Source organism: Streptosporangium sp. NPDC005286 (assembly GCF_040607515.1).
GTDB lineage: Bacteria > Actinomycetota > Actinomycetes > Streptosporangiales > Streptosporangiaceae > Streptosporangium.
Genome location: NZ_JBEXGU010000061.1, coordinates 1 through 49,806, shown reverse-complemented (window position 1 = coordinate 49,806; position 49,806 = coordinate 1). Strand labels below are relative to the sequence as shown.

The 49,806-nt window shown below is 68.5% G+C and carries 45 protein-coding genes and 1 pseudogene; 18 read left to right on the top strand and 28 right to left on the bottom strand.

Features of this window, described 5'->3' with window-relative positions; genetic code table 11:
* Both ABZU75_RS22615 and clpB read left to right on the top strand, forming a co-directional pair.
* On the top strand, window positions 1–403 hold a 403-nt coding region (locus ABZU75_RS22615; RefSeq protein ID WP_355557413.1), incomplete at its 5' end, for a chaperone modulator CbpM.
* The gene (clpB, locus tag ABZU75_RS22610; RefSeq protein ID WP_355557410.1) at window positions 394–3,000 is read left to right on the top strand and encodes an ATP-dependent chaperone ClpB; all 2,607 of its coding nucleotides are present in this window, start codon (window positions 394–396) and stop codon (window positions 2,998–3,000) included. The genes ABZU75_RS22615 and clpB, both read left to right, overlap by 10 nt.
* A gap of 204 nt (window positions 3,001–3,204) precedes the next feature.
* On the opposite strand, the gene ABZU75_RS22605 is transcribed toward clpB, so the two are convergent.
* Window positions 3,205–5,499 carry an AAA family ATPase gene (locus ABZU75_RS22605; protein ID WP_355557408.1) on the bottom strand — a complete coding sequence of 765 codons (2,295 nt, stop codon included), beginning with the start codon at window positions 5,497–5,499 and terminating at the stop codon, window positions 3,205–3,207.
* 436 nt (window positions 5,500–5,935) lie between these two features.
* On the opposite strand from ABZU75_RS22605, the gene ABZU75_RS22600 reads away from it, so the two are divergent.
* From ABZU75_RS22600 to ABZU75_RS22590, 3 genes are all read left to right on the top strand, one after another.
* Window positions 5,936–6,739 (top strand): inositol monophosphatase family protein, encoded by an 804-nt coding sequence (locus tag ABZU75_RS22600; RefSeq protein ID WP_355557405.1) that lies wholly within the window; start codon window positions 5,936–5,938, stop codon window positions 6,737–6,739.
* A 124-nt stretch (window positions 6,740–6,863) separates the two neighbouring features.
* Window positions 6,864–8,186 carry a lanthionine synthetase LanC family protein gene (locus ABZU75_RS22595; protein ID WP_355557402.1) on the top strand — a complete coding sequence of 441 codons (1,323 nt, stop codon included), beginning with the start codon at window positions 6,864–6,866 and terminating at the stop codon, window positions 8,184–8,186.
* A gap of 371 nt (window positions 8,187–8,557) precedes the next feature.
* Window positions 8,558–9,448: a hypothetical protein gene (locus ABZU75_RS22590; RefSeq protein ID WP_355557399.1), complete on the top strand. Its 891-nt coding sequence runs from the start codon at window positions 8,558–8,560 to the stop codon at window positions 9,446–9,448.
* A gap of 148 nt (window positions 9,449–9,596) precedes the next feature.
* On the opposite strand, the gene ABZU75_RS22585 is transcribed toward ABZU75_RS22590, so the two are convergent.
* Window positions 9,597–10,583 carry a sulfotransferase gene (locus ABZU75_RS22585; RefSeq protein WP_355557397.1) on the bottom strand — a complete coding sequence of 329 codons (987 nt, stop codon included), beginning with the start codon at window positions 10,581–10,583 and terminating at the stop codon, window positions 9,597–9,599.
* A 475-nt stretch (window positions 10,584–11,058) separates the two neighbouring features.
* Between ABZU75_RS22585 and ABZU75_RS22580 the strand changes: the two genes are divergently transcribed.
* The 3 genes from ABZU75_RS22580 (at window position 11,059) to ABZU75_RS22570 (ending at window position 12,903) form a co-directional block, all read left to right on the top strand.
* Window positions 11,059–11,688, top strand: coding sequence for a YigZ family protein (locus tag ABZU75_RS22580; RefSeq protein WP_355557394.1), 630 nt, complete (start codon window positions 11,059–11,061; stop codon window positions 11,686–11,688).
* 348 nt (window positions 11,689–12,036) lie between these two features.
* Window positions 12,037–12,678 carry a DedA family protein gene (locus ABZU75_RS22575; RefSeq protein ID WP_355557391.1) on the top strand — a complete coding sequence of 214 codons (642 nt, stop codon included), beginning with the start codon at window positions 12,037–12,039 and terminating at the stop codon, window positions 12,676–12,678.
* Window positions 12,679–12,786: 108 nt separating this feature from the next.
* Window positions 12,787–12,903 (top strand): histidine kinase, encoded by a 117-nt coding sequence (locus tag ABZU75_RS22570; protein ID WP_355557388.1) that lies wholly within the window; start codon window positions 12,787–12,789, stop codon window positions 12,901–12,903.
* Window positions 12,904–13,113: 210 nt separating this feature from the next.
* On the opposite strand, the gene ABZU75_RS22565 is transcribed toward ABZU75_RS22570, so the two are convergent.
* From ABZU75_RS22565 to ABZU75_RS22540, 6 genes are all read right to left on the bottom strand, one after another.
* Complete coding sequence (locus tag ABZU75_RS22565; protein WP_355557425.1) at window positions 13,114–14,454, bottom strand: sulfatase-like hydrolase/transferase; 1,341 nt, start codon at window positions 14,452–14,454, stop codon at window positions 13,114–13,116.
* A 247-nt stretch (window positions 14,455–14,701) separates the two neighbouring features.
* Window positions 14,702–15,760, bottom strand: a complete 1,059-nt coding sequence (locus ABZU75_RS22560) for an ABC transporter substrate-binding protein (RefSeq protein WP_355557385.1) — start codon at window positions 15,758–15,760, stop codon at window positions 14,702–14,704.
* Entirely contained in the window at window positions 15,747–16,724 is a 978-nt protein-coding gene (locus ABZU75_RS22555) for a formylglycine-generating enzyme family protein (protein ID WP_355557381.1), read from the bottom strand. Before ABZU75_RS22555 ends, ABZU75_RS22560 begins: the two co-directional genes overlap by 14 nt.
* Complete coding sequence (locus ABZU75_RS22550; RefSeq protein WP_355557378.1) at window positions 16,721–18,901, bottom strand: arylsulfatase; 2,181 nt, start codon at window positions 18,899–18,901, stop codon at window positions 16,721–16,723. The genes ABZU75_RS22555 and ABZU75_RS22550 overlap by 4 nt, the downstream gene beginning before the upstream one ends.
* Window positions 18,898–19,719: an ABC transporter permease gene (locus tag ABZU75_RS22545; protein ID WP_355557375.1), complete on the bottom strand. Its 822-nt coding sequence runs from the start codon at window positions 19,717–19,719 to the stop codon at window positions 18,898–18,900. Before ABZU75_RS22545 ends, ABZU75_RS22550 begins: the two co-directional genes overlap by 4 nt.
* Window positions 19,716–20,540, bottom strand: a complete 825-nt coding sequence (locus ABZU75_RS22540; RefSeq protein WP_355557372.1) for an ABC transporter ATP-binding protein — start codon at window positions 20,538–20,540, stop codon at window positions 19,716–19,718. Before ABZU75_RS22540 ends, ABZU75_RS22545 begins: the two co-directional genes overlap by 4 nt.
* Window positions 20,541–20,778: 238 nt before the next feature.
* Between ABZU75_RS22540 and ABZU75_RS22535 the strand changes: the two genes are divergently transcribed.
* Window positions 20,779–21,462, top strand: coding sequence for a GntR family transcriptional regulator (locus ABZU75_RS22535; protein WP_355557369.1), 684 nt, complete (start codon window positions 20,779–20,781; stop codon window positions 21,460–21,462).
* A gap of 137 nt (window positions 21,463–21,599) precedes the next feature.
* Here ABZU75_RS22535 and ABZU75_RS22530 read toward each other — a convergent pair whose 3' ends face one another.
* Together ABZU75_RS22530 and ABZU75_RS22525 are read right to left on the bottom strand one after the other, a co-directional pair.
* Complete coding sequence (locus ABZU75_RS22530) at window positions 21,600–22,154, bottom strand: GNAT family N-acetyltransferase (protein WP_355557367.1); 555 nt, start codon at window positions 22,152–22,154, stop codon at window positions 21,600–21,602.
* A 211-nt stretch (window positions 22,155–22,365) separates the two neighbouring features.
* Entirely contained in the window at window positions 22,366–23,595 is a 1,230-nt protein-coding gene (locus ABZU75_RS22525) for an isochorismate synthase (protein WP_355557364.1), read from the bottom strand.
* 180 nt (window positions 23,596–23,775) lie between these two features.
* Between ABZU75_RS22525 and ABZU75_RS22520 the strand changes: the two genes are divergently transcribed.
* Entirely contained in the window at window positions 23,776–24,630 is an 855-nt protein-coding gene (locus ABZU75_RS22520; RefSeq protein ID WP_355557361.1) for a GDSL-type esterase/lipase family protein, read from the top strand.
* A gap of 39 nt (window positions 24,631–24,669) precedes the next feature.
* Here ABZU75_RS22520 and ABZU75_RS22515 read toward each other — a convergent pair whose 3' ends face one another.
* The 5 genes from ABZU75_RS22515 to ABZU75_RS22495 all read right to left on the bottom strand — a co-directional run bounded on the left by ABZU75_RS22515 (window position 24,670) and on the right by ABZU75_RS22495 (window position 29,155).
* Window positions 24,670–25,275, bottom strand: a complete 606-nt coding sequence (locus ABZU75_RS22515; protein ID WP_350929080.1) for a response regulator transcription factor — start codon at window positions 25,273–25,275, stop codon at window positions 24,670–24,672.
* 90 nt (window positions 25,276–25,365) lie between these two features.
* Window positions 25,366–26,415, bottom strand: a complete 1,050-nt coding sequence (locus ABZU75_RS22510; protein WP_355557357.1) for a histidine kinase — start codon at window positions 26,413–26,415, stop codon at window positions 25,366–25,368.
* A gap of 133 nt (window positions 26,416–26,548) precedes the next feature.
* Window positions 26,549–27,274 carry an ABC transporter permease gene (locus tag ABZU75_RS22505; RefSeq protein ID WP_355557354.1) on the bottom strand — a complete coding sequence of 242 codons (726 nt, stop codon included), beginning with the start codon at window positions 27,272–27,274 and terminating at the stop codon, window positions 26,549–26,551.
* On the bottom strand, window positions 27,274–28,161 hold the full coding sequence (locus tag ABZU75_RS22500; RefSeq protein WP_355557351.1) for an ABC transporter ATP-binding protein: 888 nt from the start codon (window positions 28,159–28,161) through the stop codon (window positions 27,274–27,276). Before ABZU75_RS22500 ends, ABZU75_RS22505 begins: the two co-directional genes overlap by 1 nt.
* Window positions 28,162–28,408: 247 nt before the next feature.
* Window positions 28,409–29,155 carry an alpha/beta hydrolase gene (locus ABZU75_RS22495; protein WP_355557348.1) on the bottom strand — a complete coding sequence of 249 codons (747 nt, stop codon included), beginning with the start codon at window positions 29,153–29,155 and terminating at the stop codon, window positions 28,409–28,411.
* An 83-nt stretch (window positions 29,156–29,238) separates the two neighbouring features.
* On the opposite strand from ABZU75_RS22495, the gene ABZU75_RS22490 reads away from it, so the two are divergent.
* A complete protein-coding gene (locus ABZU75_RS22490) occupies window positions 29,239–30,195 on the top strand; it encodes a YafY family protein (RefSeq protein WP_355557345.1) in 957 nt (318 codons plus the stop codon).
* A gap of 134 nt (window positions 30,196–30,329) precedes the next feature.
* Window positions 30,330–30,809, top strand: a complete 480-nt coding sequence (locus ABZU75_RS22485) for a GNAT family N-acetyltransferase (RefSeq protein WP_355557342.1) — start codon at window positions 30,330–30,332, stop codon at window positions 30,807–30,809.
* 172 nt (window positions 30,810–30,981) lie between these two features.
* Here the strand turns inward: ABZU75_RS22485 and ABZU75_RS22480 are convergent, their stop codons facing one another.
* The 6 genes from ABZU75_RS22480 to ABZU75_RS22455 all read right to left on the bottom strand — a co-directional run bounded on the left by ABZU75_RS22480 (window position 30,982) and on the right by ABZU75_RS22455 (window position 34,328).
* On the bottom strand, window positions 30,982–31,611 hold the full coding sequence (locus tag ABZU75_RS22480) for a hypothetical protein (protein WP_355557339.1): 630 nt from the start codon (window positions 31,609–31,611) through the stop codon (window positions 30,982–30,984).
* A gap of 84 nt (window positions 31,612–31,695) precedes the next feature.
* Complete coding sequence (locus ABZU75_RS22475; RefSeq protein WP_355557422.1) at window positions 31,696–31,842, bottom strand: DUF6529 family protein; 147 nt, start codon at window positions 31,840–31,842, stop codon at window positions 31,696–31,698.
* Between the two features lie 288 nt (window positions 31,843–32,130).
* Window positions 32,131–32,616, bottom strand: a complete 486-nt coding sequence (locus ABZU75_RS22470; RefSeq protein ID WP_355557336.1) for a hypothetical protein — start codon at window positions 32,614–32,616, stop codon at window positions 32,131–32,133.
* Window positions 32,613–33,581, bottom strand: a complete 969-nt coding sequence (locus ABZU75_RS22465) for a metallophosphoesterase (RefSeq protein WP_355557333.1) — start codon at window positions 33,579–33,581, stop codon at window positions 32,613–32,615. Before ABZU75_RS22465 ends, ABZU75_RS22470 begins: the two co-directional genes overlap by 4 nt.
* A complete protein-coding gene (locus tag ABZU75_RS22460) occupies window positions 33,578–34,141 on the bottom strand; it encodes a plastocyanin/azurin family copper-binding protein (RefSeq protein ID WP_355557419.1) in 564 nt (187 codons plus the stop codon). The genes ABZU75_RS22465 and ABZU75_RS22460 overlap by 4 nt, the downstream gene beginning before the upstream one ends.
* A 25-nt stretch (window positions 34,142–34,166) precedes the next feature.
* A complete protein-coding gene (locus ABZU75_RS22455; RefSeq protein WP_355557330.1) occupies window positions 34,167–34,328 on the bottom strand; it encodes a hypothetical protein in 162 nt (53 codons plus the stop codon).
* 774 nt (window positions 34,329–35,102) lie between these two features.
* On the opposite strand from ABZU75_RS22455, the pseudogene ABZU75_RS22450 reads away from it, so the two are divergent.
* Together ABZU75_RS22450 and ABZU75_RS22445 are read left to right on the top strand one after the other, a co-directional pair.
* Window positions 35,103–35,216, top strand: a pseudogene (locus ABZU75_RS22450) (ISAs1 family transposase); the annotation flags it as partial.
* Window positions 35,190–35,381, top strand: a complete 192-nt coding sequence (locus tag ABZU75_RS22445; RefSeq protein WP_355557327.1) for a hypothetical protein — start codon at window positions 35,190–35,192, stop codon at window positions 35,379–35,381. The pseudogene ABZU75_RS22450 and the gene ABZU75_RS22445, both read left to right, overlap by 27 nt.
* Window positions 35,382–35,997: 616 nt before the next feature.
* Here the strand turns inward: ABZU75_RS22445 and ABZU75_RS22440 are convergent.
* Window positions 35,998–36,510, bottom strand: coding sequence for a DUF6461 domain-containing protein (locus tag ABZU75_RS22440; protein ID WP_355557324.1), 513 nt, complete (start codon window positions 36,508–36,510; stop codon window positions 35,998–36,000).
* A 589-nt stretch (window positions 36,511–37,099) separates the two neighbouring features.
* Between ABZU75_RS22440 and ABZU75_RS22435 the strand changes: the two genes are divergently transcribed.
* On the top strand, window positions 37,100–37,510 hold the full coding sequence (locus ABZU75_RS22435) for a Rid family hydrolase (RefSeq protein ID WP_355557416.1): 411 nt from the start codon (window positions 37,100–37,102) through the stop codon (window positions 37,508–37,510).
* A 408-nt stretch (window positions 37,511–37,918) separates the two neighbouring features.
* Here the strand turns inward: ABZU75_RS22435 and ABZU75_RS22430 are convergent, their stop codons facing one another.
* Window positions 37,919–39,373: a hypothetical protein gene (locus ABZU75_RS22430; RefSeq protein ID WP_355557321.1), complete on the bottom strand. Its 1,455-nt coding sequence runs from the start codon at window positions 39,371–39,373 to the stop codon at window positions 37,919–37,921.
* An 833-nt stretch (window positions 39,374–40,206) separates the two neighbouring features.
* Window positions 40,207–40,647: a DUF6461 domain-containing protein gene (locus ABZU75_RS22425; protein WP_355557318.1), complete on the bottom strand. Its 441-nt coding sequence runs from the start codon at window positions 40,645–40,647 to the stop codon at window positions 40,207–40,209.
* Between the two features lie 100 nt (window positions 40,648–40,747).
* Here ABZU75_RS22425 and ABZU75_RS22420 point away from each other — a divergent pair, with 100 nt between their 5' ends.
* Window positions 40,748–41,251 carry a hypothetical protein gene (locus ABZU75_RS22420; RefSeq protein ID WP_355557316.1) on the top strand — a complete coding sequence of 168 codons (504 nt, stop codon included), beginning with the start codon at window positions 40,748–40,750 and terminating at the stop codon, window positions 41,249–41,251.
* Window positions 41,252–41,555: 304 nt separating this feature from the next.
* On the opposite strand, the gene ABZU75_RS22415 is transcribed toward ABZU75_RS22420, so the two are convergent.
* Entirely contained in the window at window positions 41,556–41,681 is a 126-nt protein-coding gene (locus ABZU75_RS22415; protein ID WP_355557314.1) for a hypothetical protein, read from the bottom strand.
* Window positions 41,682–42,148: 467 nt separating this feature from the next.
* Between ABZU75_RS22415 and ABZU75_RS22410 the strand changes: the two genes are divergently transcribed.
* The gene (locus tag ABZU75_RS22410) at window positions 42,149–42,544 is read left to right on the top strand and encodes a VOC family protein (protein WP_350923703.1); all 396 of its coding nucleotides are present in this window, start codon (window positions 42,149–42,151) and stop codon (window positions 42,542–42,544) included.
* A gap of 304 nt (window positions 42,545–42,848) precedes the next feature.
* On the opposite strand, the gene ABZU75_RS22405 is transcribed toward ABZU75_RS22410, so the two are convergent.
* Window positions 42,849–46,061, bottom strand: a complete 3,213-nt coding sequence (locus ABZU75_RS22405; protein ID WP_355557310.1) for a PDZ domain-containing protein — start codon at window positions 46,059–46,061, stop codon at window positions 42,849–42,851.
* Window positions 46,062–46,907: 846 nt separating this feature from the next.
* Here ABZU75_RS22405 and ABZU75_RS22400 point away from each other — a divergent pair.
* A complete protein-coding gene (locus ABZU75_RS22400) occupies window positions 46,908–47,198 on the top strand; it encodes a DUF3040 domain-containing protein (protein ID WP_350923712.1) in 291 nt (96 codons plus the stop codon).
* Window positions 47,199–47,263: 65 nt separating this feature from the next.
* On the opposite strand, the gene ABZU75_RS22395 is transcribed toward ABZU75_RS22400, so the two are convergent.
* Together ABZU75_RS22395 and ABZU75_RS22390 are read right to left on the bottom strand one after the other, a co-directional pair.
* Window positions 47,264–48,895, bottom strand: a complete 1,632-nt coding sequence (locus ABZU75_RS22395; protein ID WP_355557306.1) for a penicillin-binding transpeptidase domain-containing protein — start codon at window positions 48,893–48,895, stop codon at window positions 47,264–47,266.
* A 72-nt stretch (window positions 48,896–48,967) separates the two neighbouring features.
* Window positions 48,968–49,618: a lysophospholipid acyltransferase family protein gene (locus tag ABZU75_RS22390; RefSeq protein ID WP_355557303.1), complete on the bottom strand. Its 651-nt coding sequence runs from the start codon at window positions 49,616–49,618 to the stop codon at window positions 48,968–48,970.
* Window positions 49,619–49,806 lie beyond the last annotated feature (188 nt).

The window sequence follows — 49,806 nt, the reverse complement described above, 5'->3', positions numbered from 1 at the left end:
GCCCCACCCGGGGGCGCGGCCTGCCGGGCCGGGGACGGCCCCGGCCGGGGGCTCCGCCTCCCGCCCGCGGAGGGCGCCTGGCGGAGTGGAGCGGACCTACCAGCTCACCAGGCCCGAGCGCCTGGATCTGGAGACGTTCGCCAGGGCGACGGGGACCCACCCCGATCTGGTGCGGCGTCTTGTCGCGCTGGGCCTGCTCGACGCCGGGACCGACTCCGCCGGGCACCTGTGGTTCCCGCCTCCCGAAGTGCTCACCATGGCGCGGATCCGGCGGCTGCGGGCCGGGTTCTCGATCAACTATGCCGCGCTCGGCCTCGTACTGGATCTGCTGGACCGCATCGCCCAGCTGGAGGCCGCCCAGCGTGGGCGTTCCCGACTCACCGGAGGCTCGCCGTGGACATGAACCAGCTGACCCAGAAGTCGCAGGAGGCGCTGCACGACGCGCAGACCAAGGCCCTGCGCTTCGGGCACACCGAGGTGGACGGCGAGCACCTGCTGCTGGCGTTGCTGGACCAGCCGGAGGGGCTGATACCCCGCCTGCTCTCGTACGCGAACGTCGACACCGACAGGCTCAGGGGCGATCTGGAGGCGGAGCTGGGCCGCCGTCCCAAGGTGAGCGGTCCCGGCGCCGCGCCGGGCCAGGTCTATGTGACGCAGCGGCTCTCCCGCCTGCTGGACACGGCCAAACGGGAGGCCGACCGGCTCAAGGACGATTACGTGTCGGTGGAGCACCTGCTCATCGCCCTGCTTGAGGAGGGCAGCTCGAGCTCCGCCGGGAGACTGCTGCACGATCAGGGGCTGACCAGGGACGGCTTCCTCAAGGCGCTCACCTCGATCCGCGGCAACCAGCGGGTGACCTCCGCGATGCCCGAGGTGGCGTACGAGGCGCTGGAGAAGTACGGGCGCGACCTGGTGGCCGACGCCCTGTCGGGCAAGCTCGACCCGGTCATCGGGCGCGACGCCGAGATCCGCCGGGTCGTCCAGATCCTGTCCCGCAAGACGAAGAACAACCCCGTCCTGGTCGGTGACCCCGGCGTCGGCAAGACCGCCATCGTGGAGGGACTCGCGCAGCGGATCAGCCACGGGGACGTGCCGGAGGGACTCAAGGGCAAGACGGTCTTCAGCCTCGACATGGGCTCGCTGGTGGCCGGGGCCAAGTACCGGGGCGAGTTCGAGGAGCGCCTCAAGGCCGTGCTCAACGAGGTCAAGGCCGCCGAGGGGCGGATCCTGCTCTTCGTCGACGAGATGCACACCGTGGTGGGCGCCGGAGCGGCCGAGGGCGCCATGGACGCGGGCAACATGCTCAAGCCCATGCTGGCCCGTGGCGAGCTGCACATGATCGGGGCGACGACCCTCAGCGAGTACCGCAAGCACGTCGAGAAGGACGCCGCACTGGAGCGCCGGTTCCAGCCGGTGATGGTCGACGAGCCCTCGGTCGAGGACGCCGTCTCCATCCTGCGTGGCCTACGCGAGCGCCTGGAGATCTTTCACGGAGTGAAGATCCAGGACAGCGCGCTGGTGGCCGCCGTCGTGCTGAGCCACCGCTACATCTCCGACCGTTTCCTGCCGGACAAGGCCATCGACCTGGTGGACGAGGCGTGCGCGATGCTCCGTACGGAGATCGACTCGATGCCCGCCGCGCTCGACGAGCTCACCCGCAGGGTGATGCGCCTGGAGATCGAGGAGGCCGCGCTCGCCAAGGAGGAGGACCTCGCGAGCGGGGTCCGCCTGGAGGAACTGCGCGCGGAGCTCGCCGACGTGCGCGCCGAGGCCGACGCCATGCGGGCGCAGTGGGAGGCCGAGCGGCACGCGCTACGCGCCGTCCAGAGCCTGCGCGAGGAGATCGAACACGTACGCGCCGAAGCCGATCGGGCCGAACGCGACTACGACCTCAACCGTGCCGCGGAGCTGCGGCACGGCAAGCTGCCCGAGCTGGAGCGGCGGCTGGAGGCGGAGGAGGAGCGTCTGCTCGCCAAGCAGGGGACGGCGCGTCTGCTGCGCGAGGTCGTCACCGACGACGAGATCTCGATGATCGTCTCCCGGTGGACGGGCATCCCAGTGAGCCGCCTGCAGGAGGGCGAGCGGGAGAAGCTGCTGCGGCTGGACCAGGTCCTGCACGAGCGGGTGATCGGCCAGGACGAGGCGGTGCGGTTGGTGGCCGACGCCGTCATCCGGGCCCGTTCCGGCATCAAGGACCCGCGCCGCCCGATCGGGTCGTTCATCTTCCTGGGACCGACGGGCGTCGGCAAGACCGAGCTGGCCAAGGCGCTCGCGGAGGCGCTCTTCGACACCGAGGACAACATGATCCGCATCGACATGAGCGAGTACCAGGAGCGGCACACGGTCAGCCGCCTCGTCGGCGCGCCCCCCGGCTACGTGGGGTACGAGGAGGGCGGCCAGCTGACCGAGGCCGTGCGGCGCAAGCCGTACTCCGTGGTGCTCTTCGACGAGGTGGAGAAGGCGCACGCGGATGTCTTCAACACGCTGCTGCAGGTGCTGGACGACGGGCGGCTCACCGACGCGCAGGGCAGGACCGTCGACTTCCGCAACACGGTCCTGATCATGACCTCCAACATCGGCTCCGTCTACCTCCTCGACGGCGTCACACCGAGCGGAGAGATCGAGCAGGAGGCGCAGCAGCGGGTGATGGCCGAGCTGCGCGCGCACTTCCGTCCAGAGTTCCTCAACCGCGTCGACGACATCGTGATCTTCAAGCCGCTCACCATGGAGGAGATCGAGCGCATCGTCGGCCTGATGTTCGTCGAGCTGCGGACCCGTCTCGAACAGCGGGGGATCCGGCTGGACGTCACCGAGGCGGCGCTCAGGTACATCGCCGAGCGGGGCTACGACCCGGTGTACGGCGCCCGCCCGCTGCGCCGGTTCATCTCCAGGGAGGTCGAGACGCGCATCGGCCGCGCTCTGCTGTCCGGGGAGGCGTACGAGGGGGGCGTGGTCCGGGTCGACCTCGCCGAGGGCGAGCTCGACGTCACCTACGCATGAGGAGAACCGGCAATGTCATCAAATATCGTGCAATGCCGGAACTGCGGGAAGAGGAACCGGGTACCCGCGGGCGCGGCGCCCGCCTCCGAACCGCGCTCATGGGTGGAGGGCGCGATCGCGCCGGTAGGTGAGGGGAGTGGCTGAGACGGGGTCCAGGTGAGCGGGCTCCTGGGGCGGAGACCTCAGGGGATCTCAGTGCGGATCTCAGCGAGGAGCTCGGTGACCCTGGTGGGCGCCCTCCTCGGCGGAGAGCCTGGCCAGCTCGACCCGGGAGTGGATGCCCAGCTTGCGGAAGACCTGCCGCAGGTGGAAGGCGACCGTGTGCTCGCTGATGAACATCTGCTCGGCGGCGTTCCGGTTCGTCAGCCCCTGGGAGACCAGGTCGCAGACGGCCTGCTCGGTGCCGGTCAGGCTGGCCCACCCCGAGGTGGGATGGGCGGTCCTGACCCAGTGGCGGCGCCGCTCGCCCAGCAGCCGCAGCCTGCCCCTTACCCGCGCGGCGTCACGGACGGCCTCCACCGCGCCGTAGCAGGCGAGCGCGATCTTGAGGTTCTCCACGGCCGTATCCCGGCAGCCGCCCGCGCCGAGCAGCACGCCCAGATCCTCCGCCGCCGAACCCCTGGCCCACGGATCGCCGTGCCCGGCCATCGCGCGGCCCAGCGCCTCGGGGTCGCCCTCCCGCAGTCCACGGGCGTGGTCGGCGGCCACCGACGGATTGGGCAGGCCGGGGCTGCGCCAGGCGATGCCCTCGGCCGCGTCGACCACGGCGTCGGCCCGGTGCCGCTGACCCGTCGCCATGGCCATCCGTACCAGCCATGCCGCGGCGGTGGGCTCGCTGGTCAGCGCCCCGGTGTGCCGAGGCAGCGCGTCGTACAGCCCGCCGAGCGAGCTCATCCCGCCCGCGGCTCCGTCGCGCGCCTCGTTGATCCGCCCGGCCACCAGCTCCGAGCGCAGCCGCGTGCGCGGGGGCAGGTCTCGCGCCGACCCGACGAGGTTCCTCTCCATGTACCTGATGGCCCCCGGCAGGTCGCCCGCCCGCAGCGACGCGGTGCCGAGCACCGACAGGGCCGAGGAGGCCGGTGACGGGGCGCCCAGGGTCCCGGCGGCGGCCAGACCGGCCTCCGCGTGCTCGATCGCGCTGCCGAGCCTGCCCGCGGCCAGGTGCAGGCGGGCGCGCAGGACGGGGATCTCCGCGGCCCAGGCCGGCTCGCACTCGGCCTCGGCCGCGGCGATCTCCGTCGTGGCCTCCGCCTCGTCCAGCAGCCAGAGGTCGATCAGCATCGAGGCCAGCACCGCCCGGGGCTGCTGCCGCCGTCGTCCACCGGCCGGTTGCTCCACGGCTTCGCGTGCCAGGTCCAGCCCGTACGAGAGCCTGCCCTCGTCCCAGGCGAGCAGGGCCAGGTCCGTCAGCGTCTCGGCGTCGCCGCCCCCGGTCAGACGGGCCGGGCGTGTCCGGGCGGCGCGCTCGACCTGTTCGCGCAGCGCTCGCCGCACCGGTTGGGGCACCTTCTCGACGACCGAGCGCCACAGCAGCTCGTGCCTGAACGCCAGCTCGTCGGGGGTGGTGACGAGCACACCCGCGGCCAGGGCCTCCTCCAGCGCGGGAAGCAGTGCCGCCGGGGTCTCGCCGAGCATCTCGGCCGCGTACGCCGGTGAGAACGAGCGCCCGAGCACCGCCGTGGCCTCCAGCAGGTACCTGGTCCTGGTGCCGAGCTCGTTCAGCCGCCGCCGGACGGCGGTGTGCACCCGCAGGGGCAGCTCCGCCCCGGCGGGAGTGGTCTCGGCCAGCCGGGCGACGCCGTCCCGCACGAGGACGGCGCCCTCCTCGCACAGTCCGGTGAGATACTCGGACAGCAGCAGCGGGTTGCCGCCGGCCTGGGCGGCCAGCGCCGCCAGATCCTTCCCGGGAGCCGCGCCCAGGATGTCGGTGGAGATCTCGGTGACCGCACCGTCGTCGAGCGGGCGCAGCACGGTCCGGGTGGCGCCCTCCTCCTCGAGCAGGTCGAACAGCCGTCTGGCGTCGCCGCGCGCCGGGGTGCTGCGGCAGGCCAGCAGCCATGCCACCGGGCGTTCGGCCAGCCGCGAGGGCAGCGTGCGCAGGGCCATGAGCGTGGCCGGATCGGCCCACTGGAGATCGTCCAGGGTGACCAGCAGCGGCCCCGCGCCCAGCCTTCTCTCCAGCGAGGTCCTGACCTGCTCGGCCAGCCAGAGCAGCAGGCCGGGACCGTCGGGGAAGGCGTTCCTGGCCACGGTCATGGGCGCCGGCGACTCCTCCAGGGCCGACAGCAGCGGCCCCAGCGGTGTCAGCCGTCCCAGCTCGTCGGCCCGCCCGCTCGCGACCGCCGTCCCCCGCGCGGCCGCGAGGCCGACGGCCTCGCCGAGCAGCAGCGTCTTGCCTATCCCCGGCTCGCCCTCGACGAGCATGACGTTCCCTGCCGTGGACGCGATGCCTTCCAGCAGGGCGAGGACCGCCGCCTGTTCATCTCTCCGGCCGCGCATCGTCTTGTCTCGGATCTGGGGTCATACGCCAGGCTTTCTTAGCGGTGATTACCGGTATGACATCCCCATCGGGCGAAATGCCATGCGGTGGATGCTCCCGGCTACTGGTTGTTTGATGCAGATTTGACCTTTAAGTACGACTTCTAGTCGTTCTGTCGATCTGGCCGATGCCCGACGAGCGTGATCTCCGGGAGGCGATCGCCGCGCGCGTTCCGTACGGGCCCCGCCCCCCGGAGGGGATCGGAACGTCCTGACGAAAAACGGCCGAGGCTCGCGGAGATGCCCGCCACGCGGGTAGGGGGCGTGCGTTCTCGTACAGGATGGGAGTCGGGGCGGCTCTCGGCGCTGATCGGCAGGCTCACCGGATCCTTGCCGCCCGGTCCGCTCCCGAGACCGCCGGCGACCGGCGCGGCCCGATCGCGTCAATGGAGGAAGCATGGATCAGAGCACCTCGACAGAGCTCTCGGCCGTCGCGGTCGAGGCCGCCCGCGCGGTGGGCGAGCGGCTCCGCAAGGCGTTCAGGTCGCGTCCCGCGGTCGAGACCAAGAGTGACTTCCACGATCCGGTGACCGAGCACGACCGCGCCGCGGAGGAGACCATCCGGGAGGTCATCGAGAGGCGCGTCCCGGGCAGCACGGTCATCGGCGAGGAGGGCGGCAGCGAAGGGTCCGGTGAGATCCGCTGGTACGTCGACCCGATCGACGGGACCGCGAACTTCGCCGCCGGGCTGCCCTTCTTCTGCGTGTCGATCGCCGCCGCCGCCGGGGACGAGGTGGTCGCCGGGGTGGTCTACGACCCGGTGCGCGACGACGAGTTCCGGGCCGACCTGGGCGGGGCCTGGTGCAACGACGTGCGGTTGCGCAGCGCCGGTGCCACGCGCGATCGGGAGGCGATGCTGCTGACCAGTTATCCCACCCCTCGCGAGCTGGCCGACGGCGGGGAGGAGGTGCTGCGCGAGTTCGGCCGGATGCTGGCGTCGTTCGCCTCCACACGCCGTCCGGGCAGCACGGCGCTCAAGCTGGCCCATGTCGCGGGAGGGTGGGCGGACGTCGCCTACGGCAGTAGGGTCAGTCCATGGGACGTGGCGGCGGGGTCGCTGCTGGTCCGGCAGGCGGGGGGAGTGTTCATCCCGCTGGACGGATCGATCTTCGAGCCCGGCGGCTACCTCGCCCATGTCGGCGGGTTCGATCTGGCGGGATCGGTCATGAGCGATCTGGTTCCTCCGGGCCGCTCCGCCTGAGCGCCGGTGAGGGAAGGCCCGCGTACCCGGCCCGCGCGGTCCACGGGCAGGCGTCACCGCATTACCTATTGATCCTGTAGGAAATACAGGTAACATGATTGTCTCGCCGTATGAAGGAGCCGCCATGAGCCTGGAGTCGGGGGCGGAGAGCCCGCTGGCCACCGCGGTCGAGGCCGCGCGCTGGATCCGCTCGGCGGCCGTGGACGACGAACGGGGACGGCACTGGCAGGCCAACCCCGACCCCCGGGGCCGGGCCGCCATGCCCGACCACCCCCTGTCGTTGTACTCGGGGGCGGCCGGGATCATCCTGTTCTTCCTGGAGCTCGCCGCCGCCACGGGTGACGAGGGCTACCTGGACGATGCCGGGGCCGGGGCCCGCTATCTCGCCGCCACCTGGCGGGAGCAGGCCGATCTCTCCCTCCACCACGGTCTGGCCGGGGTGATGTTCGCCCTCGCCGAGGCCGGATGGGCCACCGGTGAAAGGGATTTCGAGGTCGAGGCCGGCGCGGTCGCCGACCGCATCGTGCGCAGCGCCCGCCCCATCGACGGCGGCCTGGGCTGGACCGGTGACCCCGCCCAGCGCGGCGACGGCGGGATCATCCTCGGCCTGCTGCACGCCGGCGGCATCCTGGGGGTGCCCGCCTACCAGGAGATCGCCGTCGAGGCCGGCGCCCGCATCGCCGCGCTCGCCGTCCCGGGCCACCGCTTCGGCGAGGGCGCCTGCGCCGACCTGCCGCTGGACGCGGTCACCCCGGGGTTCCTGTCCGGCACGGCCGGCACCGCCTTCCTGCTCGCCCGCCTGTACGGCGTGACCGGCGAGACCCGCTTTCTCGACGGCTCCCGCAGGGGGGCCGACTTCGTCCGCGCGGTCAGCGCCGTGACCGAGCGGTGTGCGCTGGTGCCGCACCACATCCCGCAGGGCCGCGATCTGCACTACCTGGGCTTCTGCTCCGGTTCAGCGGGGGTCGCCCGGACGTTCTACGAGCTGTACCGGGTGTCGGGTGACGCCGGAGACCTCGACTGGGTCGAGCGGCTGGCCAGGGGGATCGTCAGCAGCGGTGCCCCCGCCAGCCAGAGCGGTGGCTACTGGAACTCGGCCTGCCAGTGCTGCGGCACCGCCGGGCTGGTGGAGCTGTTCGTCGGGCTCTGGGCGGCGACCGGCCGCCCGCAGCACCTGGAGTTCGCCCGCACGCTGGGGGAGAACCTGACCGGCCTGGCCACCGGCCACGACGGCCGGGGCTCCCGCTGGTACCAGGCTTACCGGCGGCTGCGCCCCTGGGAGGTCACCGCCGACACCGGCTACATGGTCGGCGCCGCGGGCATCGGGGCCGCGCTCCTGCACCTGGACGCCACCGCGCGCCCGCAGGAGGCCCGGCGGCTCATCCTGCCGCCGGACAACCCGTTCCCCGCCATCCCGCTGCCGAGCGCGACGCTCCGCCGGTCCTGAAGAGCGTGGAAGGCGCGTCGCCGGTGAACCGGACGGTCATCGCGGGGGAGCACGGCGCGGGCGCCGGCCTGGCCGGGGGCCCGCGCGGCTCGGGCCCGCGCACGTCCCCGTACCCTGTACGGTCGGCATCGAGGTCTCCGCGGGCCCCGGCATCACGGACCCGTCCCCTGGCGCGCACGGCATCCGGGCCACGTCACCCCCGCGCGCCCGATCGTGCCGGTCCGGCCGTGGAGGGGCGGCAGCCGCCGCGCCTCTCACACCGGAGGCCCCGAGAACGACGCACCCTTTGGCCGTCAAGGGGTGACAAAACTCGTGACCATGATTGGTGATTCTCCGTGAGTGCCACCCAGGGCCTGCCTAATCTCGGTGTCGTGACAATCGAGGATTTCCTTCCCGACCCGGGCCGTTCCACAGTCGCGATCGAACCGGCCCAGCCGGGCGCGGGCCACTGGGCCGGTGCGCCGAGCGCCGTGGCGAGCGACGGGCTGATCTACCTCGCCTACCGGCTGCGCCGCCCCGTCGGCGAGGGCCGCGGCTACGCCGTCGTCGTTGCCCGCTCCACCGACGGTGAGCGGTTCGAGACCCTGCTCACCATCGGCAGGCAGGAGATGGACACCGAGTCACTGGAGCGGCCCACCCTGGTCCGCACACCGGAAGGGCGCTGGCGGCTCTACCTCAGCTGCGCCACCTACGACACCAAGCACTGGCGGGTCGAGGTGCTGGAGGCCGACGACCCGTCCGGGTTCCGCGCCGCGCAGCGGCAGGTGGTGCTACCCGGCGACCCGAAGACCGGCGTCAAGGACCCGGTGATCGTGCGGCGGGGCGACGTGTGGCATCTGTGGGCCTCCTGCCACCCCCTGGCGGAGGACGACGAGGCCGACCAGATGGTGACCGACTACGCCACCAGCGCCGACGGCATCGAGTGGACCTGGCAGGGCACCGCGCTCAGCGGCCGGCCCGGAGCCTGGGACGCCCGGGGGGCACGGGTGGCGGCGGTCCGCTTCCTCGGGGAGCAGGTGGTGGCCTTCTACGACGGCAGAGCCACCGCGGTGGAGAACTACGAGGAGAAGACCGGTGTCGCGGTCGGCGCCGACCCGGCGGAGCTGACCCCGGTCGGCACCGGGCCCGCCGCCCTCTCGCCGCACGCGGGCGGCGGCCTGCGCTACCTGGACATCGTGGACCTGCCGGAGGGCGGGCGGCGGCTCTACTACGAGTACACCCGCGCGGACGGGGCGCACGAGCTCCGCACCGAGCTGCGCTGAGCACGGCCGCCGACCTGCGCGGGGCCATGCCGATCACGCCCCGGCCGGGCACGGCCGGGCACGGTGAGGCCCACGAGCCCCGTAGCGGGCGGTGCCGATCGCGGCCTGGTACGGGGCTCGCCCCCACTGTCCCGCCCGAGGGAGGGGGTCAACCCTGGGGGCGGCCGTTGCGGGCCTGGCGCTGGCCGTTGGGGCGGACGCCCACCAGGCCGCCGGAGCGCTCGCGGGGACGGAGCCAGTCGCTGAAGTCCTCGCCGGTCACCCTCTGCAGCAGCGCCACGTCCTGGGTGAAGTGGGAGATCAGTTTCTCTCGCTGGTCCCAGGTCAGCGGCTGGCGGGAGCGGGCCCGCCGCTGCAGCTTGCGCTCCAGCGGGTCGGTCAGCGCCACGCTCACCCGCGACGGCAGGAATCGTCCCACGGACGACCCCACGCGCAACGCCCGCGACAGCATCCGGTGTCCGCGGGTCGGCTCCGGATGGGCGGTCACGTTCTCCCGGGGGACCTCGGTGACGACGCCGGTCTCCACGCCGAGGAAGCGGCAGATCCGGTCCAGGGTGTCGGCGGGCCGGTCGACCAGGTCGCGGTAGCGGTAGACGAGCACCTGCTCGCGGGGGAACAGGGTGAACAGGTGTTCCAGCTGTCTGCCGTACTTGCCGAGCCCCAGGTAGTGCCAGAACGGTGCCCAGCCGGCCGTGACCCTTCGCTCCTCCTCGGCGCAGGCCTCCAGCACGTCGCCGATCGGCTCCAGTCCGGCCGACCACAGATGCGTCCAGTTGGAGTGGGCGCGCTCCACCGGGTCGCGCAGCACCACGATGAGCCTGGCGTCGGGGATGGTCTTCCTGATGCGCCGCTGGGCCGCCAGGTCGTAGAGGTAGAACGGGGTGGACTCGCCGGTGAGCGTTCCCGGCGGTGCCGCGTCGAACAGGGCTTCGTAGTCCTCGCGCCGCCAGACGTGCTCGCGGTAGGTCTGGGCGTCGCCCGGGCCTCCCCTGCTGGGAGGGGGGCCGTCACTGAGGAAGAACTTCGGCTCCTTCACCGGGGACATGAACAGCTCCGGGTGCCGGGCCAGTGCGGCGTGCAGGGCGGTGGTCCCGGTTTTAGGGGCACCGATCGTGAGGAAATTCGGCAGGGGCATCGTTATTACCCTTAATCCCTACTATTATTATTGGTAAATATAACCCCTTTCCCGGCGAAGGCAAGCGTCCCACCATGGGGTTGTCGTGCCCCAAGGGCCTGCCCCATGGCGGGAGTTCCAGTCGCCGACGCCTATCCCCAGCTCATGGGGGCGAGCCGCGCTGTTCCGTTCAATGAACGCCAGGCGCTTCTCTCCTATTTCGACGTCGAGAGGGAGTTTTGTCGCGTTGTAAATAAACGCAACATCCGTTCCGTATCCCGACCCTGATGTGCCTCCGGCGGGACCCGCGCCGCCGGATTCCCGGGGGAGCCGGCCGGGCGAACACGGCGAGAGCCCAGCCCCGAACTCCTTTCCGCGGCGGCGATCAAGCATCGAACCACCTGCCGCGAGGGCTTCGGCATCAGGGCGTACCCTGGGCGGCCGGAAACACGTGCGCGGCGGCGCGAACCGGGGACCCCGCCGATACCCTTGCCGAATGCCCGACCCGTACCTGACCCCGCGGAACACGACAGAGCACGAGATCGACATAAAACGCTCCCGTTTCCTGTGCGCCATCGGTCAGGTCGCCTCGGAGGAAGAGGCCAGGGAGTTCATCGCCGGCCGCAAACGGCTGTACGGTGACGCCACGCACAACTGCTCGGCCTACGTGATCGGCGGCGACCGCCACATCCAGCGGGCCGACGACGACGGCGAGCCCGGTGGCACCGCGGGTACCCCGATGCTGGAGACCCTCCTGCGCAGGGGCGTCGCCGACGTGGTGGCGGTGGTCACCCGGTACTTCGGCGGGGTGAAGCTCGGAGCGGGAGGCCTGGTCCGCGCGTACGGCTCGTCGGTCGGCAAGACGCTGGATCTCACACCACTGGTCGAGATGGTGCCCGCCAGGGTCATGACCGTGACCGTGGACCACGTCCAGGCCGGGCGGCTGGAGAACGACCTGCGCATCTCGCCGTACAAGGTCAGGGAGGTCCGCTACGGCGCGGAGGTCGGCTTCCGCGTCGCGGTACGCGAGCGTGACCTGGCCGACTTCCCCGGCTGGGTCGCCACGCTGACCGCAGGCCGCGCCAGGATCGAGCAGGGCGAGACGGTCCATCTCAGAAACAGCTGAAACGGTGCCGGACCGTATAAGAGTAAAGATATCTGGACGTCCCTCGCGTGGGCCCAAACCGCTTTTTGGCGGTGGTCAATGTGGGATAGGTCACAGTTGGGGGCGGAGAGCCCGGCCGGAAGGCGGGTGCGCCCGCCCCTTCCCGGGCCGCGACGGCCTCTGCCCGCCGTACCCGCCTGGCCGGCCAATACCTACTCTGACGTGCGAGAACTCCGGAGATTTCGTGATCGTCACGATGGAGTTCCAGGCACCTGTGGTTTTCCGCAGCCGAACCCTGTGGCGTGTACGAGGCAGAAGCGGGCGCATTCCTCATCCACGCCCTACCCAACTCTCCGTAGCCTTGTCCCTATGAGTTCACCGAATCTCGACGGAGTCGCCGGATGGGCGATCAACCTTATGGAAACCCTGGGTGGGCCAGGGGCGGGGCTGGCGATCGCACTTGAGAACCTTTTCCCGCCGCTGCCCAGCGAGGTGATCCTGCCGCTGGCCGGGTTCACCGCGAGCAAGGGGAACGGGAACATGGGGTTGTTCGACGCCGTGCTCTGGACGACCCTGGGATCGGTGATCGGCGCGCTGGCGCTGTACGCGGTCGGGGCCCTGCTGGGCCGCGAACGTGTGGTGTTCATCGCCTCCAAGCTGCCGCTGGTCAGCGTCTCCGACATCGAGAAGACCGAGGCGTGGTTCGCCAAGCACGGAAGGAAGACCGTCTTCTTCGGCCGGATGATCCCCATCTTCCGGAGCCTCATCTCGATCCCGGCGGGGGTCGAGCGCATGCCGATCCTCATCTTCACCCTCCTCACCACCCTGGGCAGCCTCATCTGGAACACGGCGTTCGTGATGGCGGGGTTCCTGCTGGGAGAGAACTGGTCGCTGGTCGAGGACTACATGGGGATCGTCTCGAAGGCCGTGCTGGGCATCGTGATCCTCGCCGTGGTGGTCTTCGTGGTCGTCAGGCTGTCCGACCGGCGCAAGGGCAAGCACCACGCCTGATCGTGAACCCGCTGAGCAGGGCCTGCCGGGCGCTTGCCGGTCTCGCGCTCGGGACCCTCTCGGCCGGGGCCGGACCGCACCGAACCGGCCGGGACATGGACGGGCATCGTGGCGGCGGTCGATCAGGAGCGCAGGCGCATCGAGCGCGACCTGCGCGACGGCGTGCAGCAGCGCCTGGTCGCGCTGGCCATGTTGATCGGGGCGCTCGTCCGAACTGCTCGATGAGCTTCTCCGTCAGGCCCACGATCAGGCTCAGCAGGTGCTGAGAGACCTGAAGCCGCTGCCCTTGCCGCACGCTCCGACTCCGAGCGCCAAGCGCTCCCCGCGGCGGCCCCCGTCGCCGCGGAGGCCGCCGCCGAAATCAAGACGAGCAACCACCGAACCCGACCGCACGCCAAGGAACCTGAGCGCGGCCGACACCACGGTGGCCACGGTTCACGTGAAGGCCCAAAGCTCGTTGTCGTCGACCAAGGTCGCGGCGTCGATACGCTTGAACTCATCTGATTCGTAGTACGTGAACGTCCTGCCCCCCGTAGTGCGCCACCACAACTCAAGCTTGGCCTTGAGTCGATGCTTCAGGTCCTCGTATGTTGTGTCGGCGGCGAGGTTGCGCTCCTCGCGGGGATCATGCTGAAGGTCGTACAACTCCTCGGCGGGCTCGTCGGGGCCGTAGTAGTAGACGTACTTGTAGGAACGAGTCACGATCATCCGGAACGGGTGCCACCCCCAGTAGGCGCCGTAGTGCTCCATGAAGACCTGCTCAGGACCTTCTGCCTGCCGGAGCACCACATCGGTGACCGAGCGGTTCGGCCAGTCGTCGGGCACTTCCACCCCGGCGAGTTCCATCAGAGTTCGGGGCAGGCTCACGTTCACTCCGAGGCTCGCCGTGCGGGCACCACCCGCGACACCGGGCGCCTTGATGATCAGAGGAACACGGAAGAGTTCTTCGTACGGGAACGTGCCTTTCAGCCGCAGGCCGTGGCCGCCCATCATGTCGCCGTGATCTGATGTGAACGCGATAACCGAATCGTTCCAAAGACCGCGGCCCTCGAGTGCGTGGCGGACTCTGCCAAAGAGTTCGTCTACTTTGGTGATCATTGAGTAGTACTGCGCCATTTCAAGACGCAACTGTTGCCTGGTGACGCCTCCTCCGGGTGACTCTCTTCTTTTTCTCTGGAACTCGGGCTTGCCGGCCAGGTCGTCGGCAAAGGAGGGGGGAATCGGCATCTGTTCCGGGTCGAACGACCGGATGTATGGCTCGACGGACTCGAAGGGGGGATGCGGCTGATGGAGGGATATCACTAGGAAGAGCGGTTCCGTCGCGTCGTAGCTCGCCAGGAAGTTCGTGGCGTCGCGAGTGATCTCCTCGTCCACGACGGCCAGGGAACTTCCGCCACCGCGTTCGATCCCATTCTCGTAGCCGAGCTTCTCAAGCGGGTACCCGAAGTGACTCTTACCGAAGTAGGCGGTCCGGTAACCGTGTTCCTTGAGGACCTGCGCGATGGTGCGGTGCCGGGGGCCAAGGTGGCCGGTATGGCCACCGAAGCCATAGATCACCATCACGTCGGCCTCGTGGGGGTGGAGGCCTGTCTGCAGGGACATGCGAGACGGTGAACATTGTGGGTTCGAGCAGTAGAACCGGTCGAAGAAAACGCCTTCGTCGGCGAGCGCGTCGAGGTTGGGCGTCCGGGCCAGAGGATCGACACGGCCCTGTCTCATGTACTGCATTTGGTCGCAGATGAACAGCACGATGTGCTTTCCGCGTAAATCAGACATGTTCACGTCATGCTCCGATCCGATCGATGATGAGGGGAGAACAGCTATGGGCGGGTCTTTCGGGCGCGGTGATATCCGCCCTTGAGTGCGCGCTCGCGTCCCGTTCGTCGGGGCGTGATGTTGAGCAGCGGCCGGCCTCGCATGAGCACTGTCCCGGCGTGGTGTGGATCTCCATGCCATCGCAGGCCCGCCATCGAAGCCGGATGAGGGTACCTCGGAATTTCACCGATGGAGTCGACCACGCCTCCTAGCGTCGTGCACGCCCCGTAGCGCCGTTGAGTACCTCCCAGGTCGCGATCTCGTCGACGCTGACCGGCTTCTTCAGGACACCGAGCTGTTGGTACTCGCTGAGCGCGCTCTCCCAGAGCGCCTTGTCCATCCACCCCCATCCGTGCTGCTGGGTCTGGGGTCCGTAGAGGAAGTCAGGAAGAAGGGTCTTGATCTCCTCAAGCTCGTGCTTCTTCTGAAGCCCGGGAGCGGCCTCGGCCACCATGTCGACCGCCTGCTGTGGGTTGTCGATCGCGTAGGCCCATCCCTTGGAGACCGCTTCGAGGAAGGCGACCAGCTCGTCTCGGCGGTTGGTGAGGGTTTCCTCCGTGGCGATGTAGTAGTTGGACTGGATGCGCACGCCGTTGTCCCACAGGGTCTGGTGGTTGAGGCCCTTCTCCTTGGCGGGAGCCAGTTGCTGGAGGTTGAGCACCCAGGCGGCGAAGAGGTCTACCTGCCCCGTGATGAGCGGGGTCGTGTCCGCGCCGACCTTGACCAGTTCGACGTCCGACAGGTCCAGGCCGTTCTTGCGGAGCAGCGCGGAGAGCAGGGGCTCTCCACCGACCTGCACCCCGATCTTCTTGCCCTTGTACTGACTCACGTCGGTGATGCCGCTGCTCTTCAGGGAGAAGTAGGCCAGCGGCGCCTTCTGCATCGCGGCGCCGAAACAGCGGACGGGGATGCCCTGACTGCGCGCCAACATCAGCGCGGGCGCGTAGGTGATTCCGACCAGGGAGTTTCCCCCCGCCACCAGCGGGATCGGATTGGCGTTCGGGCCACCTGGCCGGGTGGCGACCGTCAGCCCGACTTCCTTGAAGTACCCGAGCTTGTCGGCCGCGATCTCGCCGGCCGACTGGACGTTGGCGAGCCAGGCGAGCTGCAGGGAGAGATTCTTCGCGCCGGGCGCGGCGGTGTTCTGTGTGCCCGCGTCGCGACGGTCCTGCCCGCAACCCGCGAGCAGAGTGGCTGAGCTTAGCCCGGCGACGCCTGCGAGCGCTGTCTTGAGCACGGAGCGCCGGGAGAGATCATTGTTTGACATGGGTGTCCTCTGGGGGTGTTCTCATGAAAGGAGAGGCCGTACGGAGAATGCACCGAAAGCCGAGATGTGAGCTCGACGTGTCGGCGGCCTGGGGACTGCGAGCTGCCGGTCGGTAGCGTCGGCAGTAGTTGGGGGCGCACAGATGCGAGCCGCCCTTGATGACGAAGCGCGGAATATGGGCTTGTGGCATCGCGAGATCCCACGCGTCGTCCGGAACTCGCGGGGTGCCGCAGCAGGGTGACGGGGCTTTCGCTGACCGGCGGGTGGCGGTCCACCAGCTGGTGGTCCACTCCCACACGTTTCCCGTCATGTCGTGGAGGCCGTACCGGTTGGCCGGGTAGGAGCCGACGGGGGAGGTCCCCACCCAGCCGTCCGCGGCGAGGTTCTCCCAGGGGAATCGGCCCTGCCAGGTGTTCGCCCGGTGCTCCCCGCCGGGGGTGAACTCGTCGCCCCACTCGTAGCGCGCCTGGTGCAGACCTCCGCGCGCGGCGTGCTCCCACTCGTCCTCGCCGGCGAGCTCGGCTCCTCGCCAGCGCGCGTAGGCGCGGGCGTCCTCGATCGTGACGTGGACCACCGGATGGTCCTCCACACCGGCGATGTCACTGCCCGGCCCTGAGGGGTGATACCAGGTGACGCCCGGTACGACCTGCCACCACTGCGAGGCGTCGTGCAGGTCGACTGGATGGTCACCGGGAGTGAAGAGCAGAGAGGAGGGGGCTCGCAGGTCAGGAGGCAGGTCGCGGTACACGCTCGCGTCCAGCGGACGTTCCGCGTCGGTGACATGGCCTGTCGCCTCGACGAACTCAGCGAACTGCCGGTTTGTCACCGGGCAGGGGTCCATCCAGAAGCCGGCCACGAGCACCTCGCGCGCGGGGGCTTCCTCCGGATACGCGGTGTCACACCCCACGATGGTTCTGCCGCCGGGAATCCAGACCATTCCCTCGGCGGCAGCGGGCCCGGTCATGTGGGACGCTCCTCAAGCAGTCTGAGGTCCAGTCGCAGCAGACGCTCCAGCACCCCACCACTGAGTACCGGTGAGGCGCTGTCACGCCCAACGGCCAGGCCGAGGAACGAGACGTTGTTGAGCGTCAGGGGGATACGTCCCTCGCCGACGGTCACATCGTCGATGAGCAGCCGGACGCTGCCGCCCTGCTCCCGCGCGGGGCGAAACGAGATCTCCACTCGCGCCGGGACGGCGGGAACGGGCATCCCGGCACTGACACGGGTGCGGTGGCCGAGCGCGTTGTACTCGTAGACCAAGATCCCGTCGATGATGCCGAGCCCGTGCCCGGTGAGCGCGCTGCCCTGGGCGAACACCGTCCCGTCGCCCTCCCCGGCCAGCAGGTCTGCCCGGCAGCTCCAGGCAAGCCTCGCCAGGTTGGGGGCGAGGCCGTACGGAACGTAGGTCGGCGGATACAGGGTCCACCGGGTGCGTCGGTAGGCGGGGGCGACGTGGCCGCCGTTGAGCATGTCGCGCATGGGACGGTCGTCCAGCGGGAGGATGCCGTTGGCCTCGGCCTCCCGCCACCAGAGTGCGGCCAGTTGCTCGACGAGACGAGGTTGCTGGGCGGCGAGGTCGTGGCATTCCGAGACGTCGGTGTGGAGGTCGTACAGGTGCCACCGGTCCTGGGCGTAGTCCGCACCCGTCATGTGCTCGGCGACGATCTTCCATCGCTCGTGCACCAGCGCCCGGTGACCGAACATCTCGAATGCCTGGGTTCGGCGGCCTGCGGGGATGTCCGGATCGTCGAGTACGGCGGCGACGCTCCGCCCGTCCATCGGACGTTGCAGCACACCGGCGATCGACCTCGGCGGGTCGATGCCGGCGACGTCGAGGATCGTCGGGGTGATGTCGATGGCGTGCACGAACTGCGTCCGCACCGCCCCGGCGTCTCCGATCCTGTGGGGATAGCGGACCAGCAGCGGCGTGTTGACACCACCGCCGTCCACGTACTGCTTGTAACGCCGGAACGGGGTGTTGCTCGCCATGGCCCAGCCTGCCGGGTAGTGCGGGGCGGTCGTCCTGCCCCCGGCTGACTCAAGGAAGCGCTCCGACTCGGACAGCTCCTCCGACAGGCCGTTGTACGGGGCGAGCACCTGCATGGCGCCGCTCCCGCCCTCGTGACTGGCACCGTTGTCGCTCAGCAGCACGATCATCGTGTCGTCGAGAACGCCGCATTCGCCCAGTGCGTCGAGCAGCCGTCCGATCTGTGTGTCGGTGTGCTCGAGGAAGGCCGCGTAGGTCGCCTGCAGCCGGGTGGCGACGCGGCGCTGCCGGTCGTCGAGGTCATGCCAGGCCGGTATGTCCTGGGGCCGCTCTGCCAGCTCCGTCCCCTGTGGAACGATCCCAAGCTCGATCTGCCGCTGGAGGCGTTCCAGGCGAACCCGGTCCCAGCCGTGCGCGAAGACCTCGTCGTACTTCTCCACCAGGTGCACCGGCACCTGAAACGGCGCGTGGGTCGCGCCGAAGGCCAGATAGAGGAAGAACGGCCGGTCGGCAGCCAGTGAGGTCTGTTCGCGTACGAAGAGCACGGCTTCGTCGGTCAGGTCTTCGGACAGGTGGTAGTCGTCGCCGAAGTCCCGGCGTATCCGTGTGTTGTCCCGGACGAGCTCCGGTGTGTAGTGGTCGGTCACCCCGCCCATGAAGCCGTAGAAACGCTGGAATCCCCGGCCCAACGGCCAGTTGTGGAAGGGGCCGGCGTGCGAGGTCTCCGTCAGCGGCGCGAGGTGCCACTTGCCGACCGCCATGGTCGCGTAACCGTTCGTGTCAAGGATCTGGGCGAGCGTGCCGCAGGTGGCGGAGATCTGGCCACGGCAGTTGGGAAATCCGGTGTCCACCTCGGACAGGAACCGCATACCGACGTTGTGTGAATTCCGGCCGGTGAGGAGGGCCGCCCGGGTCGGGGAGCACAGTGGCGTGGTGTGGAAGTTCCTGAAGCGCAGGCCGTCGGAGGCGAGCCGGTCGATGTTAGGCGTCCTGATCTCCGATCCGTAACAGCCGAGGTCCGCGAATCCGGTGTCGTCGAGGACGATCACGACGATGTTGGGCCGGTTTGAGTGGCTGGGAGTCTCGGGCCACCACGGCGTGGACTCGGTGACGGAGGTGCCGATGACGCCGCGGAACTCTTCCTCGAAGGTCATCGCGCCGGCTCCTGCTCCCAGCGCACGATCAGCTTCTCGGCGACGGCGACGAGCCCGAAGGCGATTATCGCGAGTATCGAGACGACCAACATCGTCGCGTACAGCAGTGTCGTGTTGAAGTCGAACGTCGACTGGATGATCAGGTAGCCGAGTCCCCTGTCCGCGCCGATCCACTCACCCACCACGGCGCCGAGCACGCAGTTCCCTGTTGCGATCTTCAGTGCGGAGAAGATGAAGGGAAGGGCGCTGAACACCCTCACCCGCAGGAACGTCTCCCACGGCCGCGCCGAGAGGATCGCCATGAGCTCCAGCATCTTGGGATCGACGTTCTTGAAGCCGACGATCGCGTTGACCAGCGTCGGAAAGAACGAGATCAACGCCGCGATCACGATCTTGGGTGTGGCGTCGTTGCCAAAGATGATGATGAGGATCGGCGCGATGGCGATGATCGGGACCGTGCGCAGGCCGACCACGATGGGAAAGGTGAGTCGTTCGAGGAACGGGCTCATCACGAAGACGACGGCCAGCGCGATGGCCGCGGCGTTTCCGATCGCGAAGCCTAGGAAGGCCTCCTGCGCGGTCTGACCGGTGTTGGAGTAGATGAGTTCCCAGTTGTCGACAAAAGCGGTGAAGACCTCCGAGGGGGCCGGCACCAGGTAGACGGGCACGGCAAAGGCCCGAACCACGGCTTCCCACAGCGCGACGAACAGGACGAAGCCCATGGCCGGTACGAGAGTTCGCGCGATCGGTGACCGCTTCTTCGACCTCCTTTTTTCCTGGAGGCGGCCGTGCTCACGAGTGCCCGACTGGACGGTCACAGTTCCTCCTCGGTGAGCAGGCGCCGCAACTGGGCGACGATGCCGGTGAACTGGGGGCTGTCTCGCAAGGACAACTCGCGGGGGTACGGCAGAGGCACCTCCACCGTCGCCCTGACGCGACCCGGTCTGGAGGACATGAGGATCACGCGCTGCCCGAGGAACACGGCCTCCGGGATCGAGTGCGTGACGAAGACGATCGTCGTCTTGCTGGCCTGCCAGATGTCCAGAAGCTGGACATTCAGCCGGTCGCGGGTCAGCTCGTCCAGGGCGCCGAACGGCTCGTCCATCAGGAGAATGTCGGGCTTGGTCACCAGCGCCCGCGCGATGGCGACCCGCTGCCGCATTCCTCCCGAGAGCTGGGACGGGTACGCCTGAGAGAAGGAGGTGAGCCCGACCACGGCGAGAGCCTCGTCCGGCGACATGCCGAGCTTGCCGCGCACGCGCGATGGCCCGACCTGGGTCGGTAGGAGCACGTTGTCGATGACTCGCCGCCAGGGCAGCAGGGTGGCGTCCTGGAACACGAAGCCAACGCGCCGATGCGCCCGGGCGGTGCCTGGGCTGTCGCCCAGGACGTTCAGCTCTCCCTCCCCGGGATGCAGCAGGTCGGCGATGAGGCGCAGTGTGGTGGACTTGCCGCAGCCGGAAGGGCCGAGTACCGACAGGAACCCACCGTGCCCGACCTCGAAACTCACGTCGTCAAGAGCGACGATCCTGTCACCGCCGACGGTGAAGGAGACGGTGACCCGGTCAAGGGCGAGTGCCTTGCGGTCACCGGTGTTAGGTAGTGTGTCTGATTTTTCACGCTCGGTCGATCTGTTCATCGCCGCTCAACTTCCTATCCGACCGGCATGTCCGACGCCTCCGATGAGCGGTGGCGTCAAGTTGCCGCTGATAAGGCCATCAGGATAGGTTGGACCTTCTACCTCGTCAATATTCATTCCGGCAGAATCGGTGCTGTCGGATGGGCAGTAGTGGTGTGACCGGAAGCAAGGAAGGGTGGGCCTGATGCCATCACAACCTGCGACGCGATCAGTGCAGCGCACTCAGCGGAGCGCCCTCGTGCGGGAACTACTCGAACGATTCCCCGCCGACTCCAAGCTGCCCCCCGAGGTGACCCTCGCCTCCGACCTCGGGGTTTCACGCAACACGCTCCGCGAGGCGTTGGAGGAGTTACGTGTCCGTGGGCTCGTGGTTCGCCGGTGGGGCATAGGCACCTTCATGGCGAAGCGGCCCGAGCAGATCGAGTACACGCTCTCGGACCTGGTGTCCGTCGAGACGCTGCTCACCGCTGCCGGACGTGTGTGCCGCATCGTCGAGCAGCCCCACGGGAAGGTGCCGGCGGACGACGAGGTCGCCACCGCCCTGCATGTCCCGCGAAAAAGCGAGGTCTGGAAGACCGACCGGCTCTACTTCGCCGACGAGATCCCCGTGGTGTGGGTCCACGAGTTCCTGCCCGCCTTGCTCGACGGAGTCTCCATCGACCCTCAGGGGGTGGGCGATGACATCCAGGCGTACTTCGCGCAGCAACTCGGCATACCCCTGAGTCACGCCGACGCCTACCTGGAGCCACTGGTGCCGGACGAGAGGATCTCCGAATTGTTGGACGTCGATTCCTCGACGCTGGTGGTCCGCACCTGGCAGACGATCTATACGGTCAGGGGGCACACCGCGGTGTACGCCGTGGCGACGTTCCGGCCCGACATCCTCCACATCAAGTTCCAGCGTCGCCCCCCTGTCCTGTAGCGCCAGTGAGCGGGCTGCTGCACGTCACCGGCTACAGCCGCCGTGTCCTGGCCGTGCTGCGCTATCTCGGCTCCCGACGCCGGATCCCGGCCGGTCGAAGATCGAGGATACGGCGGCCGCCCCGGGACGCCCGCCGCTCAGAGCCGGAGCTCGTCCTCCTGGGCCGAGGTGAGGTCGCTGGGCCAGAGCCGGTAGACGTTGAGGCGCGTCTCGTAGTACTTGTCCGTCTCGCCGACCCACTGCATGCCGATGCGCCTGGCCGTGCCGGCACCGCGCTCGTTGTTCACCCGCACGACCGCGACGAGCTCGTGGGCACCGATGGAGAAGGCCCATCCGGCCAGGGCGCGGCCGGCCTCGGTGGCGTAGCCGTGACCCCAGAAGTCAGGGGCGAGCTGCCAGCCGATCTCGATGTCCTCCTCGTCGGGCGGCAGGTACCTCAGGGAGAGGCCGCCGATGATCCGCTGGTCGGAGTTGCGGACGATCGCCCAGCGGCCGAGCGGGGGCGTCAGGGTTTCACGGTTGCGTTCCCATGCCTCGAGCGTGGCCCGCATGGCCCCCTCACCGTCGAGCCGGTTCATCGCTGGGGACAGCCACCGGGTGACCTCCGGTGTGCCGTAGATGGCCAGAGCATCGCGGGCGTCCTCGGGACTCCAGTCGCGTACCGTGAGGCGGTCGGTGGTCAGTAACGCCATGGTCTTCCTCTCCCCGGCGAGCGAGCCGGCCGTGCGGCGACGAGAGAACAGCGAGTAGAAGAAAGTATCGTTTTCTTGCCGGAAATGTCCGATGTGTTGCCCTTGTGAGGGTACGCCTATCTGGCTGCCGCCGACCAGCCGGGTGGGAATTACCTGTTCAGGGGTGATCGCCCTGGCCCAGCCTCCGGCCGGGCGCCCCGCGCGGCGGCGGTCAGCCCTCCAGGGCGTACTGCATCACCCGGAGCTTGGCCTGGGCCTCGGCGAGCTCGGACGCGGGGTCGGAGTCGCCCATGATGCCGCACCCGGCGAACAGCCGGGCCCGGGGGCCCTCGATCTGGGCGCAGCGCAGCGCGATCCCCCACTCGCCGTCCCCTCGCGCGTCGATCCAGCCGACAGGACCGGCGTATCCGGCGCGGTCCATCCCCTCAAGCTCGCGGATGACGCCGAGCGCGGCCCCGGTCGGGGTGCCGCCGACGGCGGCGGTCGGGTGCATGGCCGCCACCACGTCCAGGACCGAGATCCCCGCCGACAGCCGCCCGGTCACCGGGCTGGCCAGGTGCTGGACGTTGGGGAGCACCAGGAGTTCGGGCTCCTCGGGGATCTTCAGCTCGGCGCAGAGCGGGTCGAGCGCCTCCCGTACCGACGCGACCGCGCAGACGTGCTCGTAGCGGTCCTTCTCCGAGGAGAACAGGGCCGCGCCGCGTGCCATGTCGTCCGCCCGGTCGCTGCCCCGCGCGATCGTGCCGGCCAGCACCAGGGACTCGATGGTCTCCCCGGTACGCCGGACCAGTAGTTCGGGGGTGGCACCGACCAGCCCCGCGCAGGAGAAGGTGTAGCACTCCGGGTAGCGGCCGGCCAGGCGGGCCAGCAGCAGGCGGACGTCGATCGCCCGCTCCGCGACGGCGGTCAGGTCACGGGCGAGCACCGTCTTCTCCAGCCGGCCCGACCTGATCCGCCGGACGGCGCGGGCCACGGCGTGCTCCCACTCCGGCGCGCTCAGACTGCCGTCGCCGTACCGGATCCTGCCCGGGTCGCGGAGCGGGGTGACGGTGTCGAGCCGCTGCTCACCGACGGCGGTCAGCCAGGCGCGGCCGTCGCGGCGGGCGAGGATGGTCCGGGGGACGAGGAGGACCGACCCGCGTGACTCCGGGTCGAAGGTGAACGAGCCGAAGGCGACGGGGCCCGAACCGGGGGTCGTCACGTCGTCGTCGACATCCGCCTCGCCGAAGAGATCCGACAGCCGGTCGCGAGCCCAGTCGAAACGCCGGGGGCCGGGCGGCACCTCCAGGCGCAGGGCCTCGCCCCAGGCCACGAGGCCCTCCCCGCGCCTGACCCAGGCATAGGGCGCGGTCTCCGGCAGTCGTGCGAACAGGTCACCGGGGTCGTCGACGGAGGTGGTTCTCACCACGAGAGGACGGGTTGATCCGAGCGCTACACTCACCCCCGCCACTCTATGCCGGAAACTGAACATGTTCGACGGCGGTTCCCCCCGCCAGCACGGCCGCCACGCGGTGTCAAGAAAACCAAGGCACTCGGTCAACGGAACCTGCCACCCTGGCCTGCGGTGATACATCCGAAGCAGACGCGATCTCTCAGCGGAGGTGTCATGCTTCGCAGGACTGTGACAGCACTCACAGGGCTGGCCGCCCTGACGGCCGGCTGGACCGTTCCGGCCGGGGCGACACCGGTGGAGCAACCCTGGCGGCCGGTGGTCATGGCCGCGCTCGGAGACTCCATCAGCGCGGGGTTCAACGCCTGCGGGTGGTACGTCACCTGCGCCTCGCGTTCCTGGTCGACCGGCGAGCACCGCGATGTCAGGAGCCACTACCTGAGGTTACGCGCCCTGGACGTGGCACTCGCCGGGCACAATGTGAACCTCGCCGTCCCCGGCTCCACCAGTGCCGACCTGGCCGGGCAGGTGACGCAGGCGGTCGGCCACCGCGCCGACTACGTGACGCTCCTGATCGGCGCCCAGGACGTCTGCGTGTCCGAGGAGCGGCTGATGACCCCCGTGGCCGTCTACGAGAGCCGGGTGGCCGGGGCACTGGCCCTGTTGCGGGCGGGCAGGCCCGACGCCCGGGTGTTCGTGGCGAGCATCCCCGACATCAGACGGCTCTGGCAGACCGGCAGGGACAACCTGGTGGCCCGCGGGTTCTGGGAGGTGGGCCGGATCTGTCCCACCATGCTGGCGCGCCCCACCTCGACGTCGGCGGCCGACCAGGCCCGCCGTGACCGCGTGCGCGCCCGGGTGATCGGTTTCAACGCCGCACTCGCCAGGGTCTGCGCGGCGTATGGCCCGAACTGCCGGTTCGACGGCAACGTGGTGTTCGGGCAGACGTTCACGCTGAGCCACATCAGCAAGTGGGACTTCTTCCACCCCAACGCCGCGGGCCAGCGGCTGATCGCGGAGAAGACCTACGGCGCGATGCGCGACTGGCTCGCGGAAGAGGCCCCGGAGCCCGTCCTCGCCCCCTGAGCCGGCAGCTCGGGGCGGCCTGACAAGTCGCCGCCCCCTTCAGAGCCAGCCGTTGTGCCGGGCGGTGCGGGCGGCCTCGATGCGGTTACGGGTGCCGGTCTTGCCGATCGCGGCGGACAGGTAGTTGCGGACGGTGCTCTCCGACAGGTGCAGCCGCCGCGAGATGTCGGCGATCGTCGCGCCGTCCGCCCCCGCGGCCAGCACGTCCCGCTCACGATCGGTCAGCGGGCTGGCGCCGGTGCTCAGCGCGGCGGCGGCCAGCGCGGGGTCGATCACCTTCTCGCCCGCCAGGACCCGGCGGATCGCCGCGGCGAGATCCTCGACGGGACCGTCCTTGACGAGGAATCCGGCGGCGCCCGCCTCCATCGCCCGGCGCAGGTAGCCGGGCCTGCCGAAGGTGGTCAGGATCAGCACCCGGCAGCCGGGCAGGCGGTCCCGGAGGCCGGCCGCGGCCTCCAGGCCGCTGATCCCCGGCATCTCGACGTCCAGCAGGGCGATGTCGGGACGCGTGTCCAGCGCGGCGGCCACGACCTCGTCGCCCCCGGCTACCGTGGCGACGACCTCGATGTCGTCCTCCAGACCGAGAAGCAGGGCCAGCGCGCTGCGCATCATGCCCTGGTCCTCGGCCAGCAGCACCCTGATCATGAAAGCGTTCCTCCTTGGCGGAAAACCAGCGATCTTGCGGGCGGAGGGCAAGCGATCATGAAAGGTTCCTCCCCGGTGGAAGAGCGCCGATCATGGGAGCGTCACCCTCAGCACGAAGCCGTCGCCGCCGCCGGCCTCCAGCGTTCCGCCGAGCGCGACGACCCGCTCGGTCAGGCCGCGCAGGCCATTTCCCAGGGCGCCCGCGCCGGCCCCCCGGCCGTCGTCACGGATCTCCAGCACCGTGCCCTCCAGGGTGATCTCGCAGGTGCGGGCGGCGCTGTGGCGGACGACATTGGTCACGCCCTCCCGTACGGCCCAGCCCAGCAGGGCGTCGGCCTCCGGCGCGGGGCGGCCCTCGGAGACGGTGACCGTGGCGGCGATGCCCGCGTCGGCCAGTACCGTGCGCGCCGAGGCCAGCTCGGCGGCCAGCCCGCGCCCCCGGTAGCCGCTGACCGCGGCCCGCACCTCGGTGAGCGCCTCCCGGCCGACCGTCTCGATGTCGGCCGCCTGCCGAGCCGCCGCCTCCGCGTCGCGGGGAACCAGCCGTCGTACGGCCTCTGCCTTGACCACCATCATCGACAGGGTGTGCCCGAGCAGGTCGTGCAGGTCGCGGGAGAACCGCAGCCGCTCCTCGGCCACCGCGGCCCGGGCCAGCTCCTCACGGGTCTCCTGGAGCTCGGTGATCACGGAGAAGAGCTTCAGGACGACGCTGACCACCAGGCCGCCGGTGGCCGTTCCCCAGGTGGCCAGGGAGATGCTCGTCCAGCCGGCTCCCGCGCGCCACATCACCGCGGTCAGCGCGAGCGTCAGCACGGTGAGGAGGAGGTAGACGGACCTGCCGCGCAGCACGACCCCGCAGGCGATCGTCATCAGCGGTGCGAGGTAGAACCAGTTCTGCGCAGGCCCGGTCAGCAGCAGGAAGATCACCACCAGCAACCCGGCCAGGGCCACGGCCGCCGCTCGTCGTCGGCCACGGAAGGACAGCCGGATGCAGAGCACGTACAGGGTGGCGAAGGCGACGACGCCCAGCGCGGCCGGCGGCGCCGGCCGCACCTGCCCCGCCACGAGGTCGCTGATCGGGGGATAGGCGATCAGCAGCCACGGATAGAAGGCGAGTTCCCCGGGCCCCTGCCTTCTCAACCTTCCCGACCATTTCCGTCTGGCCGCTCCCAGCCGTTTCGCTTTCGCCTTCTTCGGCCCTTGCGGCCTCTCCCGCTCCGTCACCTCCGGCCTCCCGCTCATCCGGCCACTCCTATCACGCGACTCGCGCGATTCACACCACGCGCCCGGCCCGGCGGTAGCCGTACACCGCCAGGACGCCGAAGGCGACCAGCCAGCCGGTCAGGATCAGCGCCACGCCGGCCCCGGGCGCCTGGCCGAAGGCGATCTTCCGCGCCAGGTCGGCGTAGGTGAAGCTCGGCGTCCACTCCGCGAGCGTCTTCAACCAGGAGGGGAAGCCCTCGGTGGGCAGCCACAGACCTCCGACGATCGCCAGCGCCATGTTGGCCGCGATGTTGAGCACGGCGGCGGTCTGGCCGCTGAACCGGTAGCCGATGGCCAGGCCGAGCAGGGTGAAGGGCAGGGAACCCGCCCAGAGCAGGAGCACGATCGAGACCCACTGCCAGATCTCCAGCCGTACCCCGTTGAGCAGCGCCGCCGACAGGCACACGCCGGCGATCGCGGGCAGCACCACGAGCATGCCGGTGCCCGCCTTACCGGCGATCACCCATACCGGCGCCAGGGGAGTGATGCGCAGCTGCCGCAGCCAGCCCGCCGTCCTGTCCTCGGCGATGCCGGTGCCGTTGTTGAAAGCCGAACCGATCGCGCCGAAGGCGGCCATGCTGACCATCACGTGCAGGGCGGCCCAGGTACGGTCGTCGCCCGCTATGCCGAGGTTGGTGAAGATCAGGTACATCACCACGGGCATCGTGAAACCCATGATCACGTATCCCGGGTCGCGGCGGCTTCTGGCGATCTCCAGGCGGATGTAGCCGAGCATCAGGCGTCCACTCCCGTCAGTGCGATGAAGGCGTCCTCGAGCGCGGCGGGGACCACCTCAAGGTCTCGTACGGCTCCGGCCTCGGCCAGCGCCAGGACCGTGGCGTCGGCGTCGCGGGTGCGCAGGTGGGCGCGGTTCCCGTGGATCTCCACGGAGGTGACCCCGGGAAGGCGTTCCAGCAGTGCGACGTCCCCGGCGGTGGCGGTGACGCTGACCGTGGTCAGCGGGACCAGGCGCTTGATCTCCCGGCTGGTGCCGTCGGCCACGATCCGGCCCCTGTCGATCATCACCACCCGGTCGGCGTACTCGTCGGCCTCCTCCAGGTAGTGGGTGGAGAACAGCACGGTCCTGCCGCGCGCGGCGAAGGCACGCATGCTCTCCCAGAACTCCCGCCTGGCCCGGACGTCCAGCGCCGCGGTCGGCTCGTCCAGCAGGATCAGCTCCGGGTCCCCGGCCAGCGCCAGCGCGAAGCGGAGGCGCTGCGCCTGGCCGCCGGAGAGCCGTTCCACCCTGCGGCCGGCCAGTTCCTCCAGCCCCGCGACGGCCATCACCTCCGGTAGTGGGAGCGGCGCCCGGTATGTCCCGGAGACGAAGCCGAGCAGCTCGCCGACCGTGGTCCGGGAGACGAGGCCGCCCTCCTGGGGCATCGCCGCCAGCCGCCCACCCCGGATCGCGGCCTCAGGGGTGCCCCCGAACACGCGTACCGTCCCGGAGTCGGCGGCCAGCAGCCCGAGCAGCAGCCCGATGCTGGTCGACTTGCCCGCGCCGTTGGGGCCGAGCAGGGCGACGGTCTGCCCGGCGGGGATGTCGAGGCTGAGGTCGTCCACGGCGCGTACCGCCCCGAAACGTTTGGTCACGTTCTTGAGTGACACCGCGTCATTCGTCATGCGAAAGACGCTACGGAGGGTGCGGGATCCCAGGTAGATCCATCGATCCAGGGCTGCCCGGGACAAATGTCACCCCTCGGTGCTCGCGGAATTCCCGGCCCGTCACCGGAACCGCAGCGTGGAGGCCCCCGGTGTGCACGGCGGGCCTCCACGAGCCCTGTCGTGGGGGCATCGGGCGGAGCGTGCCGGCCGCTCTCGGCCTCGCCCACCCGTTCCTGTTCCCGCCCCGCCCCGCCAGGCTTTCGTCTCAGACCGCCAGCGCGGCGAGCGCCGCCGCGGTCTCCTCCGGCTTGGAGAACATCGGCCAGTGGCCGGTGGGCACCGAGGCGAAGCTCCATTCGGGCCCGGCGAGCGCCGCGAAGAACGGGTGACCGGCGGCGATCATGGCGTGCACCTGCTCCAGCGGGAACGAGCACGCGATGAGCGTCTTGGGCAGCGCGTCCGCGCCGCCCTTGAGCGCCAGGGGCTGGGTCATCGTCCCGTACGGCTGCGGGGTCGCGCGGGAGACGAACCACTCGCGCTCGGTCTCGCCCAGTCCCTCCAGGCTGGCTCCGGCCCGCTCCTGCTCCTCCCAGGACGGGAGTGGGTAGCCCACCCCGTCGCCCTGCTCGGCGACCCGCTTCTCGATGAACGCCCGCCACTCGGGCTCGGTGGCGTCCAACTGGGTCATGCCGTCGGCCAGCGGACCGCTGTCGAGGTAGACGATCCGGGAGACGCGCTCGGGAATCCGGTCGGCCGCGCCGGTGACCGGCGCGCCGGCCCCGCTGTGGGCGACGAGGATCACCTCGTTCAGGTCCGCGAAGACGACCGTGTTGACGATGTCCTGGATGTGGGTCTCCAGGTCGACCCCGGGGCCTGCCAGGTGCGCTCTGTCGCCGAGCCCGGTGAGCGTGACCGGGTGGACCTCGTGCCCGGCCTCGCGCAGTGGCCGGGTGACCTTCTCCCAGGCCCACGCGCCCAGCCAGAGACCGGGAACCAGTAGGTAAGTGCTCATATGTCTGCTCTCCTTCGTTCGTCTGGTTTCACCCTAGAATCGAATCCGGACAGTATCGGTCCTGATTTTTGAGGAGAATTCGAATGACCGCCGCGAGGGTCCTCGCGCTGCTGGAGCTGCTGCAGGCCGCCCCCGGCCTGACCGGCCCCGAACTCGCCGCCAGGCTGGAGGTGGACGAGCGCACGGTGCGCCGCTACGCGGTGCGGCTGTCGGAGCTCGGCGTGCCGGTCTCGGCCGAGCGGGGCCGGCACGGCGGCTACCGGCTGCTGCCCGGCTACAAGCTGCCGCCGCTGATGCTCACCGACGACGAGGCCACCGCGGTGGTGCTGGGGCTGCTGGCCGGACGGCGGACCGGGCTGGCGGTGGGGGAGACGGCCACCGAGAGCGCCCTGGCCAAGATCCAGCGGGTGCTCCCGGGGCCGCTGCGCGAGCGCGTCGACGCGATCTCGGAGACGCTGGACCACACCGGCGTCGCGACGCGGGCACCCGCCCCGAAGGCGGGCCCGCTGCTCGCCCTCGCCGACGCCGCCCGTCGCCGGGTCACCGTCCGGCTGGCCTACCGCTCCTGGCGTGGCGACGCCTCGACGCGCGATCTGGACCCGTACGGCATCGTCTTCCACTCCGGCCGCTGGTACGTCACGGGCCTCGACCATGACAGCGGGGAGATCAGGACCTTCAGGGTGGACCGGGTGGCGAGCGCCGCGCGCACCGAGCGGAGGTTCTCGGCCCCGGACGGCTTCGACCCGGTCGCGCACGTGGTCGGATCGCTGTCGGCGGTGCCCTACCGCTACGAGGTCAGGGTGCTGCTGGAGGCCACGCTGGAGGAGGCCGCCGCCCGGATCCCCGCCGCCACGGCGACCCTGGCCGAGACCTCCGCCGGGGTGCTGCTGGCCACCAGGGCCGACCGGCTGGCCGGGATGGCCCAGATGCTCGCCGGCCTCGGCTGGCCGTTCACCGTCATCACCCCCGCCGAACTACGCGACGAGATCAGAGCCCTCGCCGCCCGCCTCCTCGCCTCCGCAGACGTCACCCCGCCCTGACCTCGGCGCTTCGCGGTGTCCCGCCGAGGAGACCATCTGGCCGCACCGACCGCGATCCGGTCGCTGGGATAGTTGCCTTTGGCAAGTCTCCGCCGGCGGGCGGAGGAGGATGTCAGGGATGACGAAAGGCGATCATGCTGATCAGAGCGGCGCAGGTGGTCGAGGCGGACCTCCTGAGCGAGCTGGCGGTTCGATCCAAGGCGCACTGGGGCTACGACGAGGCATTCATGGCGGCGTGCCGGGACGAACTGGCCATCTCGGCCTCGGAGGTCGAGAAGCTGCGAACCATGGTGGCCGAACACAACGGCCGCGTCCTGGGTTTCGCCACTCTGGAAGGGAACCCGCCGGAGGGGGCCTTGGGCATGCTCTTCGTCGAACCGGACGCCATCGGCCAAGGCGTCGGCCGCCGCCTGTTCGAGCATGCCGTCGCCGCTGCGGGGGACCTCGGCTTCGCGCGCCTGACCATCGACGCGGACCCGAACGCGGAACCGTTCTACCTGGCCATGGGCGCCACCAGAATCGGCGCGACCCCCTCAGGTGCCATCCCTGGGCGGTTGCTACCCCTGCTCGCGATCACCATCGTCGGACGCGACGCTGACCATTTCGGCTCGTAGGGGTCGATGGTTGCGAAAAAACCCAGGCGGGTCGAGCTGAGGACATCCTCATGTCCCCGCTATTGCGCATGGGGCGGGCTTGACAAGCGTGGGTCGGTGGTCCCATCACGCGCGGCAGATCCTCTACCTGACGTTGAACGCCGCCGAGCCGGATCGGCAGGGTGCCCGAGGGTTACGGCTCCTCGCCGTGAGCGCGTCGGCGGCCTTCGTCGAAGAATTCGTAGATGGCTTCGGTGTGCGGCAGTTGGGTGAGTGGGCGGGCGGCGCCGAAGGAGACGTTCCAGAACTGGCCGGTTCGTGGTTGCCCGGGGCCGACGTAGGCGTACGGCTCGGGTATGTGCCTGTCACCCGGCGAGACGCCGTAGTTGACCTCGTCCAGGGTGACACCGATGTCGAAATGCTCCGGCCAGAGCACCGGCGTCATGCCGGGAGCAAGCCTGCGCAGGGCCGCATCACCGTCGCCGAGGGCGCGGGCGATCACCATTGCCGCCTGCGGATCGACATGTACGCGGTCGTCGGCCGTGACCCCGGAGCCCTCGGAGTACAGGCCCTCGGGGGCGCCGGCCACGATCCCGGCGGCAGCCGCGAGTTCGGCGTAGGTCACCCCGGTCAGCTTCCCGAGCGGTCGGCCGCTGGTGAGCAGCAGGTCTCCGTTGACGGCCACGTCGGGGGGCTTGGTGGTGGCGAAGCCGCCGGGGACGGCCCGGAGCCTGATGGTGCCGCTTTGGCGGTACTGCGGCCCGGCCAGTACGAGTTCGGCCACTCCATGCAGGCTCTGCCTGGTCAGGACCAGTGTCGTCATGTCCACCGGCGTCTCCTCCCACGTCGTGTAACCCCGAAAACCCTGCCATGTACGGTCGAGTACCTCGCGCTCTGTGGGGGACTGCTAGGGCTGGGTCAGCTGCCAGAGGGCCGCTGAGGACCACAGGATTGCGATGAGGGTGACCAGGGTGCCACCGGCGAGTGGCAACGCCCAGGTGGGTAGGCGCCGGCTGCGGGCGAGGAGTACCTTCGCGGCGAACGCTCCTCCGATCCCTGTGTGTTCTCGGCTGTCGGCGCCGCCGCAACAGCCCGCTCAACGTAGCTCAACCAGTTATGTCCCGCCTTCGCGGTGTCCCCCGGCGTCAATCTTCCGAAAACCGGGGAATGCCAGGTTTTGCTGTGCTCTGAAATTCGCGGGATTATGTTACTGAGAAATACTTGAGGTTATCGCCCCGCTGGGTTTCGTCGCCCGTCAATTCATGCGTAGGCGCCGACGGTGCGATCCAGCCGGCCGCAGGTGGCCTCTATTCGGTACCAGAAACTCGCGCGGGTTACCGGTTCACCCGCCCTTGACATCCGGTGGCAAGATCGACGGCGGCACGCGCCACGAGTATCGACATGCGGCGTGACCAGTATGGGTGATTATTCGGCACCCGTGAGGCTCTCCGCCGGCTTGCGCATGGCCAGCTGCCGGGCCGCGAGCAGCCGCAGCGCGGCCACTTCGACGATCACGCTGATCGCAGCCTGCGGGGAGGGGGAATCCGTGCTCGGTGAACCCGAAAATCCCGATGGTGCGGGAGAGCGTGAAGCCGCCCAGCGCGCCCAGGGCCACGGCGGCGGCGCCGAGCCTGACGATGGCCGAGTCGCTGACGAGCAGCAGTAGGGTGACGGCGAAAGCGCCGCCGGCCTGGAGCAGGAACGCCGTGCCGATGATGTGGATGTGCCGGTAGCCGCCGTTGAGGTAGAGGTCGGCGTGGATGTAGCCGCTGGCGGCGATGGCGGCGGCCGTGCTCAGGCGGGTGGCGAGGGCCGCGGACGCCTTCATGCCAGCTTGTGGTCGGTGACGGCCAGGCCGCCTGCGCCCTTACGGTAGGTGACAGTGCGGATGCCCAGTGCGTCCTTGAGGCGGCCGGCTGGTACCACCTGCGGGAGGGGTCCCGGCCCGATGCCCGGTTTGGGCAGCGGGTAGGCGGTGGTGGTGGCGCTGTGAAAGGTGACGTTGCCTTCGGTCTTGGTGAACAGCTGGTGCACGTGGCCGTTCAGGCAGGTCACAGAGGAGAAGCGGCGTAGCAGGCCTAGGACCTTGATGGCGTCATCGGTGCCCCAGCCCCAGGCCGGGTACATGGCGAACAGCGGGATATGGCTGAACACCACGATGGGAGTGTCAGCCGATAGACCAGCGACGTCTTTGCGGACGAAGTCGATCTGGTCGGCGCCAAGGTGCCCGAGTTGCTCCATGTGCAGGGTGTTGACCAGAGCGATGAAGTGGACGCCATGGGTGTCGAAGCTGTACCAGCCGTCGCCGAGGGTGTTTGCGCCGAATCGCTGCCGGTACGCATGTCCGGCGTCGCCGATCGAGTCGTGTTCCCCGGGCACCGTGAAGACGCGACCGGTACGCAGGCCGGTCAACATCTGCTTGACCTGGTCGAACTGGCCCGGGGTGGACAGGTGGGTGAGGTCGCCGCTGTGCATGACGAAGTCGGGCTGGAAGCCCAGGCTGTTGACCTGATTGAGCGCTTCGGTGAACGTTCGGTTCACGTCGGTGTTGGCGGCGCCGGTGAAGCCGATGTGGCTGTCGGAAATCTGCACGAACCGCAGCGCGCCAGAGTTGGTGGCGGCCTGTGTGGCGGCGCTGTCCTGGCTGCCTGCGATGCTGCTGATCACTTGGCCGTCGGCCACCGTCAAGACCACGGCGGAGCCGAACCAGCCGGCGTGGCGCAGCAGTTGGCGGCGAGACATCCCGTGTTCCGGCGTCGGCTCGGCTCCACGCGGATCGATAGGGCCGGTCACTGGGTCACCGTCACAGTGGCGGTCATGAACGGGTGGATGCTGCACAGGTACTTGTAGGTGCCCGGCTTGGTGAACTTGTAGGGGTAGCGGGCACCGGACGCCAGCGCGGCGGAGCGGAGCGGACCCTGGCCCTGGCTCGTCACGGTGTGCGGTTCAGGGTCCTGGTTGATCCAGGTCACCGTAGTGCCTGCCTTGACGGTCAGCGCAGCGGGATGGAAGGCGAAATTCTTGATCGTCACGGAGTTCGGGCCCACCGGCGTGGCCGGCGCGCTGCCTGTGGGGGCGGCTGTGGCCGTGTTGGGGATCACCGGGATGGCAGATGCCGGGCCGGTGCCGCCGGGCATGCCGGGCAGGCTCTGGCCGGCGCCCGGGGTGATCCCGGCGGACGCCGGGCCGCGGTGCGGCGGGTCGCCGCAAGCGGTGACCAGACCAAGTGCGCCGATCAGAGCAAGTGCGCCGATCAGGGTCGGTAGGCGCGGTATGCGGGGATGAATACCGTGACTCATACTCATGTCCCTCTCGCTGGCTGGAGTGCCGATCCAATCAGCGCGAATCGGCATCGACACTGTGAGATAGCACGCCGGGTTACCCACGGAACCGGTGGCCGGTATGGAGCAGGAATGGGGTGACGTTGCCCCAGCGGGTGAACTCCGGTGCCTTGAAGTCCGGATAGGTCGGCCGGTAGTCGCCGGGTTTGCCGGTGGTGGTGCAGGGCGGGGCGGCGTCCGCGCCGTCGTGCGCGCGCAAGGCGAGGATGTCGCGGGCGCCCGGGCACCGGCCTGGATGCCCGCCTGTTTAGCGGGGCCGGCGGGATGCCAGGCGAGGTCGGCGGCCAACTGGTGGTCCAGGTTGGTCTTCTGCGCCGGGTACATGATCCTCCTCCTGATCAAGGGAGGAAAGGTGACAGGCCGCTCCGGCACGTCCACCAGCGCCGACCGTGGCTGGGACTCGACTGCGCCGACGTGCTGAAACCCGATCCAGAGCGTTTTTACCCTGAACTGACCGAAGCAACGTGAAACCACTGTGATGTGCGACGTTGCCACTCATATCACCGGAGATAGATGCATAGTTAAACTATTTCCTCAGTTATGTTCCACCTTTGCGGTATCCCCGGCGTCAATCTCCCGAAACCGCGGAATGCCAGGTTTTGCTGTGCTCTGAAATTCGCGGGGATATTTTACTGAGAAATACCTGGGGTTATCGCCTCATATCACCGGAGATAGATGCATAGTTAAACTATTTCCTCAGTTATGTCCCACCTTTGCGGTATCCCCGGCGTCAATCTCCCGAAACCGCGGAATGCCAGGTTTTGCTGTGCTCTGAAATTCGCGGGGATATTTTACTGAGAAATACCTGGGGTTATCGCCCCACTGGGTTTCCTCGCCCGTCAATTCATGCGTATCGAAACGGGTCGCTTCCGTAGGTGCTGACCGAGAACACGCTTGTGCCAACCGCCGCGTCTTCCTCCGTGAGGTCTATGACCTGGAGGGGAAACTCACCTCGGCGATCGCCGCACTCGGCATCACCAGTCTGACCGCCGACCAGGTCACCGCAGCCCAACTTGCCGCACTGGTCAGATCACACTGGTCCATCGAAACCAGTCACTACGTGCGTGACGTCTCCTACGGCGAGGACGCCGGCACCATCCGCACCGGCACCGGACCCGCCGTCATGGCCGCACTGCGCAGCTTTGCCATCGGCGCCCTCCACCTGGCCGGCTTCCCCAACATCGCCGCAGGCCAACGCTGGTCACACGGCGACTACGCCAACCCACTCGGCATCCTCGATCTCAAAATGTGAGAACGCCGGAACCGTGGGGTGGGCCGTCCCATGGCTCCAGCACGACCCCGGCCTCATGCCAAGGAGAGGTGCTCCAGAATATCGCCCAATTCAGGGCCGCCTCGAAGCAGGAGCCCTCGGGCAGACGCGCCGCGATCTCCCAGAAAGGGGGCCATCCTGCCGGCTCGTACAGAAGGCCGTCTTGGTCTTTCAGAGTAAATTGACTGCGTTCCACGCAGATTACCTCATGGAGTCGTTCGACGAGTTGCGGCGTTCATTCTCCCTGGATGGATAAATGCACGATGTGTGGCCTCCCCGCAGAGGACACACATCGGTGTATTCTGATTTCGGTGGATTCGGCCTGGTCGACACTCATGCTGCCTGGATCTTCGAATAAAGCGTCGTGTACTCGATGAGGGAGTCTAATGAGAGCTGACGGGCCTGCTTCAGGCAGACTCGAACCTGGTAGCCAACCGGCGGGTGAGCACTCACTGAGCACGGACTGCGAGTCCTGGAAAAAGATCGTGCCCCTGCCTGTCGACCGGGAAATAGATCGCTGCTGGGATGTCGCGCTCCCAGTCCGGGCTGTCCCAGGCCGACTGCGCTCACGACGCCCGGCACATGGGCCTGAAAAGGCTCAGTACTCAAGGACGCCGTGGGAGGCCACGATGTGACTGGAAGTGTTCGGCCGTACCCCGGTGATGCGCTCGGCCAACTGCAGCGCCGCGGCAAGCCCGCCCTCCGACCTGCCATGGACCAGGCCGAGCTCGATCCGGTCGGCCAAGTAGTCTCGCGGGGCGTCGTCCGCGTCGTAGGGGATCAGCGGGTCGAAGGACAAGATCTTGCGGCCGTCCGCGTAGTGGTCGAAGGACGCGACGCTGTTCACGTTGACAAAGACGCTTGCCGTGACCGTTCCTGCCGACAAGGGCCGCAGCACCTCGTCCAGCGTGCCGGCGAAGCCGTTCCACTCGCTCAGGATGGTGCCGCCCTCGGCCGGATGGGCACAGATGAGACCCTCCTCAATCTCGCCTTCCTCGTCGTCACCGTCGAACACCTCGATGCCGAGGCGGGCCAACGCCTCGTGCGGGGTGAGACCGCGGACGAGCGTTGTGCAGAACGCGGTGTCATCGAGCCAGCTGTAGACGCTCACGGAAATCCTGCTCTCTCTAGGGCTAGATCATGGGAATCCTGGCATGCGGGTCCGACGGAAATCGCGCGCGACCGTGAGAGACGACAAACGCGCTACTGAGCGCCTTACGCTGCTTGGGAGAACGAGGCTTCGTCTTGCTCACAGAGCACTGGCGCGCCCTCCAGCACATCACCACCGCCAGCCCAGCAAAAATCGGGGACATCGTCAAAGCCGCACTCGTTCTCACCCATTTCGAACACGGCCACCTGACGTGAAAGGTCGCTGAGATCACCTCAGTGTCAGTGCAGGTCAGAGGGCATGTGTGGTCCAGATTGGACGGTCTTGAACGGCCCTGAACCGCAACTGAAACTGCAACTGACGATGCTCGGCGGGCCGGGACTGAGGAACGAAGCCCTGGGCCTCCGATCGCCCCCGACCACGAACGGACCGGCCACCCTGTGGCGATCGTCGTGCCGCATCTGGGCGGCGGCGCGACCATGAACTGGCCGCGAGGTACGGGCGGCTTGGCCTGCGAAAATAGGAGGCGGCAGTCAGAATGCCTATGTCAGGATGGTCGCTTTGTATCCGATATGAAAGGAACTGAATGACCATGCCTAGCGCCATCACTTTGATCCGCTCCGCTTCTCTGTCCGACGTCGCCCAGTACGCTTACGCAGCCACGGCGCCTGCCGAGTCACGACTCATCTTCCTCGCCGGAGCGTGTCCCCTGAACGAGGACGGCTCGACGGCAGCGATTGGGGACTACGCGGGCCAAGCAGCGAAAGCCATTGAGAACATGCAGGCGGCTCTCACTGCCTCTGGCGCATCATTGCAGGACGTCATCAGCACAAGGGTTCTCGTCGCATCCACCCGGCAAGAGGATTTGGTGGCTGCCTGGGAGGTAGTCCGGGACTCGTTCGGTGAGCATGACGTACCGAGCACCTTGATGGGAGTCACCGTGCTTGGTTACGACGACCAGCTCGTTGAGATCGAAGCCATCGCCGCCGTACTTGATTCCTGAGCGGTAAGCGTCCACCTGGCGCAAACGGACACGGCTAAGAGACCTGTGCGAACGCACGCGCCTCTCCCGCCGGGTGCCGGCTAGCGCTCTGAACGGGGATGCTGTCCGGGTTCGGTGAGTGCGAAAGGCGCATGCATGTTCGGGCTGGGCTGGTTTGAGCTGCTGATTCTCGCTGTGTTGGTGATACGAGCATTGCGGCGATAGGCCAGCCGTGTTCCTCGGTGAGCCGGGGTGAGGAACGAACCCAGCGCACCGATCGCCCCCGACCACGGCAAACTGAACCGCGCCGGGATTGCTGGAGGCCTATGAGTCCCCATGGTTTCCTGCTGTCCCCCCGTCCCGACGGGTACGCAGAAGCGGTCATCAGCCGAGTGGAGGTGATCGTTGGTGCGGTAGGTGCGCAATGCTCTACCGCGACACCCGAGTCTCGTCCGCCGGCACTACCCGGGCGGTCATACCGGGTGAGGCAAGACCGGCGATAACCGCCGCGAGAACGGGCAGACCGACGACCAGAGCGGCGATCAGCGACCACGGGGTATCGAAGGCCACCCGTGGCATCGGATCCCATTCGACCGAGGCCGTCATCGGCCATACGAGGAGCAGGCCGATCGTGCACCCGGCGGCTGCGCCCATCGCCGTACCGCAGGCCGCGCTGAGTCCCGCACGGCAGGCGGCGAGTGATCGCAGAGGCGCGGTCGAGTCGCCGCCGACCCGTAGAAGCACACGTCTCGATCGGGAGTCGCCGACCTGGCCGGTCGCGGCCAATGCGCTGCCGAGGGCGACGACAACCGCTGCCACAACGAAGACCCACCAGCCGGTCGAAGCCTGGAACCCTCGCTCGACGTACGTGGTTGCGGTGTCACCCAGCCGACGGTCGAGCCGCTCCTGTTCGATCATGGAGGTTCGATGAATGGAGGGGTCGATGATCATTTTATCGGGCTCCAAGTGATAGCCGAGATCTCGCATGATCTTCGCTGGGAGGAAGAGCTCCTCCATGTGAGGGTCGGCGGGCTTGACGACGATTACAGGAATGCTCTTGGTCAACAGTGACTCGTCATTCCTGGCGAAGTCGAAGTCGTAGTGAATCGACACCTTTTCGACTTCCACGTCGTCGGCCGTGACCACTACTGCTGTGTTCTCGTCGTAGGGCGTCGACGGGTCTCCAGTGAGATAACGGAGCAGCGCGTGGTCGCCGATGATGCCGGCCGGAGCAACGCTCTCCAGGTCCGGAAACTCTACGTTCTCGATGTCCAGGCCGAAATGCCCGTTCTCGCGCTGGCGATCGGCCTGCGTAATGGGCACTCCGGGTAACTCCTGTTGGATGGCCGCACGTACGGCAGCTGCTTCTTCCGCTGAGAACCACTGCACCAGGAGGGCGCCGGACCGGACCTGTGGATAATATTCCGCCCTGTTCTGTGCTGTTGCGGCGACAGCGATGATCATTACCGCGATTGCGAGGGCCGTCGCGACCATCGTTGCCGCGACCGCGGGAGCCGTTCTAGCCCGATTGTCGGCCACGTCGTGGGCCGCCAGGCGCATCGGCAGAGGCAGGTGTACGGCGCGTCGCCCGAGGATTCCCAGAAGCCATGAGGTGAGCGGGCCCAAGCCGAAGAGAAACAGTGCCCCGCCCATCAGGGCTGCCAGGGTCGTCAATGCCGATCCGAAGTCGTCATAGTGCTGGTCTTCGTGTGTGGACCATGCGGTGAGCGCCATCACCATAATGCCGATCATCGACAGAATCGATCCATAGACCAGATGGAGCAGCTGTACGCGGGTGTGGCGACCGTCCGGGGCTGATCGTGCCGCGAATCCTATGGAGCCGAGCGCAAAAGCCATAGGAATGCTCAAGATCGCCTCAATCATGGGGAAATGGTATGCGGTGCCGAATGAGGATGTGTGGAAGAAGGTCAGGGATACCTAAGGAGTCGTGATTCGGACCGATGCCGTGCATTGGTGCGGCCCGAGCCGCCGGCTGCCGGGACCGACCCTCCAGGCCGCATGCCCGGCCGCTGAGTGGACGCAGGACTGTGAGGCGGTGCAGAGCGCCGAGCCTATGCTCCAACATCTGCGCCATCACTCCTGAACAGGTAGCCTCACCGCCGACGTGGTAGCTGTACGACCCGCGGCACGCGGTGGTCTTGCTCTGCCTGAACGCCAGGGTGCATGCGCCGGAGGCCGCCGAGCGGGTCGGGCACGAGGTGGATGTGCTGCTCAGGGTCTACGCCCGGTGCGTCGGCGGGCAACACAAGATGGCAGACAAACGGATCGTGGAAGCGCTGTCGACGTGGCCCCTGGCAGTGCGACACGAAGGACCCCGGGCATCCCTCGGGGTCCTTCGTCGTGCCGGCTCCGGGCTCTCCGAAATCATTTCGCGTGCTTCCGAAATTCCCGATGCCACGGGGAAAACGCCGCTGGTTCCGTTCCACGTGTGTTCCGTGAACGGTGGCCCGGAATTGCATCCGGCCGCATGTGCCGGGGAAGACCGGCAGGAGCAAAGACCCAGCTCAGGGCCTTAATTCCTGGTCAGGAGTGACAGGGCGCCTGGGACTCGAACCCAGAACCTACGGATTAAAAGATCGATCTTGTGCTGTTCCGGACAGTTCAATGCAGGTCAGTGGGTGTGGGCGGGTCCATCCTGAACCGCTTGGAACGTCCTGGGACTGCAACGGGAAATGCAACGGGCAGCTCATCCTCGATCAGTCCGGGCAGTCAATGGATCCGACGATGGGCGCCGCCGCGTAGTGAGTCGGTGTGAAGGTGACCCCGGTGGCCCGTGCGGCCAGGGCGATGGCGAGAGCGGTGGAGACCCGTGTGTCGGTGAACTCCTCCCCGTCCAACGGCATGCCCAGATCCCGCATATGGGCCAGCAGACGGTCCGGATCGCTGCCGTTCCGCTCGCTGGGAAAGAACGGCTCGAACCGTGTGGTCACCACCTCGTCGACCGAGTAGACGAAGTGCTCGTCCATGGTGATGCCGGTGATGAGCCTCGCCGTCTGCGTCTCATGGGAGAGCGCCTCCGGGAGATCCTGGCAGTGGTAGTCGATCAGGACCGCTCCTCCGTCTGCCGCGTAGGCGGCGATGCCCCATTCGCGGGAGATGTCACCGGGGGCGGCGCCGATCCGGCCATGGTCGGGCAATCGTGAGAGTAGTACTCGTGTGGCAATGGGATCGAGGCATAGGGAAGGGGGCGATATCCCGCTCTATACAAGACACCATCGCTCCTGGATCATTCGGTGTATGAATTGGGAGACGCTCAGTACAACTGTTCTGCCCCTGCTCGGCGTGTTACTGGGGACAGGCGGAACTCTCCTAGGTCAGCACCTGGCCACACGTGTTGATAGGAAGCGTCTGGAACACGACCGGCTTGTCGTTATGCGTACTGAACGGAAAGCCGCCATCCTTTCTTTTCTCGATGTGGCTCAGCGGATCGAGATGGCCCTGGACGAACACGCTGAATCTAAGGATTCACCAGGTGAGGCGGACTCGAAGGAAAGCCTCCATCAGTTGTGGCTGGCCAAGAAAAATGTTGAACTCGTCTGTTCGCCTGAATTGGCTCAGAGCGCACATGACTACACGTACGCTCTGCATGTCAGCCTGAGAAGCCCTGATCGCATTACTGATCCAAGTGCGAAGCGGCAGGCCCGATATCTCGTAATGGAATCTGCGAGGCGAGATCTCGGAATCACCGGACGTCCTCTTCGGCGTGAACTTTCTCCAGCTTCGACATCCAGTGACGCCTGAGTCCTTTGAAGATCTCGGCACTCGCCCCTCGGGCTGCCGCGTTCCAGGTCGGGGGCGGTTTCACCTTGCCCGTGATTCCCCATGGTGGCCCTCCTGACGGGCACGCTTGGGATGCGTCGGCGCGGTCCTGCTACCTGGTAAGCCGTGCTGGGGAATGAAGCATGGCTCGTCGATCGCTCCCGACCCCGTACGGAGATCAGCCCGCATGAGGGTGGTGCCGGCTTCGGCGCCGCATCACTGGCTTGAAGACAGCGCCTGTCGTGGGATCGACGGTGGACAGCGGGGGCCAGGGCGGGCAGGCTGATCACACGGCGATGAGGGAGAGATCATGAATTTTGGCGCCACGGGCGTGAGCGTGCTCTTCATGCTGCTTGGCGCTCTCGTCCAGTTCCTGGTCATCTACTTCGCCGTACGCCTTGCTCTGAAGCATGACCGTGAACGTTCCGAGCGCGGTTGGCCGCAGAGGTAGCATCCTCGGAGAGCGGAGCGGCCGGCGCCGATGCGAAGCACCCCAAAGGGGCCGTGAAACGGTCGGGGCCGGTGGCCGTAGCACTACGGCAGGCTTCCAGCAGCCCGGATCGTCGGAGTGACGCGCTGTGGGTGCTCCAGGGCGCGGGGCGGGAAACAGATGAACCTCGCCCGGAGTGCTCACCGGCCCGGAGGTGCCCAGGTGGAAGGCGGATCCGGTTTCCACGCCGACGTCTCGTCAGCTGCCCGCCTCCGGGTGGCGATCCCGCCACTATATCGAGTTTGACTTATATAAGGTGAAACTGAAATAGTCTTCACGTGCGCACGTCGACGTTCCTGGCGATCCGGAGTCGGGGCCGCTGACGAGCAGGCCGTTCCCATCGCCAGGAACATCATCACCTTTAACGCACCTCGCTAGGAGTCCACCCGATGTCACAAAAAATCACTACTTTCTTGATGTTCGAGGGCGCGGCAGAAGAAGCGGTGACGTTCTACATGTCGCTGTTTGACGACGCGGAGATCCTGGCCATTGCCCGCTACGGCCCCGAGGGGCCCGGCGCGGAGGGCAGTGTGCAGCACGCCACGTTCACGCTGGCGGGACAGGAGTACATGGCCATCGACAGCTACGTGTCGCACGCGTTCACCTTCACCCCGTCGGTCTCGCTGTACGTGCAGTGCGAGTCGGAGGCGGAGATCGAGCGCCTGTACGCGGCGCTGTCGGAGAACGGCGAGCCGCTGATGCCGCTCGGCTCCTACGGCTTCAGCAAGCGCTTCGGCTGGACCAACGACCGCTTCGGCGTCTCCTGGCAGCTGAACCTCGCCTGATTCCTCCACCCGGCCCGCCGTGGCGGATCCCGCGTGCCCGTGACGCGGGATCCGCCACGGCTTCGGCGGCGAGTTCCTCGCTGCACAACCACCGCGTCTCCGGACAGCTCTCCAGCAGCTCGCCGAGCGGGCTGCGGCCGGTGACGTGGCCGGTGACGCGGCCCCGGTCGAGCACGATGACCGGGTCGCCCCTTTTCGTCTCCTTGATCGATCGACCGTCCTCAGCAGGACAGCAGACGGCCTCCGGGAGAACAATCGATTTGTTGGGCGGCCTGGCAGTGCCCGAGCCCGGGCCGGCTCGCGGTCAGCGGGAACGCCGGCGGGGTGGCAGGCGCGGCACCACGAGCCGGGGGCGGGCCGCCGGGTTGGGGGTGTGCGGCGGCTGCAGGACCAGGCGCTCCAGAGCGACCTCGATCGCCCGGTCCAGCTGGGTGTCCACGCCCGCCGCGTAGTCCTGCGGAGTGATGTCGACCTCGATGTCGGGATCGGTGCCGTAGTTCTCCACCCGCCAGCCCACGTCGTCGAATGCGAAGGAGAACTCCGGCTGGGTGGTGACCGTCCCGTCGGCCAGGTGATGCCGGGGCCAGATGCCGATCACCCCGCCCCAGGTGCGCTTGCCGATCAGCGGGCCCAGGCCGAGCAGCTTGAAGGTGTGGCTGAAGATGTCACCGTCGGAGCCCGCCCACTCGTTGGCGATCGCCACCATCGGGCCGCGTGGTGACTCCTCGGGGTAGGGCTCGGGCACGCCCCAGCGGGGGAAGTTGTAACCCCGGCGGCGCCGGGCCAGCTTCTCCAGCAGCAGCGCCGACACGTGGCCGCCGCCGTTGAAGCGGACGTCCACCACGAGCGCCTCTCGGTCGTACTCGGTCAGGAAGCCGCGGTGGAACTCGGCGTAGCCCTCCGGGCCCATGTCGGGGATGTGCAGGTAGCCGATCCGGCCGTCGCTGAGCTCGTGGCAGCGGGCTCGGTTGGCCTCCACCCAGTCGCGGTAGCGGCCAGGCCGCTCGTCGTCGACGGCCTTGACGGTGACGGTCCGCCTTTCGTCCCCGCGCTGGATGGTGAGCTGGACCTCCTGATCGGCCTGGTTGACCAGCAGCTCGTCGGGGCTGACCTCGGCGCCGACGGGCTGGCCGTTGACGGCCAGCACCACGTCACCCGGCTGTACGTCCACTCCGAGGCGGTTGAGCGGCGAGGTCGCCTCGGGGTCCCACCGGTCACCACCGACGATCTTCGCGATCCGGTGGACGCCGTCCTCGAAGGCCCAGTCGACGCCCAGCTTGCCCTGCCGGTAGTGCGGCCGGGGCCGGTAGGCGCCGCCGCTCTCGTAGGCGTGCGAGGTGCCCAGCTCGCCGAGGAGCTCCCACAGCAGGTCGGAGAACTCCCCTCGGGTGGTGACCCGGTCGACCAGCGGCAGGTAGCGCAGGTAGACGCCGTCCCAGTCGAGCCCGGCCATGTCCTCGGTCCAGAAGTTCTCCCGCTGCAGCCGCCAGGCCTCCCTGAACATCTGCCGCCACTCGGCCTCGGGGCGGATGGACACCTTGACCCGGGACAGGTCCACCCATCCGCTCGTCCGGCCCGGTGTCTCGTCGCTCTCAGGCTCCTCGCCCGCCTTGACCACCCGCAGCCGCCTGCCCGCCTGGTAGAGCAACGTGCTCTGGTCACGGCCGAGCCGGAACTCCGACACGTCCCCGACCATGGTCTCCTGCTTCTGCTTGGCGAAGTCGTAGACGTGCAGGGTGCCTTCGGAGGAGTCGGCGTAGTCGTCACCGAGGCTGCCCTCGACGGGGAAGGTCAGGTAGACGGCCTTGCCCTTGATACCGGCGATGCCCTCGTAGCGGCCCTCGGGGACGGGAAAGCCGACGATCCGGTTCTCGATGCCGTCGAGATCGATGACCACCTCGGGCACCTCCTCGTCCTCGTTCTCGTCGTCGCCGTCGTCGTCCGTGAGAGGCCGGGGCTTGGGGACGAAGGGAGACGTGACGTCGGTGCGGAGCGCGATCGCGTAGGGACGGGAGCCCAGCGGGAAGCCCAGATCGAAGTGGAGCTCGTCGTAGACGGGATTGAAGACACGCCGGCCGATGAAGTAGAGGTAGTCGCCGCCCGGGTCAAAGGCGGGATGGGCGTCCCGCAGCACCGGCCGGGTGGCGAAGAAGGTCTCGCCTGTTTCGACCCGGCACAGTTTCACCGCCGTCGTCTGCGCGGTGTCCCGGCAGGCGTACGCGAGCCAGCGGCCGTCGGGGGACCAGGCCAGGTCCTCGATCGCGCCGAACACGCTGGAGTCGACGGTCCTGCCCCGTGCCAGACCCTTTTTCCGCCTGGAGGTTCTGGGGGACTTCTCCGGTGTGAGGTCGACCAGGATCAGCTCGTTGCGATGGTTGGCCACCGCGACCAGGTCGGCCGTGGGGGAGACCTCCAGCGCGGTGGCGCGGCCGACCTCGAGGTGGTCGAGCCTGACGGGGTCGGCGGAGCCGTCGGCGGTGAGCACCACCAGCACCTCGCGGTCGCCCTCGTCGCTGGCCGCCGCCATGAGCCGCTCACCGTCGTTGAGCCAGTTCAGCAGCCGGTAGCGCACCCCGTACAGCGCCCCGTGCTGGCGTACCGGACCCTCCCAGGCGGCGAAGGAGAACGCCTTGCCCCGGGTGGTGATGGCCAGGCCACTGCCGTCGGGGTTGAGCGTGGCGCTGTCCAGGAAGTTCTCGGCCGAGGCGAAGCGGCGGTTGAGCTGGGTACGCGAGCTGCGCAGCCGTACCTCGATGGGGCGTGACTCGCCGTCCTCCACCAGGTAGAGCTCGGCCCCGGCGTGGTAGACCAGCCGGTGGCCGTCGCCCGACAGGTTGCGGGCGTAGTAGTCGGCGTGGTCGGAGTGCCTGCGCAGGTCGCCGCCGTTCGCGTCGCAGGAGTAGACGTTGCCCACGCCCTCGTGGTCGGAGATGAAGTAGACCCGGTCCCCGACCCAGCAGGGCGAGGCGAGATTGCCGGGAAGCGCGGTGAGCCGCCGGAACCGCCCGTCGTCGCCGGTCTCGATCCACAGATCGCCCACGGTGCCGCCTCGGTAGCGCTTCCACCGGGCGGGGTCGGCGGTGTTGCGGCCGAGCACGATCCGCGGGCCGTAGGAGATGGTGTTGGCCGGGCCGTACGGCAGGAGCTCGGGCATCCCATCCGGTTCCACCCGGTGCAGCCGGTTGCGGCCGTCGAAGGGCTGGCCCTGGTCGCTGGCGTAGACGATGCCGCCGCCGGGATCCCAGCCGGTGACGCTGGACCGGGCGCCGTGGTAGGTCACCCGCCGGGCCGCGCCACCGTCGGCGGGCATCACGTAGACCTCTTCGGGCCCCTCCTCGCGGCCGACGAAGGCGAGCCGGTCGCCACCGGGGGAGAAACGCGGGTATCCCGCCTCGGCCACCCCGGCGGTCAGCCGGAAGGCCCGCCCGCCGCCGGCGGTGACCATCCACAGGTCGTCTTCGGCGGCGAAGACCACCATGTTGCCGAAGATCGTCGGAAAACGAAAGTAGGCGGGCATCGTGTCACTCCATGATCGGGCGACCGGGTTTCATGCCGGTCGCCCGATCATGATTTCACGTCCTCGGTGGCTAGGAGGCTCGTCCACCCGGGTGGGCGGACCCCGTCTCGGGCAACCTGGTTTCGGGCTGTCCGGCCTCTTTCTTCGCCTGTTTGGCGGAGCGTGTCGCTTTTATGGCGGCCTTCTTGCTCTTACCCGAGCTCTTCGCCGCCTTGTTCTTACTGTCCTTGGTGTTCTTGGTGTCCGTCATCGTTTCCCCCGTTGTGCTTGATGGACGACGCCCTTGATTAGGCACTCAGAGGGGTTTAATACCCTTTACGGGCATCAACCACCCACAATCTGTGCGGTTACGGATGCGGTGCGTGGTCGAGGGCGGTGCCAGTCGGTGCCGGTCGGTGCGTCGAATCATGTGCGGTCCTCGCCGCCGGGGGATCCGGCGAGGGCGCTCGTCCTCGTAACCGCCACGCCGGTGTCGCGCACGCCGGGCTCGTCGTGGCGGACGGCGGCGGCCAGGAGTGTGAGGACGCCTTCGAGGTTCTCCGGTGTGAGCGTGCCACCGGCATTCCGCCAGGCCGGCCTGACGCTCTGCCGACGTCGTGCGGGAGGCGTTGTTCCCGGGGCGGCCGATGGCGGCGATCCGGGCCGCGGGAATGTCGAGATCGCGGAGAAGGCTGGGAATCGCCCGACACCTGAGCCGCGGCCCTTCCGGCCCCGGGGGAGGGCATGATCGCGTGCTTGGATTGCGCCTGCGAAAAGAAGAGGTAAATCGCAGCCCTCGGAACGGATAATGATCTTCACGATTGGGCAGAACGTCGGCACATGGCTTGCGTTCCGGGGAGGTGATGCATGGCCTGGTCACAAGACGAGGAGCGCATGCTGCTGCAGATCGAGCGCCATCTCGTCGATGAGGATCCGCGGCTAGCCGCGCGGCTGGAGTCGTTCAACGAGCGTGTCCAGCGCAAGGAGGGTGGCGGTGGCCGCAAACGCGGCGCCAAGAAGGGCCGGGGGCGTTCTGCCAGGCGCCTGCGCCGTTCGACGGTCATCATCATGTTCAGCTGGCTGCTGATCGCGACGCTGATCGCCACGCTTCTCATCATGGTTCTGCGCCACGAGGCGGCCGCTGCGTTCCCGCTGTGACAACAGCCGTCGCCGGCGGCCCCTCTGCGGGCCTCCGTGACCGTCGCCGCGATCGCGGCCGTCCGTCAGCCGAGGGCGCGCAGGAAGTCGGCGGCCACCGGGGCGGCGACCGCCCCGCCGCCGGAGCCCTCCTCGACGATCACTGCGAAGGCCAGGTCGCCGCGGAAGCCGATGAACCAGGCATGGGTCTTCAGGTCGCCCTGCGCGCCGTACTCGGCGGTCCCGGTCTTGCCCCGGGTGCCCCGGGGCAGGCCCGCGTCCTTGGCCGTTCCCTTGGTGACCACCGCGGACATCATCTGGTGCATGCCGGGCATGACGGCCTCGGGGAGCGCCTGAGGCTCCGCCTTCTGCTTGATCGAGGGGACCAGGGTCGGCGGGCGCCAGGTGCCGTCGGCCAGCGCGGCGGCCACCGAGGCCATCATCAGCGGGCTGGCGGTGATCCGGCCCTGCCCGAAGGACTCCGCGGCCAGCTCCGCGTCGCTCTGGGCCCTGGGGAAGCTGCCTTTGGCGGCCGGGACGCCGATGCTGAGCTGCTTGTTGAAACCGAACAGCTCCGCGGTGCTCAGCAGCTTGTCGGCGCCCAGCCGCTCCTTGGCCAGGGGCGCGAAGGTGGTGTTGCAGGAGTGGGCGAAGGAGTCGGACAGCGACACCGAACCGTAGGCGGCGTGGTGGGAGTTACGGATCGGCAGGCCGCCTACCTTGACGTCCTTGGGGCAGGTGACCCGATCGCCTGGGTTCATCCCCTCGGCCAGCAGCCCCACGGCGGTGACCGCCTTGAAGGTCGAGCCGGGGGGATAGTTGCCGTCCAGTGCCCGGTTGAAGCCGCCCTCGTTGTTCACCACCGAGAGGATCTCGCCTGTCGAGGGTTTGATCGCGACCAGTGCGGTGGTCTTCTTCAGGTCGCGGACCGCCTCGACCGCGGCTCGCTGGACCCGCATGTCCAAGCTGGTCTCCAGGTTCTGGCCGGCCTCACCCTCGATCTTGCCGAGCGTCTTGACGGTCTTCTTGTCCGCGCCGACGAGTTCGACCTCGGTGTCGGGGGTGCCGGCCAGGCGCTTCTGGAAGGTGCTCTGCAACCCGCTCGCGCCGACCGCGTCGCCGACCTTGTAGGGGACCCCCAGTTTCGCGACGCTCTTCGCCGTGGCCTTCTCCAGGTAGCCGACGAGCTGCTGCACCGAGCCGCCCACGTCGGCGCCGTCGATGCGGGCGCCGTCGGCGGAGGTGATCGCGGCACGCTCCGGCCACTTCGTTCTCAGCGCGAAGGCGGTGGTCGCGGTCAGGTCGGGGTGGACGGCACTGGGCGACCACCTGACCCGCCAGTGCCGGTCGACGACCGCCAGGTCGACGCTGCCGGAGTAACTCCACTCACCGACGTCCTTCAGCTTCAGCGTCGCGGTGTAGGAGGCCTGGCCGGTGCCGTCCCCGGTCTCGCGCACCCCGTCGAGCCGTACGACGGTGTTCTCCACGGCCAGGGCCTTGCGCATGTTGTCGTACGTCGTGGCGAACGTCGGGTCCGGCGATCCCAGCTCGGCGCGCATGCCCGCCAGGTCGCCGCTCTGCCAGGCGCCGACGAATCGCTGTGCGGTCTCCTCGGGCGTGCCCCTGGTGTGCAGGTACCACCAGGCGCCGCCGCCGGCGGCCCCCGCCACCAGCACGACGGCCGCCGATGTGATCGCGATAGTTCTACCCCGTGCCACGTGATCCCCCCAGCTCTCGGTGCCCCAGCGCCGCAGCCTAGCGTGACCTGCGCGAGATATTTCGATAAATGATCATTTGTCCTGTGTACGGCTGGGCGCGTAGCTCGTCACGTACTCCTGCCCGGACAGCTCCTGGATCGCGGCCATGATCTCGTCGGTCACCCTACGCCGGTCGCGCGCGCTCGTCTCGGAACCGGTGAAGGTCATCGGCTTGCCGATGCGGACGCTCACCCGGCCCGGCCTGGGCCTCGCGGCACCGATCGGCAGCACCTTGTCGGTGCCCCCCATCGCCACCGGGACCACCGGCGCGCCGGTGGCCAGGGCCAGCCAGGAGACACCGACCTTGCCCCGGTAGAGGCGGCCGTCGGGAGAGCGGGTGCCCTCGGGGTAGATGCCGAACAGCTCGCCGTCGCCGAGCACCTTCGCCGCCGCGTCGAGCATGTCCTGGGCCGAGGTGGGGCTCTGCCGGTCGATGCTGATCTGGCCGGTGGCGCGCATCCACATCGCGGTGACGGGGTTACCGGTGAAGTACTCGGCCTTGGCGACGAAGCGTACCTGGCGCTTGAGCACCAGCGGCAGGAAGGTCGAGTCGAGGATCGACAGATGGTTGGAGGCCATGATGGCCGGACCCGTGACGGGAACGTGCTCATGCCCGGTGACCGTGGTCGGCCAGAGCAGATGCAGGATCGGAGCGCTGACGGTCTTGGTCAGGCGATAGAGCACGGACTCTCCTCATGAGACGGGTTCACCACACTAGGTGGTGGCCCGACGGCCGACGGTTGTACGCACCCGCACAAGCGGAGCCGCCGGGTTTGTGGCCCTCCTCCAACAGCGTGGCTCTTTTCCGGGGCGAGCCCGACGAAATCCTCCGGTCGGGCCCGGTGAAAAAGAAGCGTCCCGCGAGCCTGGGG

Coding starts and splice junctions, on each gene's coding strand:
- ABZU75_RS22400 (WP_350923712.1), top strand. CDS start 46,908: ATGGCCTGGTCACAAGACGAGGAGCGCATGCTGCTGCAGATCGAGCGC.
- ABZU75_RS22430 (WP_355557321.1), bottom strand. CDS start 39,373: ATGATTGAGGCGATCTTGAGCATTCCTATGGCTTTTGCGCTCGGCTCC.
- ABZU75_RS22560 (WP_355557385.1), bottom strand. CDS start 15,760: ATGTCAAACAATGATCTCTCCCGGCGCTCCGTGCTCAAGACAGCGCTC.
- ABZU75_RS22600 (WP_355557405.1), top strand. CDS start 5,936: ATGGATCAGAGCACCTCGACAGAGCTCTCGGCCGTCGCGGTCGAGGCC.
- ABZU75_RS22580 (WP_355557394.1), top strand. CDS start 11,059: ATGCCCGACCCGTACCTGACCCCGCGGAACACGACAGAGCACGAGATC.
- ABZU75_RS22420 (WP_355557316.1), top strand. CDS start 40,748: ATGAATTGGGAGACGCTCAGTACAACTGTTCTGCCCCTGCTCGGCGTG.
- ABZU75_RS22605 (WP_355557408.1), bottom strand. CDS start 5,499: ATGCGCGGCCGGAGAGATGAACAGGCGGCGGTCCTCGCCCTGCTGGAA.
- ABZU75_RS22565 (WP_355557425.1), bottom strand. CDS start 14,454: ATGTCTGATTTACGCGGAAAGCACATCGTGCTGTTCATCTGCGACCAA.
- ABZU75_RS22485 (WP_355557342.1), top strand. CDS start 30,330: ATGCTGATCAGAGCGGCGCAGGTGGTCGAGGCGGACCTCCTGAGCGAG.
- ABZU75_RS22575 (WP_355557391.1), top strand. CDS start 12,037: ATGAGTTCACCGAATCTCGACGGAGTCGCCGGATGGGCGATCAACCTT.
- ABZU75_RS22460 (WP_355557419.1), bottom strand. CDS start 34,141: ATGCCGATTCGCGCTGATTGGATCGGCACTCCAGCCAGCGAGAGGGAC.
- ABZU75_RS22515 (WP_350929080.1), bottom strand. CDS start 25,275: ATGATCAGGGTGCTGCTGGCCGAGGACCAGGGCATGATGCGCAGCGCG.
- ABZU75_RS22550 (WP_355557378.1), bottom strand. CDS start 18,901: ATGACCTTCGAGGAAGAGTTCCGCGGCGTCATCGGCACCTCCGTCACC.
- ABZU75_RS22435 (WP_355557416.1), top strand. CDS start 37,100: ATGCCTAGCGCCATCACTTTGATCCGCTCCGCTTCTCTGTCCGACGTC.
- ABZU75_RS22415 (WP_355557314.1), bottom strand. CDS start 41,681: ATGCTTCAGAGCAAGGCGTACGGCGAAGTAGATGACCAGGAACTGGAC.
- ABZU75_RS22405 (WP_355557310.1), bottom strand. CDS start 46,061: ATGCCCGCCTACTTTCGTTTTCCGACGATCTTCGGCAACATGGTGGTC.
- ABZU75_RS22505 (WP_355557354.1), bottom strand. CDS start 27,274: ATGCTCGGCTACATCCGCCTGGAGATCGCCAGAAGCCGCCGCGACCCG.
- ABZU75_RS22585 (WP_355557397.1), bottom strand. CDS start 10,583: ATGCCCCTGCCGAATTTCCTCACGATCGGTGCCCCTAAAACCGGGACC.
- ABZU75_RS22540 (WP_355557372.1), bottom strand. CDS start 20,540: ATGAACAGATCGACCGAGCGTGAAAAATCAGACACACTACCTAACACC.
- ABZU75_RS22410 (WP_350923703.1), top strand. CDS start 42,149: ATGTCACAAAAAATCACTACTTTCTTGATGTTCGAGGGCGCGGCAGAA.
- ABZU75_RS22555 (WP_355557381.1), bottom strand. CDS start 16,724: ATGACCGGGCCCGCTGCCGCCGAGGGAATGGTCTGGATTCCCGGCGGC.
- ABZU75_RS22480 (WP_355557339.1), bottom strand. CDS start 31,611: ATGACGACACTGGTCCTGACCAGGCAGAGCCTGCATGGAGTGGCCGAA.
- ABZU75_RS22530 (WP_355557367.1), bottom strand. CDS start 22,154: ATGGCGTTACTGACCACCGACCGCCTCACGGTACGCGACTGGAGTCCC.
- ABZU75_RS22595 (WP_355557402.1), top strand. CDS start 6,864: ATGAGCCTGGAGTCGGGGGCGGAGAGCCCGCTGGCCACCGCGGTCGAG.
- ABZU75_RS22470 (WP_355557336.1), bottom strand. CDS start 32,616: ATGAAGGCGTCCGCGGCCCTCGCCACCCGCCTGAGCACGGCCGCCGCC.
- ABZU75_RS22490 (WP_355557345.1), top strand. CDS start 29,239: ATGACCGCCGCGAGGGTCCTCGCGCTGCTGGAGCTGCTGCAGGCCGCC.
- ABZU75_RS22495 (WP_355557348.1), bottom strand. CDS start 29,155: ATGAGCACTTACCTACTGGTTCCCGGTCTCTGGCTGGGCGCGTGGGCC.
- ABZU75_RS22500 (WP_355557351.1), bottom strand. CDS start 28,161: ATGACGAATGACGCGGTGTCACTCAAGAACGTGACCAAACGTTTCGGG.